The organism is Streptomyces sp. NPDC016845, assembly GCF_044332585.1.
Lineage (GTDB): Bacteria > Actinomycetota > Actinomycetes > Streptomycetales > Streptomycetaceae > Streptomyces.
In genome coordinates this window covers 508,038-563,256 of record NZ_JBIRPI010000004.1, presented here as the reverse complement: position 1 = coordinate 563,256, position 55,219 = coordinate 508,038, and the positions used below count along the sequence as shown (strand labels likewise).

The 55,219-nt window shown below is 71.6% G+C and carries 54 protein-coding genes and 2 pseudogenes (2 of these 56 only partly in view); 36 read left to right on the top strand and 20 right to left on the bottom strand.

What is annotated here, in order from left to right:
* Both ACH4RC_RS15785 and ACH4RC_RS15780 read left to right on the top strand, forming a co-directional pair.
* Positions 1–277, top strand: the final stretch of a protein-coding gene (locus tag ACH4RC_RS15785) for an SGNH/GDSL hydrolase family protein (RefSeq protein ID WP_398200427.1). Its footprint begins 641 nt before the window's first position; the window shows 277 of its 918 coding nt (coding positions 642–918); its start codon lies off the left edge, out of view; its stop codon occupies positions 275–277.
* Positions 274–624, top strand: a complete 351-nt coding sequence (locus ACH4RC_RS15780) for a winged helix-turn-helix transcriptional regulator (RefSeq protein WP_398200424.1) — start codon at positions 274–276, stop codon at positions 622–624. Before ACH4RC_RS15785 ends, ACH4RC_RS15780 begins: the two co-directional genes overlap by 4 nt.
* Positions 625–696: 72 nt before the next feature.
* On the opposite strand, the gene rpsN is transcribed toward ACH4RC_RS15780, so the two are convergent.
* On the bottom strand, positions 697–1,002 hold the full coding sequence (rpsN, locus tag ACH4RC_RS15775) for a 30S ribosomal protein S14 (protein WP_398200421.1): 306 nt from the start codon (positions 1,000–1,002) through the stop codon (positions 697–699).
* Entirely contained in the window at positions 1,002–1,238 is a 237-nt protein-coding gene (gene rpmB / locus ACH4RC_RS15770; RefSeq protein ID WP_398200418.1) for a 50S ribosomal protein L28, read from the bottom strand. The genes rpsN and rpmB overlap by 1 nt, the downstream gene beginning before the upstream one ends.
* Before the next feature lie 158 nt (positions 1,239–1,396).
* Here rpmB and ACH4RC_RS15765 point away from each other — a divergent pair, with 158 nt between their 5' ends.
* The 8 genes and pseudogenes from ACH4RC_RS15765 to ACH4RC_RS15730 all read left to right on the top strand — a co-directional run bounded on the left by ACH4RC_RS15765 (position 1,397) and on the right by ACH4RC_RS15730 (position 8,636).
* On the top strand, positions 1,397–2,548 hold the full coding sequence (locus ACH4RC_RS15765; protein ID WP_398200415.1) for a CobW family GTP-binding protein: 1,152 nt from the start codon (positions 1,397–1,399) through the stop codon (positions 2,546–2,548).
* A gap of 75 nt (positions 2,549–2,623) precedes the next feature.
* Entirely contained in the window at positions 2,624–3,229 is a 606-nt protein-coding gene (locus ACH4RC_RS15760) for a flavodoxin family protein (RefSeq protein WP_398200413.1), read from the top strand.
* Between the two features lie 221 nt (positions 3,230–3,450).
* A complete protein-coding gene (locus ACH4RC_RS15755) occupies positions 3,451–4,401 on the top strand; it encodes a D-alanyl-D-alanine carboxypeptidase family protein (protein WP_398200410.1) in 951 nt (316 codons plus the stop codon).
* Positions 4,402–4,703: 302 nt separating this feature from the next.
* Positions 4,704–5,443 (top strand): annotated as a pseudogene (locus ACH4RC_RS15750) (VOC family protein).
* A gap of 207 nt (positions 5,444–5,650) precedes the next feature.
* A complete protein-coding gene (locus tag ACH4RC_RS15745) occupies positions 5,651–6,871 on the top strand; it encodes a sialidase family protein (protein ID WP_398200407.1) in 1,221 nt (406 codons plus the stop codon).
* 86 nt (positions 6,872–6,957) lie between these two features.
* Positions 6,958–7,236: a hypothetical protein gene (locus ACH4RC_RS15740; RefSeq protein ID WP_398200404.1), complete on the top strand. Its 279-nt coding sequence runs from the start codon at positions 6,958–6,960 to the stop codon at positions 7,234–7,236.
* A gap of 126 nt (positions 7,237–7,362) precedes the next feature.
* Positions 7,363–8,124: an alpha/beta fold hydrolase gene (locus ACH4RC_RS15735; protein WP_398200402.1), complete on the top strand. Its 762-nt coding sequence runs from the start codon at positions 7,363–7,365 to the stop codon at positions 8,122–8,124.
* Positions 8,121–8,636 (top strand): hypothetical protein, encoded by a 516-nt coding sequence (locus tag ACH4RC_RS15730; RefSeq protein ID WP_398200399.1) that lies wholly within the window; start codon positions 8,121–8,123, stop codon positions 8,634–8,636. Before ACH4RC_RS15735 ends, ACH4RC_RS15730 begins: the two co-directional genes overlap by 4 nt.
* 128 nt (positions 8,637–8,764) lie before the next feature.
* Here the strand turns inward: ACH4RC_RS15730 and ACH4RC_RS15725 are convergent, their stop codons facing one another.
* The 3 genes from ACH4RC_RS15725 to ACH4RC_RS15715 form a co-directional block, all read right to left on the bottom strand.
* A complete protein-coding gene (locus ACH4RC_RS15725) occupies positions 8,765–10,939 on the bottom strand; it encodes a hypothetical protein (RefSeq protein ID WP_398200397.1) in 2,175 nt (724 codons plus the stop codon).
* An 85-nt stretch (positions 10,940–11,024) separates the two neighbouring features.
* Positions 11,025–11,648 carry a TOPRIM nucleotidyl transferase/hydrolase domain-containing protein gene (locus tag ACH4RC_RS15720; protein WP_398200394.1) on the bottom strand — a complete coding sequence of 208 codons (624 nt, stop codon included), beginning with the start codon at positions 11,646–11,648 and terminating at the stop codon, positions 11,025–11,027.
* Positions 11,649–11,798: 150 nt separating this feature from the next.
* The gene (locus ACH4RC_RS15715) at positions 11,799–12,938 is read right to left on the bottom strand and encodes a PucR family transcriptional regulator (RefSeq protein WP_398200391.1); all 1,140 of its coding nucleotides are present in this window, start codon (positions 12,936–12,938) and stop codon (positions 11,799–11,801) included.
* A 388-nt stretch (positions 12,939–13,326) separates the two neighbouring features.
* On the opposite strand from ACH4RC_RS15715, the gene ACH4RC_RS15710 reads away from it, so the two are divergent.
* From ACH4RC_RS15710 to ACH4RC_RS15695, 4 genes are all read left to right on the top strand, one after another.
* Complete coding sequence (locus ACH4RC_RS15710) at positions 13,327–14,904, top strand: ArnT family glycosyltransferase (protein ID WP_398200388.1); 1,578 nt, start codon at positions 13,327–13,329, stop codon at positions 14,902–14,904.
* A 143-nt stretch (positions 14,905–15,047) separates the two neighbouring features.
* On the top strand, positions 15,048–16,286 hold the full coding sequence (locus ACH4RC_RS15705) for a choice-of-anchor K domain-containing protein (protein ID WP_398200386.1): 1,239 nt from the start codon (positions 15,048–15,050) through the stop codon (positions 16,284–16,286).
* Between the two features lie 79 nt (positions 16,287–16,365).
* A complete protein-coding gene (locus ACH4RC_RS15700; RefSeq protein WP_398200384.1) occupies positions 16,366–17,607 on the top strand; it encodes a glycosyltransferase in 1,242 nt (413 codons plus the stop codon).
* Between the two features lie 21 nt (positions 17,608–17,628).
* Positions 17,629–18,855: a polyprenol monophosphomannose synthase gene (locus ACH4RC_RS15695; RefSeq protein WP_398200381.1), complete on the top strand. Its 1,227-nt coding sequence runs from the start codon at positions 17,629–17,631 to the stop codon at positions 18,853–18,855.
* Here the strand turns inward: ACH4RC_RS15695 and ACH4RC_RS15690 are convergent.
* The 3 genes from ACH4RC_RS15690 to ACH4RC_RS15680 all read right to left on the bottom strand — a co-directional run bounded on the left by ACH4RC_RS15690 (position 18,807) and on the right by ACH4RC_RS15680 (position 22,483).
* Positions 18,807–19,694, bottom strand: a complete 888-nt coding sequence (locus ACH4RC_RS15690) for a geranyl diphosphate 2-C-methyltransferase (RefSeq protein WP_398200379.1) — start codon at positions 19,692–19,694, stop codon at positions 18,807–18,809. The genes ACH4RC_RS15695 and ACH4RC_RS15690 overlap by 49 nt on opposite strands.
* A 16-nt stretch (positions 19,695–19,710) precedes the next feature.
* Complete coding sequence (locus ACH4RC_RS15685; protein WP_398200376.1) at positions 19,711–21,006, bottom strand: family 2 encapsulin nanocompartment cargo protein terpene cyclase; 1,296 nt, start codon at positions 21,004–21,006, stop codon at positions 19,711–19,713.
* Between the two features lie 61 nt (positions 21,007–21,067).
* Positions 21,068–22,483 carry a family 2B encapsulin nanocompartment shell protein gene (locus ACH4RC_RS15680; RefSeq protein WP_398200373.1) on the bottom strand — a complete coding sequence of 472 codons (1,416 nt, stop codon included), beginning with the start codon at positions 22,481–22,483 and terminating at the stop codon, positions 21,068–21,070.
* A 595-nt stretch (positions 22,484–23,078) separates the two neighbouring features.
* Between ACH4RC_RS15680 and ACH4RC_RS15675 the strand changes: the two genes are divergently transcribed.
* A complete protein-coding gene (locus ACH4RC_RS15675; RefSeq protein ID WP_398200370.1) occupies positions 23,079–23,684 on the top strand; it encodes a GPP34 family phosphoprotein in 606 nt (201 codons plus the stop codon).
* On the opposite strand, the gene ACH4RC_RS15670 is transcribed toward ACH4RC_RS15675, so the two are convergent.
* The 3 genes from ACH4RC_RS15670 to ACH4RC_RS15660 all read right to left on the bottom strand — a co-directional run bounded on the left by ACH4RC_RS15670 (position 23,681) and on the right by ACH4RC_RS15660 (position 28,017).
* A complete protein-coding gene (locus ACH4RC_RS15670) occupies positions 23,681–25,384 on the bottom strand; it encodes a methyltransferase (protein ID WP_398200367.1) in 1,704 nt (567 codons plus the stop codon). The two genes, ACH4RC_RS15675 and ACH4RC_RS15670, sit on opposite strands and share 4 nt — an antisense overlap.
* A gap of 91 nt (positions 25,385–25,475) precedes the next feature.
* Positions 25,476–26,687, bottom strand: coding sequence for a 4-hydroxybenzoate 3-monooxygenase (locus ACH4RC_RS15665; protein WP_398200364.1), 1,212 nt, complete (start codon positions 26,685–26,687; stop codon positions 25,476–25,478).
* Between the two features lie 109 nt (positions 26,688–26,796).
* Complete coding sequence (locus tag ACH4RC_RS15660; RefSeq protein WP_398200361.1) at positions 26,797–28,017, bottom strand: CaiB/BaiF CoA transferase family protein; 1,221 nt, start codon at positions 28,015–28,017, stop codon at positions 26,797–26,799.
* Between the two features lie 598 nt (positions 28,018–28,615).
* Between ACH4RC_RS15660 and ACH4RC_RS15655 the strand changes: the two genes are divergently transcribed.
* The 9 genes from ACH4RC_RS15655 (at position 28,616) to ACH4RC_RS15615 (ending at position 36,839) form a co-directional block, all read left to right on the top strand.
* Positions 28,616–29,461 carry a PP2C family protein-serine/threonine phosphatase gene (locus tag ACH4RC_RS15655; protein ID WP_398200359.1) on the top strand — a complete coding sequence of 282 codons (846 nt, stop codon included), beginning with the start codon at positions 28,616–28,618 and terminating at the stop codon, positions 29,459–29,461.
* 53 nt (positions 29,462–29,514) lie between these two features.
* Positions 29,515–30,516: an MASE1 domain-containing protein gene (locus tag ACH4RC_RS15650; protein ID WP_398200356.1), complete on the top strand. Its 1,002-nt coding sequence runs from the start codon at positions 29,515–29,517 to the stop codon at positions 30,514–30,516.
* Between the two features lie 205 nt (positions 30,517–30,721).
* Entirely contained in the window at positions 30,722–32,368 is a 1,647-nt protein-coding gene (locus ACH4RC_RS15645; RefSeq protein ID WP_398200354.1) for an MFS transporter, read from the top strand.
* Between the two features lie 228 nt (positions 32,369–32,596).
* Positions 32,597–33,082 carry a MarR family winged helix-turn-helix transcriptional regulator gene (locus tag ACH4RC_RS15640; protein WP_398200351.1) on the top strand — a complete coding sequence of 162 codons (486 nt, stop codon included), beginning with the start codon at positions 32,597–32,599 and terminating at the stop codon, positions 33,080–33,082.
* A 217-nt stretch (positions 33,083–33,299) separates the two neighbouring features.
* Entirely contained in the window at positions 33,300–34,337 is a 1,038-nt protein-coding gene (locus ACH4RC_RS15635) for an AvrD family protein (protein WP_398200348.1), read from the top strand.
* Positions 34,338–34,544: 207 nt separating this feature from the next.
* The gene (locus tag ACH4RC_RS15630) at positions 34,545–35,117 is read left to right on the top strand and encodes a hypothetical protein (protein WP_398200345.1); all 573 of its coding nucleotides are present in this window, start codon (positions 34,545–34,547) and stop codon (positions 35,115–35,117) included.
* On the top strand, positions 35,114–35,278 hold the full coding sequence (locus tag ACH4RC_RS15625; protein ID WP_398200342.1) for a hypothetical protein: 165 nt from the start codon (positions 35,114–35,116) through the stop codon (positions 35,276–35,278). Before ACH4RC_RS15630 ends, ACH4RC_RS15625 begins: the two co-directional genes overlap by 4 nt.
* Entirely contained in the window at positions 35,278–35,985 is a 708-nt protein-coding gene (gene fabG, locus ACH4RC_RS15620) for a 3-oxoacyl-ACP reductase FabG (protein WP_398200535.1), read from the top strand. The genes ACH4RC_RS15625 and fabG overlap by 1 nt, the downstream gene beginning before the upstream one ends.
* Before the next feature lie 56 nt (positions 35,986–36,041).
* Positions 36,042–36,839, top strand: coding sequence for an AAA family ATPase (locus ACH4RC_RS15615; protein WP_398200339.1), 798 nt, complete (start codon positions 36,042–36,044; stop codon positions 36,837–36,839).
* A 64-nt stretch (positions 36,840–36,903) separates the two neighbouring features.
* On the opposite strand, the gene ACH4RC_RS15610 is transcribed toward ACH4RC_RS15615, so the two are convergent.
* Together ACH4RC_RS15610 and ACH4RC_RS15605 are read right to left on the bottom strand one after the other, a co-directional pair.
* Positions 36,904–38,031 carry an NADH:flavin oxidoreductase gene (locus tag ACH4RC_RS15610; RefSeq protein WP_398200336.1) on the bottom strand — a complete coding sequence of 376 codons (1,128 nt, stop codon included), beginning with the start codon at positions 38,029–38,031 and terminating at the stop codon, positions 36,904–36,906.
* A 183-nt stretch (positions 38,032–38,214) separates the two neighbouring features.
* A complete protein-coding gene (locus tag ACH4RC_RS15605) occupies positions 38,215–40,773 on the bottom strand; it encodes a discoidin domain-containing protein (protein ID WP_398200333.1) in 2,559 nt (852 codons plus the stop codon).
* A gap of 317 nt (positions 40,774–41,090) precedes the next feature.
* On the opposite strand from ACH4RC_RS15605, the gene ACH4RC_RS15600 reads away from it, so the two are divergent.
* From ACH4RC_RS15600 to ACH4RC_RS15570, 7 genes are all read left to right on the top strand, one after another.
* Positions 41,091–42,323 (top strand): hypothetical protein, encoded by a 1,233-nt coding sequence (locus ACH4RC_RS15600; RefSeq protein WP_398200331.1) that lies wholly within the window; start codon positions 41,091–41,093, stop codon positions 42,321–42,323.
* A gap of 227 nt (positions 42,324–42,550) precedes the next feature.
* The gene (locus tag ACH4RC_RS15595) at positions 42,551–42,721 is read left to right on the top strand and encodes a hypothetical protein (protein WP_398200328.1); all 171 of its coding nucleotides are present in this window, start codon (positions 42,551–42,553) and stop codon (positions 42,719–42,721) included.
* A 116-nt stretch (positions 42,722–42,837) separates the two neighbouring features.
* Positions 42,838–44,169, top strand: coding sequence for an ABC transporter substrate-binding protein (locus ACH4RC_RS15590; RefSeq protein WP_398200325.1), 1,332 nt, complete (start codon positions 42,838–42,840; stop codon positions 44,167–44,169).
* Positions 44,170–44,178: 9 nt separating this feature from the next.
* Positions 44,179–45,135 carry a carbohydrate ABC transporter permease gene (locus tag ACH4RC_RS15585; protein WP_398200324.1) on the top strand — a complete coding sequence of 319 codons (957 nt, stop codon included), beginning with the start codon at positions 44,179–44,181 and terminating at the stop codon, positions 45,133–45,135.
* On the top strand, positions 45,132–46,031 hold the full coding sequence (locus ACH4RC_RS15580) for a carbohydrate ABC transporter permease (protein WP_398200321.1): 900 nt from the start codon (positions 45,132–45,134) through the stop codon (positions 46,029–46,031). The genes ACH4RC_RS15585 and ACH4RC_RS15580 overlap by 4 nt, the downstream gene beginning before the upstream one ends.
* 49 nt (positions 46,032–46,080) lie before the next feature.
* A complete protein-coding gene (locus ACH4RC_RS15575) occupies positions 46,081–47,031 on the top strand; it encodes a carbohydrate kinase family protein (protein WP_398200318.1) in 951 nt (316 codons plus the stop codon).
* On the top strand, positions 47,028–48,341 hold the full coding sequence (locus ACH4RC_RS15570; protein WP_398200316.1) for an alpha-glucosidase/alpha-galactosidase: 1,314 nt from the start codon (positions 47,028–47,030) through the stop codon (positions 48,339–48,341). The genes ACH4RC_RS15575 and ACH4RC_RS15570 overlap by 4 nt, the downstream gene beginning before the upstream one ends.
* A 24-nt stretch (positions 48,342–48,365) precedes the next feature.
* On the opposite strand, the gene ACH4RC_RS15565 is transcribed toward ACH4RC_RS15570, so the two are convergent.
* The 3 genes from ACH4RC_RS15565 to rpsR form a co-directional block, all read right to left on the bottom strand.
* A complete protein-coding gene (locus tag ACH4RC_RS15565) occupies positions 48,366–49,136 on the bottom strand; it encodes a polysaccharide deacetylase family protein (RefSeq protein WP_398200313.1) in 771 nt (256 codons plus the stop codon).
* A 145-nt stretch (positions 49,137–49,281) separates the two neighbouring features.
* Positions 49,282–49,446 (bottom strand): 50S ribosomal protein L32, encoded by a 165-nt coding sequence (rpmF, locus tag ACH4RC_RS15560; RefSeq protein ID WP_398200310.1) that lies wholly within the window; start codon positions 49,444–49,446, stop codon positions 49,282–49,284.
* 37 nt (positions 49,447–49,483) lie between these two features.
* The gene (gene rpsR / locus ACH4RC_RS15555) at positions 49,484–49,720 is read right to left on the bottom strand and encodes a 30S ribosomal protein S18 (RefSeq protein WP_398200308.1); all 237 of its coding nucleotides are present in this window, start codon (positions 49,718–49,720) and stop codon (positions 49,484–49,486) included.
* Positions 49,721–49,821: 101 nt separating this feature from the next.
* On the opposite strand from rpsR, the gene ACH4RC_RS15550 reads away from it, so the two are divergent.
* Complete coding sequence (locus tag ACH4RC_RS15550) at positions 49,822–50,364, top strand: GNAT family N-acetyltransferase (RefSeq protein WP_398200305.1); 543 nt, start codon at positions 49,822–49,824, stop codon at positions 50,362–50,364.
* Positions 50,365–50,490: 126 nt separating this feature from the next.
* Here the strand turns inward: ACH4RC_RS15550 and ACH4RC_RS15545 are convergent, their stop codons facing one another.
* Complete coding sequence (locus tag ACH4RC_RS15545; protein ID WP_398200302.1) at positions 50,491–51,993, bottom strand: MFS transporter; 1,503 nt, start codon at positions 51,991–51,993, stop codon at positions 50,491–50,493.
* Between the two features lie 224 nt (positions 51,994–52,217).
* Between ACH4RC_RS15545 and ACH4RC_RS15540 the strand changes: the two genes are divergently transcribed.
* Both ACH4RC_RS15540 and ACH4RC_RS15535 read left to right on the top strand, forming a co-directional pair.
* Positions 52,218–52,733, top strand: a complete 516-nt coding sequence (locus tag ACH4RC_RS15540) for a MarR family winged helix-turn-helix transcriptional regulator (protein ID WP_398200299.1) — start codon at positions 52,218–52,220, stop codon at positions 52,731–52,733.
* A gap of 143 nt (positions 52,734–52,876) precedes the next feature.
* Complete coding sequence (locus ACH4RC_RS15535) at positions 52,877–53,053, top strand: hypothetical protein (protein ID WP_398200296.1); 177 nt, start codon at positions 52,877–52,879, stop codon at positions 53,051–53,053.
* A 54-nt stretch (positions 53,054–53,107) separates the two neighbouring features.
* On the opposite strand, the gene ACH4RC_RS15530 is transcribed toward ACH4RC_RS15535, so the two are convergent.
* Positions 53,108–53,977, bottom strand: a complete 870-nt coding sequence (locus ACH4RC_RS15530) for a helix-turn-helix transcriptional regulator (protein ID WP_398200293.1) — start codon at positions 53,975–53,977, stop codon at positions 53,108–53,110.
* Between the two features lie 96 nt (positions 53,978–54,073).
* On the opposite strand from ACH4RC_RS15530, the pseudogene ACH4RC_RS15525 reads away from it, so the two are divergent.
* A pseudogene (locus tag ACH4RC_RS15525) lies at positions 54,074–54,151 on the top strand (3-ketoacyl-ACP reductase); the annotation flags it as partial.
* Between the two features lie 17 nt (positions 54,152–54,168).
* On the opposite strand, the gene ACH4RC_RS15520 reads toward ACH4RC_RS15525, so the two are convergent.
* Positions 54,169–54,303: a hypothetical protein gene (locus tag ACH4RC_RS15520; RefSeq protein ID WP_398200291.1), complete on the bottom strand. Its 135-nt coding sequence runs from the start codon at positions 54,301–54,303 to the stop codon at positions 54,169–54,171.
* Here ACH4RC_RS15520 and ACH4RC_RS15515 point away from each other — a divergent pair.
* Positions 54,302–54,511 carry a 4-oxalocrotonate tautomerase family protein gene (locus ACH4RC_RS15515; protein ID WP_398200288.1) on the top strand — a complete coding sequence of 70 codons (210 nt, stop codon included), beginning with the start codon at positions 54,302–54,304 and terminating at the stop codon, positions 54,509–54,511. The two genes, ACH4RC_RS15520 and ACH4RC_RS15515, sit on opposite strands and share 2 nt — an antisense overlap.
* Positions 54,512–54,556: 45 nt before the next feature.
* On the opposite strand, the gene ACH4RC_RS15510 is transcribed toward ACH4RC_RS15515, so the two are convergent.
* Positions 54,557–55,219, bottom strand: the 3' portion of a protein-coding gene (locus ACH4RC_RS15510; RefSeq protein WP_398200285.1) for an MFS transporter. It continues 615 nt past the right edge of the window; 663 of the gene's 1,278 nt are visible here — the last part of the coding sequence; the start codon falls outside the window, past its right edge; its stop codon occupies positions 54,557–54,559.

The window sequence follows — 55,219 nt, the reverse complement described above, 5'->3', positions numbered from 1 at the left end:
CCCGACCGTCCCCTTCGCGGCCAAGGACTTCCCCTACCTCCGGGACACCCAGAAACACCTCAACCTCATGCTGCGCACCGTGGCACACCTGAACCGGGCCGACTACGTCGACACGTATCGCCCGACGGTGGGACACGACATGTGCAAGGCGCCCGCCGACCGCTGGATCGAACCGCTGGTCCCGACCTCGCCGGCGGCCCCGGCCCACCCCAACGCCAAGGGGCAGGAGGCGATGGCGCGGGCACTCCTCAAGACCCTCACACGAGGAAAGGTGTGAGCAGTCGCAGCAGGGCGGTGGGCCGGTGCAGCGGCACGAAGTGGGTCTCCACGGCCGTCGAGGTGCTGGCCGAGGAGGCGGGCGAGGTGCGGTTCTCGGAGCCGCGGCGCCGGATGCCGGGCAGCTCGCAGAAGATCCTGTCGGTCACCCCGCGGGGGATGGTGCGCGACGGTCTGGCGGGAAGGCGCGTCGAACCGGCCGTGCCGCCGCGGGTGTTCTACCGCCTGACCCCGCTCGGCCTCTCGCTGGACGAACCCCTCGCCGTGCTGCGGGAGTGGGCCGAGGCGCACATGCCGGAGATCGACCGGGCCGACGAACGGTTCGCCCGGGAGGAGGCGTCCGCGTAGGGCCCGGCCACGGCAGGGGCCCGCGGGCGCGGCACCGCCCCGCGGGCCCGCGTCATCCGGCCGACCCGGCGCTCACCACGACGACTTGGTGACGCCGGGCAGGAACCCGGCATGCGCCTGCTCCCGTACCCGTACGCGTGAGAGCCCGAACTTGCGCAGGTGACCGCGCGGACGCCCGTCCACGCTGTCGCGGTTGCGGACCCTGGTCGCGCTGGCGTCACGCGGCTGGCGGCGCAGCTCCGCCAGGGCGGCTTCCCGTTCGGCGGGCGGGGTGTCCGGGCGCCCGATGGTCCGCTTCAGCTCGGCGCGCCGGGCGGCGTACCGCTCGACGATCGCCTTGCGCTTCTCGTTCTGCGCGATCTTGCTCTTCTTGGCCATCAGACCTTCCCTCCCTTGGCGCGGATACGGGCGACCGCGGCCTCGATGCCGATGCGGTCAACGGTCTTGACGCCGCGCGCGCTGAGCCGGAGGCGGACGTGCCGCCCTTCGCTCGGCAGCCAGTACCGCTTGCGCTGGATGTTCGGGTCGAAGCGGCGTGAGGTACGCCGGTGCGAGTGGGAGATGGAGTTGCCGAATCCCGGTTGTGCGCCGGTCAGTTGGCAGTGGGCGGACACGGTGACCTGCCTTTCAGAAAGTGAGCGCGGTACTGCGGCAGCGCTGCGGCTTGGAAATGGAAACCATTGTCATTAGAGTACGGCATGGCATCCGGCGCGATGCACACCCGCCCCGACCACCGACCGAGCCCCCGGGCTCGCCCGCCCGAAGGACACCTATGAACCACGGAACCCGCATGCCCGTCGTGATCGTGGCCGGGCTCCACTCCACCGCCCGCAGGGAGGCGGTGGAGGGCCTGCTGCGCACCGTCCCCGACAGCGTTGCCCTCCACCACGACCTGTCCACCGCGGGCGACGGCACCGTCCTGCGCGTGCTGCGCGACGCCTCGGGCGAGCTGTCGCGCGGCGAGGCCGCGCTCGTGAACGACTGCGCGTGCTGCGCCCTGCGCGAGGACCTCGTCCCCGAACTGGAGCGGCTGGCAGGCAGCGGCCTCACGCGGCTCGCGATCGTCGAGCTGTGGGACTCCGTCGAGCCCAGGGCGATGGCCGAGGTCGTCGCCGCGCACAGCGGTGAGGTGCTCGAACTCACCAACGTCGTCACGGCCGTCGACCCCGCCCTCGTCCTGCCCTGCCTCGGCAACGGCGACGACCTCGCCGACGTGGGGCTCGCGGCCGCGACGAGCGACCGGCGGACGGTCAGCGACACCTGGGCCAGGCAGCTGGAGTACGCGCCCGTCCTCGCCGTCGTCGACAGCGAGGAGGCGGACGACGAGGACCGCGCCCTCCTCGCCCAGCTCCACCCCCTCGCCCGGCAGGTGGCCGCCGGCTCCGCCGAACTCGCGCGCCTCGCCTTCGAGGGGTTCGACGTGGAAACGGCGGCCGCCGCCCAGCACCCGGCCTGCGCCCTGCTGCCGCAGGAGGCGGACGCGGCCGGGGTCGCCACCTTCGTCTGGCACCACGACCGGCCGTTCCACCCCGGCCGCCTCTACCAGGCTCTCGAGGACCTGTGCTGCGCCGCCGCGCGCAGCCGTGGCCGGTTCTGGCTCGCGGACCGCCCGGACACGCTGCTCGCCTGGGACGCGGCGGGCGGCGCCCTGTGCGTCGAGAACGCCGGGCCCTGGCTCGCCTCGCTGCCCGACGCCGCCTGGGACCTGATCCCGCCGGTGCGCAGGGCGGCCGCCGCGCTCGACTGGCACCCCGCGCACGGAGACCGCTGCCAGCACCTCGTCTTCACGTCACCCGGCCTCGACCGTGACAACCTTGCCCGGCTGCTCGACTCGTGCCTGCTCACCGACGCGGAGTACGCCGCCGGGCGCGAGGCGTGGAAGCGGCTGCCGTCCGCCTTCGACACCCTGCTCGACGCGGCTTGAGACACCTGCGCACACGGCCGGGTGAATGCGTGTCAGGGGCGCTCGGCTGGTGTGCGGAACGGGGAGGGTCGTCGCATGCGAGCACTAGTCATCAACTGCACCCTGAAACCGTCACCGCAGCCCTCGAACACCGAGGCCCTCGCGGGCACGGTCATCGCGGCCCTCAAGGGGCATGGCGTGGAGGTGGACCTCGTACGGGCCGTCGACCTGAACCTGAAGCCCGGCGTCGAGACGGACATGGGGGAGGGGGACGACTGGCCGGACGTGCACGAGAAGTTGCTCGCGGCGCGGATCCTGGTCATCGCCTCGCCGACCTGGGTCGGCCGGCCCTCCTCCGTCGCCCAGCGGGTGCTCGAGCGGATGGACGCGATGCTCGGCGAGACCGACGACCAAGGCCGTCCCGCCGCCTTCAACCGGGTCGCCGGGACCCTCGTCACCGGCAACGAGGACGGTGCCCACCACGTCATCAGCGAGATCCACGGCGCCCTCGGCGACATCGGCTACACCGTCCCGGGCCAGGCGTGGACCTACTGGCACCTCGGTCCGGGCCCCGGCCCCGACTACCTGGACGACGACCGCGGCCACGACTGGTCGGCGTCGACCGGCCGCGCCATGGCCTCCAACCTCGTTCACGTGGCCGAGGCCCTCGACCACCATCCGGTGCCCGCACCGCCCTCCTGAACCCGGACCTCCGCCGGTGGCGCAGCGGAGTCGGACCGGTGCGGAGCGCGGTCGGGGTCATGGGACCCACCGAGTTTCTGCACGACATCTTCATCGTTGTATGTCCTGTTACCGGGCCATGACATGTCGATCTTGACAATCGCCGCCCGTGCGCAAGTAGGTTCGGTATGCACCGAGTTATGCAACGATCCGGCGTCGGCGCCGGGAAAGAAGGATGCCTGATGGGTTCGCACGCCCGCCCCAACCGGATCCACCGCACCGGAGCCAGGATCGCGACGGTCGCGCTCGTCGGGGCCGTCCTGCCGATCACGGCCGGCGGTCTCGCCGAGGCGGCCACCGCGGCACCGGCGGCACAGGGTCAGGGCGCGGCGACCGCGAGAGACCAGGCCGCCCCCGACATTACCGCCGACCACGCCTTCCTCCTCGACGCCCGCGACGGCAGCCAGGAGCGCGCCATGTGGGCCGGCGTCAAGGCCGACGACAGCGTCTCGATGGCCAGCACGACCAAGATCATGACGGCCATGGTGGTGCTCAAGCACCCGGAGTGGCTCGACCGGCAGATCACGGTGAAGCAGGAGTACCGCGACTACGTGACGGAGAACGGCGCCAGCACCGCCGACCTCCAGATCGGCGACAGGCTGACCGCCCGCCAGCTCCTGCACGCCATGCTGCTCCCCTCCGGCGGCGACGCCGCGATGGCCCTCGCCGACAGCTTCGGCGCCGGCGACACCATCGACGCGCGGATCGCCGACTTCCAGAACCAGATGAACGCCGAGGCAGGGCAACTCGGCCTCAGCGGAACCCACTTCGACTCCTTCGACGGAATCTCGCACGGCGACAACCGCTCCACCGCCCGCGACCTCGCCAAGCTGGGCCAGCGCGCCATGCTCAAGCCGGTCTTCGCCGACATCGTGAAGCTCAAGCAGTTCAAGACGGAGGCCCCGGCCGCCAACGGCCGCACCCGCTACTACACCTGGAACACCACCAACGACCTGCTGAGCACCTACGACGGCGCCCTCGGCATCAAGACCGGCAGCGGCGCCGAGGCCGGCTACTCCCTCGTCTTCGCGGCCGAGCGCGACAACCGCACCCTGGTCGGCGCCATCGTCGGCTCCGACCAGGAGGTCTTCGACGACGCCGCCAAGATGCTCGACTGGGGCTTCGCGAACTGACGACGCCCAAGGCGTCCCGCCGTCCGGCGGAACCCGCGGCCGATCCGGGGCATGTCAGCCCTGGTCGGCGTGTGCGGGGGAGCGCAGCTCCACGACGGTCGCGGCGAACGCGAGCGGCCCCGGCAGCGGCGGCACGAGCACCGGCATCGGCCGCCGGTGTGGATGCCGACGGCGTCCAGGCCGTGGGCGACGAGCCGCCGTCGTCGAACAGGCCGGGACCAGGGGGCCGGGGCACGGGAAGTTGATCTCTGTTCGGTGACGGCATCTGTCGGCGCCCGTGCCGGATGCGTAGGGTCGCCGCCATGGCACTGCGACCTGTGAACGTGAACATCAAGGCCCTGGACGACGCGGTGGTCGGCGGCTTCTGGGCCGAGGCGCTCGGCTGGGGCGTGTCCAGCGAGGCCCCCGGCGTCACCAACGTCGAACCCGGCGGCGGTTTCGTCTGGCCGGACGCGTCCGCCGTCTGCATCGACGTCGTCACCGTTCCGGAACCCAAGACCGCCACGAAGAACCGTGTGCACCTGGACCTCGCCACCACCTCGCAGGCGCACCAGGCGGAGCTGGTCGCCCGCCTGCGCGCGCTCGGCGCGACCTCCGTCGACGTGGGCCAGGGCGACGTGCCCTGGGTCGTCCTCGCCGACCCGGAGGGCAACGAGTTCTGCGTACTCGAACCGCGCGCCATGTACCGCGACACCGGCCCGATCGCCGCGATCGTGATCGACTGCGTGGACCCCCGGGCCATGGCCGGATTCTGGGACGCGGCCACGGACTGGACCCCTACGAGGCCGACGACGACCACGCGAGGCTGCGCTCCGCCAAGGGCGTCGGCCCCTACATCGAGTTCCTCCGCAAGGGCGAGAAGACGGTGCCGGACCGCGTCCATGTCGACCTGCTGCCGTACGCGGGCGACGACCAGGAGGCCGAGGTGGCGCGCCTGCGCGAGCTGGGCGCCACCGACCTCGACCTCGGCCAGGGCGACGTCTCGTGGAAGTGCCTGAGCGACCCCGAGGGCCACGAGTTCTGCGTGCTCGGCCGAGGCTGAACCCCGGTAGTTCCGGGCCGGCTTCCACTTCCCGCATGATCCCGAACGGTCCAGCACAGTCCCGCACAGTCCCGCACGGTGCGGCGTGGGTGCCCCCTCTTGACGCCTCCTCACCCACTGAGTACAACGATGTAAATCGTTCGTGCCCCCCACCCACACCCCCACGGGATTCCCCCCTGAATCACGGGATCCCCTTGAGGAGGCCCCATGCAGCCGCTGTCACCCGCGCGCCCGCCCCACCCGGCCCCCCTGCTTCCCCGGCGAAGAGCGCCCCTCTTCGCCGTGGTCGTTCTCGGGCTGCTGTTCTCGCTGCTCGGCGCCGTGCAGTCCGGCACCGCCGACGCGGCCACCGGCACCAAACTGCGCGACGGCACCGGCCTCTACCCGCGCGCCGTACGTCTGGAACACAGCGGGTCGGCCAACGGGCGGGTCCTCGCCTCCGTCGTCACCTTCTCCGGCAACAACGGCCTCGGCGCGATCCACGAGAGCACCGACGGCGGCCGCACCTTCCGCCAGGTCGGCACGGTCACCGACCCCGAGGCCGCGGGCGGCCAAGGACTCTGCTGCTCCACCCTCTACGAACTCCCGCGCCAGATAGGCGGTCTGCCCGCGGGCACCCTGCTCTACGCGGCCTCGGTCGGCCAGGACGAACCCGGCCGCCGGATGGCCCTGCGCGTCTTCAGGAGCTCGGACACCGGCCGCACCTGGAGCTACCTCTCCACCGTGGCGACCGCCACCAGCGAAAAGGGCCTGTGGGAGCCGGAGTTCTCCGTCGACGCCGCGGGCGAACTCGTCGCCCACTACTCCGACGAGACCGACCCCGCGCACAGCCAGAAACTCATGGCCGCCCGCACCACGAACGGCGTGAACTGGTCCGGCCACCATGCCACCATCGCCAGCAAGCTCGCCTCCGACCGGCCCGGCATGGCCGTCGTACGGCGCCTGGCCAACGGCACGTACTTCATGACGTACGAGATCTGCGCCGCGGCCGGGCAGTACGTGTGCGTCGTGCACTACCGCACCTCCGCGGACGGCTGGAACTGGGGCGACCCCGCACACCTCGGCTACCGCCCCGAGACCAGTGACGGCAAGTACTTCAAGCACGCGCCGACCGTGGCCTGGGCGCCCCTGAGCGGCTCCGCCACCGGCCGCCTCTATCTGATCGGCCAGGTCATGCACAACAAGAACGACTCCGTCGCGGCGGGCAGCGGCCGCACCGTGTGGGTCAACGACGCGGGCGGCGCGGGCGCCTGGCGGGAGATCGCCGCGCCCGTCGCCGTGTCCTCGACCACCGTCGACTACTGCCCCAACTACAGCTCGGCGCTGCTCCCTTCGGCCGACGGCCGGAGCCTCCTCGAGATCGCCACGGACTACGACGGGACGGTCTGCAAGCCCTACTACGCCACCGGCACGGTGCCCTCCGCATAAGCCGGTTCGACTGCTGCGCCCCGCGGCCGTGGCGAGGCCGCGGGGCGGAACCGGTTACTCCAGGACGGCACGGGCAACCGGTCGCCATGACCTTGGCCCGATCGATGCCGGACAGCCCCGCCGAGTGGGGGATCCTCCTTGGCGCGCTGGCGGTCTACCTCCTCGGACGCTGGTTCTTCGCCTGGCGGCAGGCGCGCGCGGAAGGACACCGGCGGCCCGCACGCGCCGCCCTGCACGATGCCGGCGACGACGACGCACCCGGGCAGGACCCGAACCCATGGGGCTACAAGTCGTGGCAGGAGTTCCTGCGGTTCGAGGCGCCACAGAACCGCGAGGCGCGGACGGAAGGCCGATCCCGTACGTGAACCCTGGCCACCACCGCATACCGTCCACCCCCGCCGCCCCCATTCGCCATGTCCGAGGAGTGGTAGTTCCCCGCGCCCGGCGAGGTCGCCACGGCCGAAGGCCGCACGCGGGGTAAGGGTGGGCCGATGGATCTGACGACAAGGGGCGGGTTCTTCACCCGCGCGTTCGGCACGCCACCGCGCGAAGGCGAGCCGACCGTGGTGCTCGTCCACGGACTGGGCCTCTCGGGCCGCTACTTCGTACCGCTCGCCCGACGGCTCGCCGCACAAGGAGCGAGCGTCCTCGTACCCGACCTGCCCGGCAACGCCCGCTCGCGGGGAGCCGCCGGCCGCGCGCCGGACATCACCGAGCACGCCCGCGCCCTGGCGGTCTGGCACCGGCGCCTCGGCCTGGGCCCGGTCGTGCTGGTGGCCAACTCGGTCGGCTGCCAGGTCGCCGCCGCGCTCGCCGCCGCACATCCGGACATGGTGGGCCGACTGGTCCTGGCCGGGCCGGCCCTCGACCCCGCCGTACCGGCCTGGCGTCAATGCGCACTGCTTGTCCAGGACGCGCCCCGCGAACCGCTGCGCCTGTTCGCACTGGCGGTCTCCGACTACCTGGTCACCGGCCTCCTGCGGTGCGCGGCCGAATACCGGCACGCGCTGCGGGACGCGGCCGGGTCGTTCGAGGCGAACCTGGCACAGATCCACGTACCGACCCTCGTCGTACGGGGAGAGGGCGATCCCCTCGTGTCACCGTCCTGGACGCGGCGGATCACCTCCCTCGTCGACGACGGCCGCACCGCCGAGGTCCCCGGCGCCGCCCATGCGGCCCACTACAGCGCGCCCGACGCCATGGCGACACTGGTCCGGAAATTCACGGCGGACGGCCCCGGAGGACCCGCATGATGTCGACACCCCTTCGCGACGCGACCGACGGCGCCAAGGACAGCAGGAAGTTCGCGCCCTGGCTGCGCCTGCTGCCCGGCATCTCCCCGAAGCGCCGCGGCTACGTCCTCGCCTGGTACGGATTCACGCTCACCTTCGGCGGGATGCGGCTGCTCACCTGGCTCATCCACATCGACGTGGGCGGCTTCGGCGACGTGAGCGCCGGCGGCGTCCACCTGCACCACTACGTGTGGGGCATCCTGCTGCTCATGATCGTCGGCGCCACGGCCCTGTCCGAGAGCTCACCGCGGGCCCGCGCCTGGCTCGGCCTCGCCTACGGGGTCGGGATGGCCCTCGTCATCGACGAGGCGGCCCTGCTGATCAGCCTGGAGGACGTGTACTGGGACACCGAGGGCGGTCTCAGCATCGCCATCGCGATCGCGGTGATCGCGGTGGTCGGCAGCGTCCTGGCGGTGACCCGAGGACGGCGCGCGTCCCGGGCGGACGAGGAGGCGGAGAAAGAGCGGGAGTAGGACAAGCGGGAGTAGGACAAGCGGGAGTAGGACAAGAAAAAGGGCGAGGAAAGCGAAAGGGCTTGTTTCATTTCGAGTGAATTGAGAAGGAAGCCCCTTCATGGCCTCGCCACAGTCAACGCTAGCACTCACGCCGGTATCAGGTCGCGCAGATTTTCCAGGGTGATGACGCGGGAGTGCGGGTGCAGCCCCTCGGGCCGCTCCAGACCGATGTACGTCACAGGCTCGTCCGGCACCGGCTCACCGCTCTCCCACACATGCATGACCGTGGCGTCGTCGGACATCAGGTCGGCCAGGTAGGCCACCGTCAGCTGGTCGCGCTCCACGACGGCGCGGACCACCTCCGACACCGTCGCCCGGTTCTCCTCGACCCGGTTGCCCGCCGAGACGCCCCTCAGGTACAGGTGCAGCCACTTGGCGCGCCAGCGTCCGTCGCGCCCGCGCCGGAACACGAGAGGCAACGCCACCCGGCCCGCCCCGCGCAGCTCCGACTTCATCCGGACCGTACGGGGCTCGAACGGGCGGCCGTTCTGCGCGCCGTCGCGCACCATGAACCCGAAGAACGACTCCTCGACCTCGTCGAAACCCTCGCCCGCGAAGATGAGCACCTGCGGAGCGATGAAGGCGGTGCGGACACGGCTCAGGGACAGGTCGATGAACTCCGAGGCGCCGTCGGGCGCTTCGGTGATGTCGCCCGAGTGCCGGCCCCCGACGGTCGTGAGGGACGTGTACGAGAGCCAGGCGTCGGTGCTGTAGTCGCCGCGCAGGAGCAGCGCGGACAGGTCGTAGTCGGTCCGCTCCCCGGCCTCCTTCCAGTACACGAAGAAACGCAGGTGGTCGCCGTCGACCCGGGAGACCGAGCCGCGTGGCAGGACGCCGAGCCCGGCCGCGGCCGCCTTGCCGCTGAGGGGGAGCGCCACGTCGAGGATGTCGGGGTCGAGCAGCAGGTGGGCCGGTGTCGGGAGCCTGCGACGCAACTCGGCGTCGAGGGCCGCGATCAGCCGGTCCCGGTCCGCCGCGGGCACCGGCCGCCGGGCGTCCGGGGCCACCCAGGCGCGGCCGCGGCGGTTGACGAAGACGCGGTGCTCGCCGGTCTCCCGCTGCCGGTTGTGCAGGTGCTCGCGCACCGCGAGCACGACCCGGCCGGAGACGCCGGGGGCGGCCCGCACCGCGGCGGCCACCACCGCGTCGCGCTCCTCCTGGCCGTCGGCGGTGCGCAGCAGGTGGTCGAGGGCGCGGAACAGCCTGCCCGGAGCGGACTCGAGCAGCTTGACCGCTCCGAGCACGTCGCACGCGTCGAGCAGTGCCTCGACGCGGCTGCCGAAGCCACGTGCCTCCTTCTCGCCCCGCGCGACGGCGAACACGTCGGCGGCGTGCGGCCAGCGCGGGTACTCGTGCGGGTGCAGCCGCTCGCCGAGCCGCTTGAAGGGCTCCCGGTGGGCATGTACGTCGGCGAGCTTCGCCGGGTTCGCCGAGACCACGGCGTCGAGCCCCGCGAGCAGCGCGCGCCGCACCGGCCGCGGCAGCGTACGGAACCGGGTCGGCTCCCGCAGGGTCACATCGCCGCCCGACAGCGCGCAGGCGAGGCGCAGCACATCGGTGACGGTGTCCAGCAGCGGTTCGGCGCCCACGGTGAGGCGGACCTCGTTGACGAGCGCCCGGTTCTCCCGGACCGGGATCGCCGCCGGCTGCGGGCCGAGCGCGCACCGCCCGGCGAGCACGCGCAGATCGCGCAGGTCGTCCTCGCCGAGCGGGGTGACACTGCCCGCCAGGGCCAGGTACACCTCGGTGAGTTCGTCGTCCAGACCCCGGCCGAGGTGCAGGACGGTGACCCGGTCGCCCGCCGCCGCGATCAGCTCGTCGTGCCGGGCGAGCATGTCCTCGTACGTGTGCTGGTAGCGGCCGTAGGCGGGGAGGGTGAGCAGGTCGAGTCTGTGGTGGGCCAGCTGCGCGAGGACGGTGTCGCGGGCGGTCTCGTCCGCCAGGGCCTGTGCCACACACCGCGTCCAGAACTCCTCGGTGTCCGGCACATGTGTGGGGAAGTCGATGAAATACGTGTTGTGGCGCACGTGGTCGCCCACCATCTCGGCGACGGTGCGCAGGGTCCGCTTGGCCGTGTGCACGACCGCGGCCTCGGACAGGTGCGAGAGGCGGTGCAGCAGCTCGGCCGAGAGCTTGAAGCCGACCGAGGCCAGCGCCGCGTCGAACTGCCGCGCGGCGACTCCCCCTTGACCGGCGGACCCGGCGGGGAGGGGAAGCCGATGGGTGTGCCGGACGATCAGCGATTCGAGACTCTGCGCCATGCGGGCAGGATCGCAGAGGCGGGCGGTCCGACGCATGTGAGTTGTTCGCGCGGCCTGTGGTGCTCTGCAGGTGTGTCCGGGTGTCTCACCTGTGCAGGTGTGTGAGGAGGGTGTCGAGCGGCGGCGGCACCCGGTCCGGTGCGAGGGCCTCCACGAGGAGACGGCCGTAGCGGATCTTGCGGCCCTTCTTCGTGCCGAGGAAGCGCCGGGCCTGCTGGTGCGGGGGCCGGCCGAGCTGTGCGGGCTGGCGTCGGAACGTCTGCCAGGCACGGACATCGCCCTCGGCGCGGAAGATGTCCTCGACCGTCGCGGTGCCGAGGGCGCGGATCAGCTCGTCCTCCAGGTCCGCCGCGCATACGTGGATGTCGTCCGGCCGCGCACGTGCCCGCGCGAGGCCACGCTCGTAGAAGCCCTTCTCGTTCTCGTCGCACAGCCCTGTCAGACGGAGACCGAGGCCGGTCGGACCGAGGAGAGCGGCGTACCGGCCGACACTCATGGCGCCGCCCATCGCCACGACGCACACACCTTCGGCGCCGAGGTCCCGCTCCCGCGCCGCCGCCAGAGCCTCCACCGCCGCGAGATCACTGAGCCCTTCGAGCAGTACGGCGGTCCGCACACCGAGTCCGTCCGCCAACTGGCGCGCCGGTTCCCCGGGGCCGCCCGCCGCCCAGTGGCCCACCGCATCCTGGAACGCCTTCATGTCCACCATGGCGGGAGTCTGCCCGTTCGGGCCACTTCCCGCGACAGATATGTCCCGGCCAGGACCCGACCCGGAACGGTCGGCGTGGTCCGGCAACGCGGCCCCGGTATCCGGACCGGACCGCCGGCGACCGGTGATCCCGTCGGTCACGGCGGCAGCCTAGGCGGTGCGCCGGCGGGGGAGGGTGAACAGGGCGTCGGCATCGCTGAGGATCAGGGCGAGTTCCGCCTGCAGCCGGTCGAAGGGGTGGTTCAGGTCGAGGCCGGTGAGCACACGGATGGAGCGCAACCGGTACGTGAGTGTGTGCCGATGGATGTACAGACTGCGGGCGGCCGAGGCGGAGCACAGGTTGTGCGCCAGATAGGCGGCGAGGGTCTGCTGCAGATACCTGTGGCGGGGGTCGGTGTGCAGCGAGCCGAGGCGCGCGGTGATGAAGGCGCTGCGCTCCTTCGCCGTCAGATCGAGCGCCGCGACCAGGGGCGACACCTGCTCCGTGTCCAAGGACCGCCCATAGCGCCGCGCGACCACGGCCGCCAGCGTGGCCTGCCGCGCCGCGCCCCCCGTGTTGCCGTCGGCGACGGGGACGAGCGCGTACGGCGCCAACACGTCGGCCGCGGTCGGCCGGTGCCGCGTAAACGCGGTCACATGTGTCTCCGCCACGGCGATCACCGCGAGAGGATTGGCCGCCCGGAACCGGCGCAGCGCGTCCTTGCCGTCATGGCCGGAGCTCCGCAGCGCCACGAGGCACCAGCGGGGCGGCGCGTGCGGGGGCGTGTGGTCATCCCCGGCGCGGGGTGCGTCGAGGGCCTCCGGCGACGGGGGCCCTCCATGCGCACCCCGGCCCGCGTCCTCCACCCGCCCACGCACCACGGACGCGTTGGCCACCCGCAAGGCCCGCAGCGCCGTGCCGAGGAACACCCTCTCCAGCGCCTCCCGGAAGCGGGTGTCCGGGAGACGGCCCGTCAGGGCGCGGTGGAGTACCTCGACGCACGCGTGGTGCAGGACGAGGCTGTCCTCCGCGGAGAGGCCGGCCCGGGTGTGTGCCGTGGCGCGGGCCGCGAACGCCGTGTCCAGGGTGGCGGGGGACACCTCGCCGGCGAGGACGGCGACCCACAGCGCGACGTCGGCCGTGACCGTGGCGGTGGTCACCGGGCCGGTCGTATGTCGGGCCACCTCGGTGAGCGTCTGGCGGACGAGCTCCTCGGTGTGGTGATGGTTCAGGTCGTGGACGGCCCGGGAGAGTACCGGTGTGAACTCCGGCGAAGGGGCGGCCGGGTTCGGCTGGGAACGATGCGGCACGGTGGCTCCTTGCATCAGTCGTCTGCTCGATCGTCCGCTCAGTGGGCCGGACGATCGGCCGTGTTCGCCAGCATGTATTTGCGTCACTATGCATAGCAATCGACCAAGTGCACAAAGATCGAGCGCTTCGGATCGGACCCGTGTGCAATGTGTTCAAAGTGGGCCTGTCCGCCGCACTGTTGTGGCCGTTCGTGATTGAGCCCGCGCCAGGACGGGCAGATCTCAGGTTTGCCAAAGGCACGCGGAACCCGTGGGCCCCGATCTGTTGTCCGCTCTGGACCAGAAATGTCCGGCACTGTGCGCACTGTCACCGCCCGTCCCGCCTAATGCACTGTGCGGCCACGCACCGAAGGTGTGGCCGAACGCATCGGCGAGGTGAGGGAGACACATGGTTCGGCGCGGGTTGCTGGTCGGCGGTGTTCTCGGAACGGTCGCGCTGACCGTCGTGTTACGGGCCTGGAACCTGGCGGGCAGCCCCTTCCCCAACGACGACGAGGGAACGTACCTGGCGCAGGCATGGGCGGTCCGCGCCGGAACGGGCCTGTCCCACTACACGTACTGGTACGATCATCCGCCCCTCGGATGGGCCCAGTTGGCGGCTCTCTCCTGGTTCACGGACTATCTGCCCCAGCAGTCGATGGCGTTGCTGCAAGGGCGGCTTGCGATGCTCGTGGTGGCCGCCGCGACCGCGCTCCTGATGTACAGCGTGGCGCGCCGCCTGCGGATGAGCCGGCCGGCCGCGCTGTCCGCGCTCGTCGTCAACGCCGTGTCGCCGCTGGCCATCGACATGCAACGGCAGGTGTACCTCGACGGCTTCGCCGTCCTGTGGTTCCTGGCGGCCCTCGCTCTGGCCCTGTCCCCGCACCGCCGCCTGTGGGCGCACTGCGGCAGCGGTGTCTGCTTCGCGATCGCCGTGCTGTCCAAGGAGACCGTCGCCGTCCTCCTGCCCGCCCTGCTCCTGGCGCTGTGGCAGCACAGCGACCGCAGGCTCCGGGTCTTCTCCTTCACCGCCTTCACGGCAGGCTGCATGGTGCTGCTGAGCTACCCGCTGTACTCCCTGCTCAAGGGCGAGCTGCTGCCCGGCGCCTGCCACTCCTCCCTGCTGCGCGCGCTGAAGTGGCAGCTGTTCGCCCGCGGCGGATCGGGCTCCGTGTTCCAAGCGGGCACCGTGGCCAACGAGTTGGTGGCGCAGTGGCTGAACACCGATCCGATCCTGCTGGCCGGCGGCGCGGTCGCGGGGTGCGCGATCCTCCTCGTACGGCCGCTGCGCCCGCTGGGAGCGGTCGTGGCGCTGCTGGTGCTTGTCGCGCTGCGCCCCGGGGGCTACCTGCCCAAGATGTACGCGGTGCAGATGCTGCCGTTCTGCGCTCTCGCCCTGGCCGCGTTCGTGGAGCAGTTGCTGAAGGCGCGGCGGGTGCGTTCGCGTCCGGGGCGGGAGGCCGTGCGGATGGCGACCATGACGGCGGTGGCGTTGGCGCTCGTCCTGCTGGGTCCGGGGTGGCGGGCCCAATGGAACTGCGTGCAGACCGACGACCTCATGAAGGGCTACCGCGCCGCGGGCCACTGGCTGCGCGACGCGGCGATCCACGACAGACGGGCGGTGCGCCTGGTCACCGACGACGTGCTGTGGCTGGACGCCGTACGCGCCGGATACACACCCGGCGCCGGAGCCATCTGGCACTACAAACTCGACAAGGACCCGGCCGTCGTCGCCTCGATGCCGCGCGGATGGCTCGACATCGACTACGTGCTGGCCACCCCGACCATGTACGAGGCCCAAAGCGAACTCCCCACGTTGCGCGTGCTGTTGCGCCAGGGAAAGACCCTCGGCCGCTTCGACTACGGGCAGATCAAGGCGCTCCGCATTCCCGAGAAACCGCCCGAGGGCGCGCCAGGACCCGTACCCGTACCGCCCGAGGTGCGCAAATGCCTCGAGAAGTCCGACGACATCTGGCCGTACGCATGACGCGCACCGCGTGATTTCCGGACGTTCGCCGCTTCGTCCAAGAACCCCCCGCATCCGCTCTGTGCCGGAATCCGGCCGGGCAGCCTCCGGGCGACCGATCAACGGCCCGGAGAGCCGGGCGACACAGCACGGAGGTGCATCGAATGGGAATCATCCGGACCACGGGAAAATGGACGGCCGTTCTGCCGGAACCGCGGAACGTCACGGGTGTGGGCTCGAGCAAGGTGCAATGGGGCACGGCCACCTCGGGCGAGGGCAGGAGCGGGTACACCCTCACCGGAGGTGCCACACAGGCCCAGCTCAACGGGAACGAATTCACCCTCGCCTCCTTCAAGCACGAGAACTTCCCCATCAACAGCGGCATCAGCGACCGTGAATGGGATGTCACGCTCCAGGTCAATGTCACGTTCGAGGACCACACGTCGCGGGACTTCACCTTCAAGTTCCACCACAACGAGACGGACAACAACGGGCCGCACCCGGACGACATCGTCTCGCTGCCCGAGTTCATCTCGCCGGAGACGGTGACGGTGGACGGACAGCCGTACAAGGTCATGCTCAGCGGCTTCAAGCAGGGCGGACAGGTCGTCCGGCGGTTCGACAGCCCGGAGGGCGGCTCCAACAGCGCCGACATCGTCGCCGTGTTCGCCAAGCCGGGCAAGCCGGACGTCACGATCGTCCACGTGGAGGCCGAGGGATCGGGGCCCGGCCAGCCGGACGAGTACGCCGAGATCTTCAACAAGGGCACCGAGGCGGCCGGCCTCGGCGGATGGAAGCTGCGCGCGAGGAACTCCGGCAAGGAGTTCACCTTCCCCGCGGGCACGAAGCTGGCGCCCGGCACCCGCGTCCGCGTGTACACCAACGAACAGCACCAGGAGACGGGCGGCTTCTCCTTCGCCAGCACCGCCCCCGTCTGGGACGACCGCACCGACGTCGCCCTCCTCACCGACGGCCAGGGCAAGGAGACGGCCCGGCTGCGCTACGGCCAGAAGATCACCCCCGACCCGGTACCGCCCGAGGTCCACGGGCCGGGCGAGGCCCACCCGCACGTGATCATCGCCAGCAACGACAGCCGGCCGGTGGGCAAGCAGAAGGTCGTCCTCACCCTGTCGCCGAACGGGCCGCTGCGCTTCAGCCCGGACCACAAGTCGATCTCCGCCTGGAGCAACGCGAAGAACAAGATGGTGGAGTACGCGGGCACGCTCTCCGCGGACAAGCGCACCCTCACCATCGACGCCGACCTGGAGCTCCCCGCCGACGGGCAGCCGCGCCAGTACCAGGTGCAGGTCGCCGTCGACGGCGGTGCGCCGAGCGGCTCCTACACCCTGCACTGGGAGCTGGGCGAGCTCGGCTCCGTGGACAGCGTGATCAACGTCAAGTGAGCCGGTGGGTACGCACCGGCCCCGGACGGACCGGTGCGTACCCCCGTGCCCCGCCACGATCCGAACGCGAGGCCCCTTCGTGGTAGTCGCCTGCCTGCTGACCCTGACCGCCCTGCACACCCTGAACGCCGCGCTGACCCTGCGGTGGATGCTCTACGCCTGGGAGACCCCCGACCGGCTCCGGGTCACCTCCTTCGCCGAACCGGACGCGCCCCGGCTCTCCTTCTCCCTGCTGCTGCCCGCCCGGCACGAGGAGAAGGTGCTGCGCCACACGGTCCGCACCATGCTGGCCGCCGACCACCCCGACTTCGACATCGTCATCATCACCGGCGACGACGACCCCGGCACCGCCGCCCTCGCCGACGACCTCGCGGCCGCCCACCCCGACCGGGTCCGGCACGTCGTCGACCACCACGCCCAGAAGAACAAGCCGCGCGCCCTGAACACCGCGCTGCCCGCCTGCCGGGGCGACATCGTCGGCGTGTTCGACGCCGAGGACATCGTCCACCCCCACCTGCTGCGCCACATCGACGCCGCCTTCCGCACCCACAGCGCCGACGTGGTGCAGGGCGGCGTCCAGCTGATGAACTTCCAGGACAGCTGGTTCGCGCTGCGCAACTGCCTGGAGTACTTCTTCTGGTTCCGCAGCCGGCTGCACCTGCACGCGCGTCAGGGGTTCATCCCCCTGGGCGGCAACACCGTCTTCGTCCGCACGGCCCTGCTGCGCGAGGCGGGCGGCTGGGACGGCGACTGCCTCGCCGAGGACTGCGAGCTGGGCGTACGCCTGTCCAGCCGGGGCGTGCACGTCGTCGTCGGCTACCACCCCTCCCTCGTCACCCGCGAGGAGACACCCGCGACCCTGCGCGCGCTGCTGCGCCAGCGCACCCGCTGGAACCAGGGCTTCCTCCAGGTCCTGCGCAAGGGCGAGTGGCGCCACCTGGCCACCGTCCGCAGGCGTCTGCTCGCCCGGTACGTCCTCGCCGCCCCGTTCCTGCAAGCCACCACCGGAGTGTTCGTGCCGGTGACCTTCACCATCGCGCTCCTGGACGGCATCCCCCTCGCGGCGGCCATGGTCGCCTGGGTACCGATGCTGCTGCTCCTGGCGATGACCCTGTTCGAGTGCGCGGCCCTGCACAACTTCGGTCGCGAGTACGGGCTCGCGGTACGCCCCGTCCACCATCTGCGGCTCCTGTGGGGGCTGCCCCCGTACTCCCTCCTCCTCGCCCTCGCCGCACTCCGGGCCGTCTGGCGCGAGTGCCGCCACCACAACGACTGGGAGCTGACCGCGCACAGCGGCGCCCACCACCTGCCCGCGCCCTGACCCCCACCCCGGGAAGAAACCATGAACGCGCACGTCCCGCCTCCTCCCTCCCGGCCGGCCATGGCCGTCGTCATCCCGACCCGCAACGAGGCGCACAACGTCGGCCGGTTGCTCGGCCGGCTCGAAAGCGCCGTCCCGGCCGGGCTGCCCACCGAAGTGCTCTTCGTCGACGACTCTTCGGACGGGACACCGCAAGTGATCCGTGCCGCCGCCGGACGCTGCCGCCTCGCCGTCGCGGTCCACCACCGCGACCGCCCGGACGGCGGCCTCGCGGGCGCCGTTCTGGAAGGCATCGACAGGACGACGGCGCCCTGGATCGTCGTCATGGACGCGGACCTGCAACACCCGCCCGAACTCGCCCACCCGCTGGTACGACACGGCGACGTCAGCGGCGCCGACCTGGTCGTCGCCAGCCGCTACACCGCCGGCGGAAGCTCCGCGGGGTTCGCGGACGGCCGCCGCACGATGCTCTCCCGCTCCGCGACCTGGCTGGTCAAAAGCCTCTTCCCGCGCGCCCTGCGCGGCATCTCCGACCCCATGAGCGGCTTCTTCGCCCTGCGCCGCGATCTGGTGTCACCGCCCGCGGGAGCGAGCCCGCCGCTGCGCCCACTGGGTTACAAGATCCTCCTTGAGCTGGCTGTGCGCGGACGGCCTCGCACGGTCGCCGAACTCCCGTACACCTTCGCCGAGCGCCACCTCGGCACCTCCAAGAGCGGTCTGCGCGAGGGCACCCGGTTCCTGCGCCACGTCCTCCTGCTGCGCACCACGAGCGCGTGGTCCCGGATCACGGTCCTCGGACTCATCGGCCTGTCGGGCTTCCTGCCCAACCTGGGCGTCCTCGCCCTGCTCACCGCCCTGACCCCGCTGCACTACCTGGCCGCCGAAGCGGTCGCCACCCAAGCGGCGGTCGTCTGGAACTTCGTGCTCGCCGAGGCGCTGCTGCCGTCGGAGGACGTACGAAGGCCCCGGTGGCGCCGCAGGTTCCTGACCTTCGCCGCGCTCGGCAACACCGACCTGCTCGCCCGCCTGTTCCTCACCGGACTGCTGGTGAACGACGGCGCCCTGACCCCGGTGACCGCCACCGCCGTGGTCCTGCTCGTCGCCGTCCTCGTACGCCTGACCCTGCTGGAACGGCTGCTGTACCGACGCGGGACGGGGAGGGCCCGGCCATCCGGACCCTCCCCGTCGGCGTCGAACGGTCAGACGCGGTCGGCCGCGATCAGCACGTACTGGAAGGACCCGTCCTGATACGAGTTGATGAACGCGTCCTCGATCCCCGTGACCAGCGAGGACGTGGCCCGCAGCTCCCAGTAGGGCAGCGTGTCGGGGGTGAGGTCGATGACCGCCTGCGGTACGAGACGGTTGTCGGCCATCGCCCGCAGGTACTCACGGCGCGAGTGGATGTTGCACTCGAAGTGCGCGTTGATCTGCGACACCCACTTCGAGGGCTGCCCGTACCGCGGGTTCCAGCAGCCGGTGATGGTCACGTAGCGACCGCCGACCGACAGGACACGGGAGTGCTCGGCGAACAGATCGTGCAGGTCGACGTACATGCTCGACTCGTTGTTCCACGAGCCGGCGGCCTGCCCCGTCTCGAAGGGCATGTCGAGCATGTTGCACACGCGGGCCCGCACATGGTCCTCGATGCCGAGCTCGGCGGCGCGGCCGTTCGCGAAGTCGGCCTGCTTGGCCGAGAGGGTGACACCTTCGACCTTGCATCCGAAGCGCTGGTGCGCCATCACCATCGAGCCGCCGCGGCCGCAGCCGGCGTCCACCAGGGTGTCACCGCCGCCGATGTCGCCGAGGTGCCGCAACAGGACCTCGGCCTGCGCCGACTCGAGGCGGTGCAGCTCAGCGATGAGCTTCTGCTCGCTGTTCCTCTCCTTGCCGTCGCCGAGCGCGGCGTGGTCGACCTCACCGATGCCGTAGTGGTGGTGGTACAGACCGTCGACATCGCCGAGCCGCAGGTTCACGGGCCGGGCCTCGCCGTCCCAGTACCGGGCGATGTCCCCCTGGTAGGGCGTGGCGGGGCCGGGGACGAGGTGGGGGAGGCCGGTGCCGGGAGCGGTGAGTTCGGTGCTGGTCACAGATGGTTCCAATCTCTTACCAGAAGTCGGGCAGGCTGTATCGGTAGGTGTTGTTCTGGTGCCAGTAGTGGTTGCCGTCGACCCACGCGGCCACGCCGCGCAGGAAACGCTGGACGTTCGGTTCGGGGCAGGCGGCGGCCAGGGCCGCCGCCTCGTTCTCGAAGTCGTGCATGAGGTCGTTGTGGACCTCGACCGCCTTCAGGTAGCAGTCCCGTTCGGAGAGGTCCTCGCGCTGCGCGAGCACGACCGGCAGGTTCAGGTGGATGCCGGGTGCGTCGAGTTCCTTGGTGTACGAGTACAGGTCGTTGACGATGGTCGTCGCGTTGCCCGCGAGGGCGATGACCCGCTGCATCTCGGGACGGGCGTGCAGGTCGGCGGGCAGTTCGTAGCCGCCGACGGTGTCGGTGATGGTGGGGCAGGGGCGGAAGTTGTTGAACTGGCGCATCGCCAGGTACTCCCACACCTCCGGCACCCGCTCCTCCTGCGCCCAGGCGGCCTCGGCGAGGTAGCCCATGTGCAGCCGGGCCATGTCGTGCCGGTACCGGTCGGCCTGGGAGGGGCTGCCCGCCCGTACGAAGTACTCCATGGCGGAGCGGTAGGCACGCCGCGGCGCGTCCGAGTGCAGGGACTCGGCCCAGTCCGGGTGGTACTCCGCCGTCGTGTGCAGCGGGTCCAGGGCGGTGTGCGCGAGGAGGAGGCGCTCGCCGAGGCCGACGGGTGAGCCGCCGTGGTCCTCGCAGTAGCAGTCGTCCACCGCGTTCTCGGCCACCATCAGGCGCGTGGCGAGCATGACGTGGTCGACGGTCGGGGCGTCGGGATGGCAGCCGACCATGTAGCTGCCGACCGAGAAACCGTCGAACTCCTCCTCCCAGTCGTCCGGGTACAGGGAGACCTCGTCCATCGCCCAGGCCTTGATGCGTTGGCTGACCTCCTCGACGCGCACCGGATCGGGATCGGGCACCGGGTGGTAGTACAGCCCGGGGACCGCCGGGCCCGACGCGGCGGACGACGCGGGCAGCGGGGCCGCCGACGGCTCCACCACCTCCGGCGGGCTCGGCGGCTCCTCCCGCGGGCTCAGCCGCAGTCCGGCCGTGCCGAGACCGCTGGGCCCGCGCAGGACCGCCGCCAGGTCGGCCTGCGGCGCCGGAGCTTCGACCACCGTGGCCTGCGCGGACGGTGCGGCGGGGGCGCCGCCCAGGAAGGCGCTGATGTCGCGGGCGTGCGCCGACGCGTCGGCGAGTACGCGCGCCCCGAAGCCCGCGGCGGCTTCCGGCACGGTCGACTGAGGCGGGGTGAGCTCAGGCGGGGGCATCCATGACTCCTCGGGGACTCCTTGGCGGGGTGAGGGCCTGTCGATTCACGAGCCGGGCCCGCTACCGGGGCCAGTTCGAGATCTGCACGTTCTCCAGGACGCCACACGCGTCCGGCACGAGGATGGCCGCGGAGTAGTAGGTGGAGACGAGGTAGGAGGTGATCGCCCGCTCGTCGACGCCCATGAAGCGGACGTTGAGGCCCGGCTCGACCTCGTCCGGCAGATCGGTCTGGCGCAGGCCGATGACGCCCTGCTCCTCCAGGCCCGTACGCATGGCGAGGATGGAGCTGGTCCGCTCCTTGCTGATCGGGATCTTGTTGCAGGGCAGGATCGGGACGCCGCGCCAGGCCGGGACCTGCTGGCCGCCGACGTCGACGTGGTCCGGGTAGAGCCCGCGCGCGTTGAACTCGCGCCCGATCGCCGCGATGGTGCGCGGGTGCGCGAGGTAGAACTTCGTGCCGCGCCGGCGGCAGAGCAGGTTGTCCAGGTCGTCCGGGGTGGGCGGGCCCGAGTGCGGCTGGATGCGCTGCTTGAAGTCGGAGTTGTGGAGCAGCCCGAACTCCCGGTTGTTGATGAGCTCGTCCTCCTGGCGCTCGCGCAACGCCTCGATGGTGAGCCGGAGTTGTTCCTTCGTCTGGTTGAACGGCTGGTTGTAGAGGTCGGCTACGCGGGTGTGGACCCGCAGGATCGTCTGCGCCACCGACAGCTCGTACTGGCGCGGCTTCGACTCGTAGTCGACGAACGCGCCGGGCAGTTCGTGCTCGCCCGAGTGGCCGGCGGACATGGCGATCTCCGCCTCGCCGCGATGGTTCTGGTTGCGCTGCGCACGCGACTTGAACTCTTCGACGTGGTCCCGCAGGTTCGAGGCGTTGGCCAGCACGCTCTCGAAGTCGGCGCGCGACAGGGTGAGCAGCGTGCCGGAGGTCTCCGCGACGGCGGTCTGTTCCCAGCGGGCGCCGTCGTCCAGCAGGGCGTTGTCCCCGAACCGGTCGCCGTCGGCGAGTACGTCGAGCGTGACCTGGTCCCCGTACTCGCCGACCGTGTGCTGGCGGACGCGGCCGTGCGCGATCAGATGGAGCCGGTCCGCGGGCGCGCCGCGCTCGACGAGGGTCTCGCCGGCCGCGAAGTTGCGCTGCACGCACTTGTCGGCGACGGCCGTCAGGACGTCCACGTCGTCGAAGCCGCGCAGGGGCGCCAGTTCGCCGAGTTCACGGGGGATCACGCGGACGTCGGAACCGTCCTGGATGAACTCCACGCTGCCGTCGCCGACCGTGTAGGTCAGGCGCCGGTTCACCCGGTAGGTACCGCCGGTCGTCTCGACCCAGGGGAGCATCCGCAGCAGCCAGCGGGAGGTGATCTCCTGCATCTGCGGGGCGGACTTGGTGGTGGTGGAGAGGTTGCGGGCAGCGGCGGTGCCCAGACTGGTCTGCCGGGGCGGCTCGGTCCGGGCCTCCGGGGTCGAGTCAACGGTTGTCATCGGGGGAAGCTCTCCTTGGTCGGACGGCGGGGTGGGCTGACGAGGCGTGACAGCGAGATGTGACAACAGGACGAAATGCCGGGATACAGAGGGGAATCTGTCTGGATTTCGCGAGAACAGTAGTGGCGGCGTTGCCCGCCGAACCAAGAGAAGCCCGGGACATTAACTCGAAACGATGATCACGGCCGCTGGATGTTTGACCGGGTAGGGGCGGAACTCGGCTATTTTTCGCAGGGTGCCGGCAGGGGCCGTGGGGCTCTCAGCTGCCGCATTCCTGCGGTTACGCGAAGGCCGACCCGTGCCGCGGCGTCGGAAACCGGACAACGCTCAGCAGGTGCTGATCCGGCGTGCGCCGACGTGCGTGCGGCCAGCAGGGAGATCGGGGTGGTCAGCGCCGGGTCCGGCCCGGTGGTGCGCGCGGCGGCGTTGTCGAGGAGGTCGTCGCGCAGCCGCACTCTCCCTGACCCGGACGGCAGCGCTGCCGCGGTCGCTCGGATCGGGGCGGGACACCTGACAGGGGCGTCGCGCGTCTTCGTCGCGGGCGGCCTACGCTGGCGCTCTCGTCCGTACTCGGTCACCGTCCAAGGAGCCGCCCATGACCACCGCACGGGACCTCGCGATCGTCGCCCTCGACGGGGCGGCCGACAGGCCGGTGGAGCAGGGGGAGCTGTCGCTCGCGCTCGCGGGCGCCGAGGTGCTCGACCTCGTGGCTGCCCGGGCCGTCGTGCTCGACGGCGAACGCCTCGTGCCCGGCGGCCGGTCGCTCACCGGTGACGGCCTCCTCGACGAGGCGGCCTCGGCGCTCGTACGGGAGGAGCCGTACGAGCCGGTCGGGGACTGGCTGTGGCGCCGGGGGCGCGGCCTCTCCGCGTCGTACACCGACGAACTGGAGCGCACCGGGCTCGCGGTCGCGCGCCGGGGCCGCCGCGGTGCGCTGCGGACCGGGCGGACGGAGCTGGTGGAATCGGCCGCCCGGCGCGAGGCGCGGGAGCGCTGGGCGGCGGCCGAGCCCGTCCTCGCCGCGCTGGCCGCCGCCGCGGGGCTCCGCGAGGAACCGTCCGCGGAAGTCACCGACGGGACGGCCGAGAGCGTGGTCACCGTGCTGGTCGCGGTCGGCACGGCGGTGCAGGAGCTGCAGGCCGTGCGCCAGCGCAGGGTGATCGAGGACGCCGCCTTCGACAACATCTGGCGGGGCTTCTAGCCCTCGCCGGACACGCCTCCCGCCGTTTCGGTTCTGCGGGCGTGCAGGACACGGCCGTCCAGGGGGAGCGGGGTGTGGCCGACGAGGGTGAGGCCCGCGCCGGTGAGGAGCTGGGCGTAGTGGTCGGCGGTGCGTTCGCGGCCGCCGACGTTGCACCGCATGTGCAGGTCCCAGACCGGGGCCAGGGACGGTGAGTCGTCGGTGGGCAGCAGGCGTTCGACGATGAGGAGGTCGGCGTCGGCGGGCATGGCGCGGGCGACGTGGCGCAGGATCTCGCGGCAGCGTGCGTCGTCCCAGTCGTGCAGGATCCGCGAGAGCAGGTAGACGTCGGCACCGGGCGGTACGTCCGCGAAGTCGCCGGGCAGGAACGTGCAGCGGGCGGTGTCGAGGCGGGTGCGGGCGGCGTCGATGACGTGCGGGCGTTCGAGGAGCACGGCGTCGAGGGCCGGGTGGGCGGCGAGGATGTGGGTGAGGAGTTCACCGTTGCCGCCCGCGATGTCGACGACCGTGGCGCCACGCGGCCCGCGCGCGGCGGCGGCGAGCACCGGGTGGGCGGGGAGCGGCTCGAACATGCGGCGGCTCGCGGCCATCGAAAGGTCGAAGAGCGCGGCGAGTTCGGGGTCGCGCGCGAAGTGCTCGAAGTGGTGCCTGCCGAAGACGTGGTCGAAGGCGACCTCGCCGGTGCGCACGGTGTGGTCCAGGGCGCCGAACGACTCGTAGAACGGGCCGCCGTACATCAGGGCCAGCGCGCGCATGGAGCCCGGGTCGTCCGCGCGCAACAGCGCGCCCAGCGGGGCGAGGCGGAAGCCGCCGGGGCTCTCGTCGGTGACGACGCCCAGGCCCGCGAGGTGGCGCAGGAGCACGGTCAGGGTGTCCGCATCGGCGCCGACCGCCCGCGCCAGCGCCTCCGCGTCGACGGCCCGCCCGGTGTCCATCGCGTCGGGCACGCGGAACCGGGCGAACACGGCGAGCGCCTGGGTGGTCCAGGCGCCGGTGAGCAGGCGCAGCATCGTTTCCGCCGGCTGGCCGGTGCGGAACGCGTCGAGGTGCGCGCCGAGCTGGTCGCGGTGGTCGCCGGGCGCGTACAACTCGATCCGGCGGTAGTCGGCCTTGGCGTCGGCGGGGGCGGCGAAGTAGAACACCGTGCCGTTCTCGTGCGGGTTGTAGCCGCCCCCGTCGGGGAGGGCCCCGTAGCGGGCGAACGACGCGCGCAGGCCGCGCAGGACGAGGGGGTCGGGGGCGGCGACCTCGAAGGCGACGTGCGCCTCCTCGTGGCGGGTGCGCTCCCGCTCCGCGAGGGGTGCCAGGTCGGAGCCGGGCGGCACGGTCAGCGCGAACACCTCGACCGTACGGGGCTGGCCGTCGCGTCCCTGTACGGCCGGGCGCAGGATGCGCACGTCCAGGTCGGCGGCGGCGCGGTGATGGCGCAGCGCGAGCCGGTCCCGTACGACGACGCTCGGCTGCGCAGCCGAGCCCGGCGGCAGTCCGCACTCGGCGAGGGTCGCGTCGAGGGCCCGGGGGTCCGGTGGGAAGACGAGCAGCGCGGCGTGCGCGAAGCGGCAGCGCTCGACGAGCGCGCGCAGTTCCGGACCGTCGAGCCCGGGGAGCAGGAGCGGCAGAAGGGTCTCGCTGTCCTGCGCGGAGACGAAGTCGACCGTCGCGCGCAGGCGCGACGTGTCGTCCGGCAACGCCGTGATCATTACGGGCAGTTCCTCATTCCGGGATGCGGGACGCGTGGTGTGGGGTGCGTGGTGCGGGACGCGTGGTGTGGGGTGCGTGAGTGATCTGTGGTCATACGCCGACGTAGCGCTCGGCGAACCAGTCCTGCTGGCCGCGCGAGGTGCGCAGCGCGGTCATGCGGGCGCGCCGCAGGCGGTCGTGGAACGGCGCCTCGCCGTCGCTGCCGGGCGATCTGTGCAGGAGTTCGATCAGCCAGTGCGAGAACTCCTGGGCGGGCCAGACGCGGGCGAGGCAGCGCGCCGAGTAGGTGTCGAGCCCGGTGGCGTCCCCGCGGGTGAGGTCGTCGACCAGGGCGAGGGCGAGGAGTTCGGCCTCCAGAACGGCGAGGTTGGCGCCCTTGGCGGCGGACGGGCTGATCAGCCCCGCGGCGTCGCCCGCGAGGAACAGGGCGCCGTGGCGCAGCGGTTCCAGGACGTCGGACTCGAAGTCGACGATGTCGCGCTGCACGATGCGGCCGCGGCGCAGCGGCCCGTACTCCTTGGCGCGCATCCGCAGGTCCAGCTCGTCCCAGATGCGGTCCTCGGACCAGGCGTCGGGCGGGGTGCCGCGCTCGCACTGCAGGTAGTAGCGGGTGATGCCGGCGGTGCGGGCCATGTGCCCGGCGAAGCCGCGCTCGTGCACGGCGTAGCCGACGGCGTCCATGCTGGGCGGCGCCTCGGCGAGCAGCCCGAGCCAGGTCACCCGGTGGTCGCGGCGGTAGTGGCGGACCGTTCCCTCGGGCAGGGAGCGGCGTGCGGCCCCGTGCCGGCCGTCGCATCCGGCGACGTAGCGCGCCCGCCACCGGCCGGGGCGGCGGCCCGGGGCGCGCACGCTCACCGACGGCGCGTCGCTGTCGGCGCCGTGCACGGCGAGCGCCTCGGTCTCGTAGCGGATACGGCCCCCGGCCTTCAGGTAGTAGGTCAACAGGTCGCTCACCAATGCCTGTTGGGGGTAGACGGTGTGCCGCTCGCCGAGGCCCAGCTCGCTGTAGTCCAGGCGGAAGCGGCCGTCGTCCGTGCGGAACTCGCAGGTGCTGTGGGTCAGGCCGTGCCGGTGCAGTCCGTCCGAGAGGCCGTGCCGGTCCAGGATCCGTACGGTGTTGGCGGCCAGGAATCCGGCGCGCGCCCGGGTCCGGATGTGGTCGCGGGTGGCGCGCTCCAGGACGACGCAGTCGATGCCGCGCGCCTGGAGCACATTGGCGAGGACGAGCCCGGCCGGCCCGGCGCCGAGGACGACGACGTCCGCCGACTCGACGCCGTCTGGGGTGTGTTGACGTGATGTCACGGAGTGGAGCTTATGCGCTGAAAATGCACGTACTCTCACCAATTCACCTGAACGTACGCACAGTGTCCGTAAAGCGTCCGGGGCCGGCCTACGTCGAGATGGGGGAGTGTCAGTGGTCCTGTCCCGTGCTCGGAATGTCGATGACACCCTGCGCCCGCAGCCGCTCGATGTCGGCGGCGTCACGCCCCAGGGCGGTGAGGATGTGCTCGGTGTGCTGTCCCGCGACGGGGACGGGGCCCATGCGCGGGCTCACCCCGGACAGGTCGGCCGGTGGCAGGAGCGCCTGTACGGGGCCGGGGGCGCCCGGCACCTCGATGTCGCGCCAGCGGTCGCGCCCGGCCAGCGAGGGGTGTTCGAGGAAATCGGCGACGGAGTTCACGCCCGCGTTGGCGATGCCCGCCTCGTCCAGGAGGGCCATGGCGTCCTCGCCACCGAGTTCCGCGAAGCGGGCGGCGACGGCGGCGTCGACCTCGGCGCGGTGGACGACGCGGGCGGAGCCGGTGGCGAAGCGGGGGTCGTCGGCGAGTTCGGGGCGGCCCAGGACCGTTGTGCACAAGGCGTCCCACTCGCGCTCGTTCTGGACGGAGAGCAGCACGTCCTTGCCGTCGGCCGCGGTGAACGGGCCGTACGGGGCGATCGTGGCGTGCCGGGCGCCGACGCGGGGCGGCTGGGTGCCGCCGTAGCGCGTGTAGTAGGCGGGCTGGCCCATCCACTCGGCCAGCGCCTCGAACAGGGCGACCTCGACGGCCGGCGCGCGGCCGGTCGTGGCCCGCGTGTACAGGGCCGAGAGGATGCCGCTGTACGCGTACATCCCGGCGGCGATGTCGGCGACCGAGATCCCGGCGCGGGCCGGTTCACTGGGCGAGCCGGTGAGGGAGAGCAGGCCCGTCTGGCACTGGACGAGCAGGTCGTACGCCTTGCGGTGGGCCCAGGGCCCGGTGGTGCCGTAGCCGCTGATCGTGCAGGGGATCAGGCGCGGGTGGCGGGCCTGGAGCGCGGCCGGTCCGAGCTCCAGGCGGTCGGCCGCGCCCGGCGCGAGGTTCTGCACGAACACGTCGGCGCCCGCCAGCAGCTCCTCCAGGACGTCCCGGCCGGCCGGGGACCTCACGTCGAGGGTCAGGGACTCCTTGGAACGGTTGAGCCACACGAAATAGCTGGCCTGGCCGTGCACCGTGGTGTCGTACCGGCGGGCGAAGTCGCCGCCGCCGGGCCGCTCGACCTTGACGACCCGGGCGCCGAGGTCGGCGAGCTGACGGGTGGCGAAGGGGGCGGCGACGGCTTGTTCGAGGCTGATGACGGTGATGCCGTCGAGGGGAAGGGGGTCGGTCACGGGGGTGCCTTTCCTGGGAGGGGGTGCGCGGGTCGGAAGGGGGCGTGGCGGGGGCGGGGCTCCGCCGGTGCCGGACAGCCCGCGACGGGGCCGCACGGGTGCGAGCCGGGGCCGCACGGGTGTCGGGCGGATCCGCGCCGGAGCCGGAGCCGGACCCGTGTCGGTCGCGCCCCGCGCCGCGTCGGTCTCTTCTACGGCCCACGGCGGCGCCGGACAAGAGCGCGGCCGTGCCGTGGCCGCGGGCTCGTGCGGTGGGCCGCAGGGGCTTGGGTGCGGCACAGCCGCGCGGCTCTGGTGCGGTGGGTCTTTCGGCGCTGGTAGGACAGGACCGCGGGGCCCCGGTCGTACCGGGCCCTCGCGGGTCTGCCGCACCGAAGTCCCACCGGTCCGCAGCCCTGCCCGCCGGAGAAGAGCGCGACCCCGCCGGAGAAGAGCGCGACCCCGCCGGAGAAGAGCGTGACCCCGCCGGAGAAGAGCGTGACCCCGCCGCACCGGAGCCCGGCCCCGCCGCACCGGAGCCCGGCCCCGTCCACGAGATGCGCGGAGCGCACGTCGCGGGCACAGTGGATGAGAGTCTCTCGTGGAGCGGGGGCGATCGATGTTCCGCAGCGGGTCCGCCGAGGACGGTGAGGAGCTGCTGACCAAGCTCGGCGCGCTCACCGCCCGCGCGCGCGAGCTCGCGCAGATGCAACGCTCCCGGGTGGAGCTGGCGGTGGCGCTGCAGCAGGGCATGCTGCCCCGGGACCTGCCGCAGCCGCCGGGGGTCCGCCTCGCCGTCGGTTACGTGCCCGCCAACCGCGGCCTCAACGTCGGCGGCGACTGGTACGACGCCTTCACCATGTCCGACGGCCGCATCGGCCTGTCCATCGGGGACGTGCAGGGGCACAACATCAGGGCCGCGGCGTTCATGGGCCAGGTCCGCGTGGGCCTGCGCGCCCTCGCCTCCGTCACCGGCGACCCCGGTGAGCTGCTGAGCCGCACCAACGACCTCCTGCTCGCTCTCGACGCCGACCTCTTCACCACCTGCACCTTCCTGCGCCTGGACCCCGCCACCGGCACCCTGGAGTGCGCGCGGGCCGGGCACATCCCGCACATCTGGGCCACCGCCGACGGCCGCTCCGGCATCGACGACGGCGAGGGCGGGCCCCCGCTCGGCGTGCTGCCCGGCGCCTCCTACCCCGTGACCCGCCACCGGCTCGACACCGGCGGCGTCTTCGTCCTGCCCACGGACGGTGTGGTCGAGGGGCCGTCCCTGGACCTCGACGACGGGCTCGCACAGGTGCGGCGGCTCGCCGAGGTCACCGCCGCCGCGGGCCTGGGCGTGCACACATTGGTCGGCGGCGTGATGAAGCTGGCGGACACGGTGGGGCACGAGGACGACGCCGCCGTGCTCGTCGTCGGCCACGACGGCGACACCGCGTGGCGGCACCCGCCCGAGGAGTGAGGCGGACACGGGCGGGGGCGTCCATATGGCCGAGAAGGTGCGGCCGGTGTCTCATGGCTGCTGTGTTGGTTACCCGGCGGTCCCCACGGCCGGCCCTGGAGACGGCTGCGAAGGCACTGGCCGTGGCCGCCTGCTACTACGCGGCCGGGCGCCTCGGCCTCCTGGGCCAACTCGTCGTCGAGGGCGTCGTCGTCACGCCCGTCTGGCCGCCGACCGGCGTCGCCGTCGCCGCCCTGTTGCTGTTCGGCGTGGGCGTCTGGCCCGGCATCGCCCTCGGCTCCTTCTTCGTCATCCTCACCCTCACCACCCCGCAACTCACGACGCTGGTCACCGTGGCCGGCAACACGGCGGCGCCGCTCGTCTCCTGCCTGCTGCTGCGCCGGGTCGGCTTCCGGCTCGACGTCTCACGCCTGCGGGACGGGCTCGGCCTGGTCTTCCTCGGCGGACTCGGCGCCATGCTCATCAGCGCGACGATGGGGATCGCCCCGCAGGTGTGGACCGGCAGCCTGGAGGCGGGGGACTTCTGGACCGTGTGGCTCGCGTGGTGGGTCGGCGACGCGATGGGCGTCCTGCTCGTCACCCCGCTCCTGCTCGCGCTCCTCCGGGGCTCGAAGGCACGGTTCCCGGGCCGCCACTGGCCGGAGGCGGTGTGCTTGGCGCTCGTCACTCTGGGGCTCGTGCCGCTGGACGTGCTGAGCCGGATGAGCCTGCTGTTCCTCATCTTCCCGCTGCTCATCTGGGCCGCGCTCCGCTTCCAGCTGGCCGGAAGCATGCTGTGCGCCCTGGTCGCCTCGGTCCTCACGACGTTCGCGGCGAACCAGCAAGTCGGAGCGTTCCGCGGCCTGTCCGGTGTCGAGGTCATGGTCAAGCTCCAGGCGTTCAACGGGACCGCCGCGCTGACCGCCCTCCTGCTGTCCGCCCTCGTGACCGAACAGCGCGCCACACGCCGCTCGGTGCAGCGGGCGTGCAGGGAGCTGGCCGAGGTCCTGGAGCACCTCGCCGCGGGGGAGGACCCCACGGAGCCCTCCGGCAAGCCCCCGCCCGACGCCGATTGACGTGTCGATCACCACGGGCAGGCCGACGCGGTCCAGCCGCGGCCTGGTCCCGGGGAGACGAGGACTGAGCCCCTTCCGTCCGTTTTCGGCCGGATCATGGCCGAGACGCGCAGCCTCCGTTGACAGACCTCCACGGGATTCATAGTTTCTCGGATCGTTGGGAATTTCGATGATTTGGATTCTTGATCATTAGGATTTCGGGGGAATGATGTCCGGACGAACGACACCGACGAACGGGCGGGGGTGGACCCTGGCCGTCGTGTGCGTGGCCACGTTCATGCTGCTGCTCGACCTGACGGTGGTGAATGTGGCGCTGCCCGACATCAGGGACGCGTTCGACGCGAGCTTCACCTCGCTGCAGTGGGTGCTCGACGCCTACGCCCTGGGGCTCGCCGCAGTCCTCCTGACGGCCGGATCGCTGGCGGACCGCCTGGGCCGCAAGCGCGTCTTCAACGTGGGCTTCGTCGTGTTCCTCCTGGCCTCGCTCGCCTGCGGCCTCGCCGGCGACGTGGTCGTGCTCTCCGTGTCCCGCGGCATCCAGGGCCTCGGCGGAGCGGTGCTGTTCGCCGTCGGCCCCGCGCTGATCGGCCAGGAGTTCCGGGGCAAGGACCGCGGCAAGGCGTTCGGGATCTTCGGCGGTGTGGCCGGCCTGTCCATCGCCTTCGGGCCGCTCATCGGCGGCGCCCTGACCGACGGTCTGAGCTGGCGCTGGATCTTCCTGGTGAACGTGCCGGTCGGCCTGCTCGCCCTGGCCATCAGCGGACTGCGGATGCGCGAGTCCCGCGACGAGGCGGCCCCGGCCGCCGACTGGTGGGGCCAGGCGCTCTTCACCGGCGCGCTGACCCTGCTCGTCCTGGGCTTCCTTCGCGGTGAGGCCGAGGGCTGGGGCAGCGCGCCCATCGTCTCGATGTTCGCGGGCGCCGCCGTCCTGTTCGCGGTGTTCGGCCTCGTGGAGCGGCGCCTCGGCGAACGCGCCATGCTGCAGCTGTCGTTGTTCAGGAACAGGACCTTCAACGGCGTCTCGGTGGTGACGCTCCTGGGCCCCGCCGCCACCATGGCGGCGATCTTCCTCCTGGTGTCGTACGTGCAGAACGTCCTGGCCTTCTCACCGTGGGAGACCGGCCTGCGCTTCCTGCCGCTGACCGGCACGCTGTTCATCGCGGCGGCGATCGCCGGATCGCTGACCACGCGCGTGCCGCAGCGGCTGCTCATGGGCGCGGCCCTCGCGCTCATCGCGATCGGCCTCGGCCTTGTCGCCCTGACCGGCCCGGACACCGCCTGGACGGCGCTGCTCCCGAGCATGTTCGGCATCGGCCTCGGCATGGGCCTCTTCAACCCGCCGCGCGCGTCGCTCTCCATCGCCGTCGTGGAGCCGTCCAAGGCGGGCATGGCCTCAGGCATCAACGAGACCTTCCAGCAGGTCGGTGTCGCCATCGGCATCGCAGGGTTCGGCGCGGCGTTCCAGAGCCGGGTCACCGACCTGTTCGCCCAGTCCGACGCGGGGCGCCAACTGGGCCCCTCCGCGCACGAGTTCGGTGAGGCCGTGGCGGCGGGCGGCGGCGCGGAAGCCGCCTCCCGCGCGCCGTCGGCGCTCGCCCCCGCGCTCGAAACGGCGGCGCGCACCGCTTTCGTGGACGGCCTGACCGACGTGATGCTCGTCTGCGCGGCCGTGGCCGTGGTCGGCTCGCTCGTCGGCTTCCTCTTCATCCGCACGCGCGACCTGCACGAGAGCGCCAGGGGCGAGACCCCGCCCGCGGAGGACGTGGCGCAGGAGGCCCCGGCGGTGGAGGGGGCCGCCGGTGAGCCCGTCGCGGCCTCCGTGGCGGCCGTACGCGCCGGGGGAGAACGGTAGGAGCCCAGGCGGGCTGTACTGGCGGTGGCACCGGCCTTCTGGCCCGGGGCCACCGCCAGTACGCTTTGCAGGACCGACGATCGGCACACCGGACGTTCGGCACCGACGACGCCCAGCAGAAGAGCTGCTCAGTACAAGAGCTGCTCAGTACAAGAGCTGCTCAGTACAAGAGCCGCTCGACACGCGGACGACAGCACACGACAGCCCACGACAAGGGGGAACGGCCCGATGACACAGGCGACGCCCACCCCGGCGCAGACCGCCGGCCTCGACTTCCCTCTCGTCCGCAGAACCGGCTACCTGCTCAACAAGGCCGGGTCCATTCTGATGGAGGACGCGGAGCGCGCCCTCGCCGAGCAGGGCATGCGGCTGCGCTACTTCTACGTGCTCGCCGCCCTGGAGAGCGATCTGGCTCTGTCGCAGCAGGACTTGAGCAAACTGCTCCACCTCGACCCCACCACCATGGTCGCCCTCATCGACGAGATGGAGGGGGCGGGACACGTGGAGCGGCGGCGCAACCCGGCGGACCGCCGGCGCTACATCCTGCGGCTCACCGACGACGGCCGTGCGGCGCTCGCGCGCGCGGGAAGCGCCGTCGACGCCGTGGAGCGGGAGTTCCTCGAGGCCGTGCCCGCGGAGGACCGCGAGCGGCTGCGCGCGCTCCTCGGCGACCTGCTCGCCGACCGCTGGCCCCGTGTGATCGCTTGCGAATGAATCCGGTACATGTCAATTCAGCCCGCCGTTTTTGGAGAAACCGGAACAGGCGGGAACCGGAAATGGAAGTGATTAATCCCTTCTTGAGGATTACTTTGGGTTGATCTGTGGAGGGTGTCACACCTCCACCCGTAAAACGCTTCCCGCACGGCTTGCCGTGTTAATGTCTTTCTGTCCGGGCCGCGCGGTCCGGACACGGGGGAAGGTTAAACGGAGAATGGACTGCATAGGGAACGGCAAGAAAAGCAAAGAACTCTTCTACGGATCTCTCGACAGCTGCCTCGGACCCGGCAGCACCCGCTTCTTCGGAAGCGGGTACAAGCGCGTCACCCAGACTCTCAGGGACATCTCCACCGACGGCAGCGGCCGGCCGGGCGCGCGCGTCACCGCGCGCGGCACCCTCACGTATCCGCGTGACTGGTCCCGCAAGGCGGGCAGCGGCGATCTGCGCCCGCACCTGAGCAGCATCGACGCGCTGGTCCTCGCCGCCAGTCTGGCGGAGATCCACATCGCCCGGTCCTTCGGTCTGACGCCGGCGCAGCGGCGCCGGGTCTGGCTGCGCCACGCCGACGTCCGCGCGGGCAGCAGCCCGCACGAGGAGCTCACGGACTTTCCCGTCCGGGGCGAGCTCACCGACGTAGCCGGGGCGGACGGCGGGGAGTCCGTGCTGGCCAGCACGTTCGAGTGCCGCGTCGGACGGCTCAGGGTGCGCTGCACGCTCGTGCACGAACAGGGCGCGGGATCCGGTGGACCCGTCACCTACGCGGATGAGAAGCAGGCCCTCGGACCTGCGGGAACGCGCCACTACGGGGAGGGCTACAAGCAGCGCGAACAGTACGGCGAGCAGGTCCGCGTCGACCTGGAGCGGCAGCGGGTCCGCGTACTGCAGCGCGTCGTCGCCCAGGACGCGGACGCATCCGCACCGACCCACGGAGCCGAGGCGGCCTACGGCCCGTCGGTCTCCCTGGTCGACGCGCTCGTGGGCGTCGCCCAGCTCGCCCAGATCCTGCTCTACGCCCAGGACGGCCTGGCCCGCGGCGACAGCGACACCCTCTGGATGCGGCGCTTCGTCATCAGCGCGCGCACGCCCGTGCGTCCCCTGGGGCGCGGCTTCGTCCCGACCGTGTCCACCGCGGGCAGCAGGATCCTGTCCATGGGCGACGCGCGCTGGCGCACCGCCGAGCTGGCGGTCGACGACTTCGCGGGGATCGGCGGCCGCTGTTGGCTGGCCCACCGCCTGCCCGCCGCCGCGTAACAAGGGACACGCGCCTTTCACGGCGCATTCATTGAACAGGAACGGCGGCCCGTCCGTATTTCTGTACGCGGAGGCCATGCCCGGCGCCACACCATTCGGCATCCAATGCACGGTGCAATTATCGGGCTGCTCGTTCACGAGAAATAAAAGAAACGCCAACGGGGGCAATTCGTCATGCGTTTTACACCCACGTTCCGATCAGGAGACGTGCTCGTCATTCTCGAAGGACCGGCCCGCGTGCTCTGGAACGAGCCCGCGGCCGTGCCCGGAAAGCGGGCCTGGACACCGGCGGGGCTGTGGCCGGACAGGGCGGAGCACGCCCAGGTGCGCGCCCACCTCGACGGCGGGCGCCCGCTGCTGGTCCTCTTGGACGAGGCGCGCAGTCGCGTACCCCTCCTGCGGGAGGAGTGGCAGGCCGCGCCGCGCCGTCTGATGCGCGAACTGGCGGGCGTCCGCTGCGAGAACCTCACCCACGACACCGACGAACTCGTCGAGGTCAGGCTGCCGTTCCTCGACTGGCTGCCGCAGGACCACCGCGACCGCGCCCGGCGCTTCCTCGCCGAGAGCGACGCGGTCCTGGCCCGCACCCCCAAGGCGCTCCTGCCACCGCTGCTCGCCGAGGAGCCGGAGGACGGGGTGGTGCTCAACCCGCGCTTCGCCCGCCGACTCCAGCCGCACACGCTCAACGCTGACCGGTTCGCGGCGGCCGTGCACCATCTGTTCGCCGGCATGCCGCTGCGCCCTTGCGCCTCCGGGATGGTCTGCGGGGGTGCCCGATGAAGCAGCCGCGGCACCGCGACGAAACAGCGGACAGCGCTCTCGACGACCTCAGCAGGCACGGGCTCGGCCGGCTGCTCGCCGCGACCGCCGCGCGCAACCTGGCGCGCACCGGCCGCCGCCCGCACGCCACCGGCGCCCTCACCACCGAGAGGAGCCGATGATGAAAGGACGCTCGGTCCTGGTCACCGGCGGCAACCGCGGCATCGGACTCGCCGTCGCCACCGCCCTCGCGGCCGACGGCGACCGCGTCGCCGTCACCCACCGCGACAGCGGCCCGCCCGACGGACTCCTCGGCGTGCCCGCGGAGATGACCGACGCGGCGAGCATCGACGCGGCCTTCGCGAAGGCGGAGGCCGCGCACGGCCCCGTCGAAGTGCTCGTCGTCAACGCGGGCATCACCCGCGACGGCCTGCTCCTGCGCATGGAGGAGGAGGACTTCACGGACGTGGTCGACGTCAACCTGCACGGCGCCTTCCGCACCGTACGCCGCGCGGTGCGCTCCATGATGCGGGCCCGCTGGGGCCGGATCGTGCTGGTCTCGTCCATGACGTACGCGTACGGGGCGCCGGGCCAGGTCAACTACGCGGCCGCGAAAGCCGGGATGCTCGGCATGGCCCGCTCCCTCGCCTGGGAGCTGGGGCCGCGCAACATCACGGTCAACGTCGTCGCGCCGGGCCTCATCGACACCGCCATGAGCCGCGAGATCACCGACCGGCGCCGCGAACACCTGCTGTCCATCACGCCGTTGGGGCGGGTCGGGGAGCCGGACGACGTCGCCGCCGCCGTGCGCTACCTCACCGGGGAGTCCGGCCGCTTCGTCACCGGAGCGGTCCTCCCGGTCAGCGGCGGCCTGGGCCTCGGCGGCTGACGGCACACCGCACCGCGGCGCACCACCACCCACACACGACCGGAAGAGAACCCATCATGGGGAACACAAGCACCCCCGCCCGCACCCGGCAGCGCGGTCTGCACCTGGCGATCTCGGGCACGTACTCCAGCGGCAAGAGCACCACGACCGAGACGCTGTCGATGGCGACGGGCATCCCCCGCACCCACGCGATGACCTCCCGGGAGATCCTCCTGGATCTCGTGCCGGGCAAGCAGGTCCAGGAGCTCAGCGCGATGGAGCTGACGATGCTGGGCCTGCGCCGCCTGGAGGAGCGCATCCACAACGAGGCGGGTGAGGGGGCGTTCATCTCCGACGGCTCGGTCATCCACGAGTGGATCTACGGCGAGGCCCGGATGAGGGTCGGCATCAACCCGGGCGCGAACCTGCTCCTGCGCACCGTGAAGAATGTCGCCGGGCTGCCGGTGAAGCGTTTCTACCGCCAGTACATGGACGCGTACGGCGCCGTCGCCAAGGCGCGTGCCAAACGGATCTACGACGCCTACGTGCATCTGCCGGTGGAGTTCGAGATGAAGGCGGACGGCCACCGGCCGGTCTCCGAACCGTTCCGCCGGATCTCCGACGAGCTGTTGATCGAGACCCTGGAGGAGCTGGAGATCCCGTACCACGTGGTCCGCGGCAGCGTCCGGGAACGGATCGAGCGGATCGTCGACATCTTCGAACTGCCGCTGGTGATGCCGCTCGACGAGGCGATCGAGCGGGCGGGCGCGAAGGTGACCGAGGCGACCCGGGTCCTGGAGCAGGACGCGCGCTTCCACGAGGCCCAGCGGGTGAAGTCGCTGCGGCGGCGCGTCTCGTACGCGCTGCGGTTCTGACGCTGCCGCCCGGCCGCTCGGCCGATGCCGGTGGGCGCCCCGTGCCGCCCACCGGCCGCACCGGTCAGCTCAGGGACTTGAGCGCGGCGACGTCGTACGGCTTCAGTTCGTCGAAGCGGCCGTCGAGGACCTTCGCGGCCCACTGCGGGTCCTGGAGGAGGGCGCGGCCGACGGCGACCATGTCGAACTCGTCGCGCTCCAGGCGGTCGAGGAGGTCGTCGATGCCCTTGGTCCGGGAGTTCTCGCCCGCGAACGCGGCGATGAAGTCGCCGTCGAGACCGACCGAGCCGACCGTGATGGTGGGCTTGCCGGTGAGCTTCTTGGTCCAGCCGGCGAGGTTGAGGTCGCTGCCGTCGAACTCCGGGACCCAGTAACGGCGGGTCGAGGCGTGGAAGGCGTCGACACCGGCCGCGGCGAGCGGGTCGAGGATCGCCTCCAGCTCCTCCGGGGTCTCGGCGAGCCGGGCGTCGTAGGCGTCCTGCTTCCACTGCGAGTACCGGAAGATCACCGGGAAGTCGGGGGAGACGTTCCCGCGGATCGCGGCGACGATCTCGGCGGCGAACTTCGTGCGGGCCACCGGGTCGCCGCCGTAGGCGTCGGTGCGGCGGTTCGTGCCGGCCCACAGGAACTGGTCGAGCAGGTAGCCGTGGGCGCCGTGCACCTCGACGCCGTCGAGGCCGATGCGCTCGGCGTCCTTGGCGGCCTGCGCGAAGGCGCCGATGACGTCGTCCACGTCGGCCTGGGTCATCACCTTGCCCTCGCCCTCGGTGCCGTCCGTGAGCAGCCCGGAGGGGCCGACCGGAGGGGCGTCCGCGAAGGGCGGGCGGCCCGGCTTGCGCACCATGCCGATGTGCCACAGCTGCGGCACGATCGCGCCGCCCGCCGCGTGCACGTCCTCGGCGACCTTCGCCCAGCCCGCCAGCTGCTCCTCGCCGTGGAAGCGCGGTACCCGGCTGCTCTCGCCCGCCGAGGGGTGACCGACGTACGTGCCCTCGGTGATGATCAGGCCGACACCGGCCGCGGCCCGCCGTGAGTAGTACGAGCGGACGTCCTCGCCCGGCACGCCGCCCGGGGAGAACATGCGGGTCATCGGCGCCATCGCGATGCGGTTCCGTACGGTCAGACCGTTCAGCGCGAGCGGGCGGGACAAGGTGTCGGCGGCGCGGGACGCGGGCGACGCGGTGTCAGTCACGGAGTGTTCCTCCTGGGTACCAGTCAGTATGTGCACATGCATTAAACGCGTACTCGCGTGCCAACCGATGCGTACCGTGTGGCATTCCGACGCCACGCACGCGCGCGGTGTGATCCGGGCCACCCCTGCGGGGCGATCCGGAGCACACCGCGCGCGGTGCTTCTCAGCGGGCCGGGATCACGGTCACGGGAACGACGTGATCTTGGACGGGATGGTGTCGGTGCCCGAGGTCGGGGCGCCGGTGTTGTTCACGACGTGGGCGTACTGGCCCTTGCCGCCGAGCGAGACGACCTGGATGCTGTGCAGCTTGATGCCCGACTTCACCGGGACCTGGAAGCCGTGCTGCTGCACGATGCTCGGATCCGAGGTGAAGTTGCAGTAGCTGCCGAGCCCCCACGCCTCATGCGTGTTGACGCTGTCGGCGACCTTGTAGGCCGCGTAGCCGACGATGCCGTCGTGGGTGACGGCGGCGGCGTTCGGAACGTCGTACGCCTTCTCGTTCTGGAAGAAGATCGTGCGGCCGCGCTCGCCGTTCCAGAGCACGTCGTACTTGTTGAAGTGCTCCACGAACAGGCCGGTGGTCAGGACGTCGTCGCCGTTGACGACGAGCCCGTAGTCGGCGCGGTTGGTCTCCCAGCCGACGCCGTCACCGTGGTCGGCGCGCCAGATCCAGGTGTGGTCGACGATCACGTCATCGCTGTTGACGACCACGGAGTTGGTGGCGAGGCCGGGGCCCGCGCCGCCGATCCGGACGAACACGTCCTGCATGGAGGTCGGGTTCGCGGCGTGGTCGGCGCTCGCGCCGGCCCCGCCGATCTGGAGGAGCGTGTCGGACTTCTTGGCGCCCGCGTCGATGAGGAAGCCCGCGAGCTTCACGCCGTCGACATCGGCGACGTGCATGGCGTCGACGCCGTTGTCGGGAATGATCGTCGCGAGACCGAGACCGAGGACCACCGTGTTGGCACGGTTCACGTTGATCGTCTGGTCGAGGTGGTAGACGCCGGGCGTGAACAGCAGGTTCAGGCCCTGCGAGAGCGCCTGGTTGATGGTGGCGGCGGTCGCGCCGGGCTTGACGACGTAGAACTGGCTCAGCGGGAGCGAGGACCCGGCGTTGGCGGGCCAGGAGACGCCGCGCGCGTTGGTGCGCTTGGCGGGCACGAACACCTTGTACTCGTTGCCGTCCTGGTAGAGGAACGGCTTCTCGCGCGAGACCGGGGTGGTGTCGAGGGTCGTGTACGGGCCGGTGTCGAAGTTGGTCGCCGGGGCGCCCTGCACACCGGTGAACGTCATGTTCCACACGCCGTTGGTCCAGCCGCCGACCGAGCTGTCGCGGGTGTACCACTGCTGCTGCGAGTACGGGCCGACGGTGCCGTCGATCTTGGAGTCGGCTATGTAGCCGCCCGAGGCCCACCCGTAGCCGTTCGGCGCCAGGTTGAGGCCGCCGGTGACGTGCATGCGGCGGAACGGCGCGGCCTGGGCGACGGCCCAGCGGTCGGTGCCGTTGACCGGGTTGAGGGAGAGGTTCTCGGCGGAGCGCCAGAAGTTCTGCGTGGCGTTGCCGTTGAACCAGCCCGCGTCGACCGTGACGTCACCGTTGATCCTCGTGTCGTCGGGGTTGAGGCCGAGACCGGAGATGGAGGTGTAGAAGCCGAGCTGGGCGTTGATGTTGTTGTACGTGCCCGGCTTGAGCAGGAACTGGTAGCGCTGCGAGCCGAACTGGTTCGACTCCTGCTGCGAGAAGACCTGGTCGAACTTGGCCTGGAGGTTCGGCGTGCTCGGGTCGACGACGATGACGTTCGGGCCGAGGTCGCCGCCGCCCTCGACGGGCGGGACGGAGCCGCCGGAACCGGTGTGCACCCCGACCTCCCACAGCGAGTAGCCGTAGGCGGTGGCGCGGGTGGTCCCCTGGATCCGCAGGTAGCGGCCGGTGCCGCTGACGTCGTAGGAGCTCTGGCCGCCGGTCGCGCCGGTGACGTCCTTCAGCGTCGTCCAGCTCTGGCCGTCCGCGGACGCCTGGATCTTGAATGCCTTGGCGTACGCGGCCTCCCAGTTGAGGTCCACCTTGCAGATGTTCTGCGACGAGCCGAGGTCGACCTGGACCCACTGCGGGTCCGAGGCGGCGCTCGACCAGCGGGTGCCGGTGTTGCCGTCGAACGCGGCGGAGGCGGGCGTGCCGGCGTTCTCCGTGGAGGAGGAGGTCGCCGGGCGGCCCTGGGCGGCGTTCGCGGTCGAGCAGCCGTCGCCGGGCGGGGTGGTCCCGCCGGCGCCGAAGACCTGGAACTCCCAGAGCGAGTAGCCGTACGCGGTGGCGCGGTTGACGCCCTGCATGCGGACGTAGCGGCCGCTGCCGGCGACGTCGAGGGTGTCGGTGCCGCCGTCCGAGCCGGTGACGGACTTCAGGTCCGACCAGGTGCTTCCGTTGTCGGAGACCTGGATCTTGTAGTTCTTGGCGTAGGCGGCTTCCCAGTTGAGGACGACCTTGCCGAGGTCCGCCTTGGCGCCGAGGTCGACCTGGAGCCACTGACCGTCGCTCGCGGCGGACGACCAGCGGGTGCCGAGGTCACCGTCGACGGCGGCCGACGCGAGCGTCCCGCCGTTCTCGGTGGAGGAGGCGGTGGCGGTCTTGCCCTGGGAGAGCGGCGTGTCGGCTGCGGCGGCCGGAGCGGCCGTCGCGGCCTGGGCGGGGATGGTGAGCAGCGCCGCCGCCGTGGCGAGCGCGATCCCCATGGATCTGTGTCTCATGCTTTCACTCCGTGCGGGGGTGGGTGAGAGACCCCTGCCGCGCGGCGGCCGGGATCGACGGGTGGGCAACTGACAACTGGAACGGCTTAGTTCGAGGTTTGATTTAAGGGTCAAGGCAACTGTTCGGCAATACCCCGGGAACGACTTATTTTCAGAACCTGAACGGATCGCTCGCGGCCCCGCGAACCGTGTCGTCAGGAATTGGAGGCCAGAGGTGGTCTCCGTTCGCCGTCAAGGGCTTGAGTGGGTGTATGGAGCAGGTAGATCATGGACCCGGGGTCGGCCGGGCATCGGCCGAAGTGATGGGGGGAGTGACGATGCGGCACAAGCCGTTCTTCCGCTGGGCTCTGACGCTCGGTGTGCTGCTGTTCGGGTGGGCGGCGTATCTCTACTGGTCGTATCCCGACGTGAAGGTGGTCGACCTGGCCGTCATCAGCGAGAAGGACGACGGCCGGTGCACGGTGCGCTGGACGGACCCGTACCACGACGGAGGCCGCCGGATGGAGGGTGCCTACCAGTGCGATCCGGACCGGGATCCGTCGTTCAAGCGGACGGTGTTCATCCTCGGCCAGGCGGACGGTTACGACACCGGGTTCATGTTCACCGAGGGACCCCGCAAGGGGCACTTGGAGCCCGCCGACGCGGACCCGTACGCCACTTCCGACCTGCTCCTGCTGTTCGGGGTCGCGCTGACGGCCGTCGGCCTCGTCGGAGGGAACATGCGCGCCGCGGCGCGACTGAGCGGCGTACGTCCGCGGACCGTCGCCCGCGCACAGAGGCTGTATACGGTCGCCGACCAGGTGGCCCACGACCACGCGCAGGCGTGCGAGGCCGTGCGCGCGGGATGGGACGCGCTGCGCCACGAGCGGACCGGCGCGGAGCTGAGCCGTGTCCCCGTCGCCGAACTGTCCGAGGACGCGACGGCCGACCGGGAGGCGCTACGGGCCCTGGAGGCGGCCGGGGTGCGCACCGCGCGCGATGTGTTCGACGCCGGAGTGTCCGGACTTCGACACATGGGTGTGAGCACGTGTGCCGCCGAACACCTGCATACCGCTGCCCGTCGCCGCGCCGATGCCGTCGAGGCCGCCCTGCCGATGCGCATCGCAGGCGCTTCCGGCGCGCGGCAGAACGTGGCCCTGCTCGCCGCGCTCCAGACCCTCCTCGACGCGGGCGACGAAGCCCACCGGACGGCCCGCGCGGGGCGGTCGCTCGCCGCCGAACTCGAACGGGCCCTCGGCGCGGCCGAGCCCGCATCGACGTACCGCGGCATGCTGCGCGCCGGCCGGACACGGCGCGAGGACGCTCGCGCGGCCGTCGCCGAACTGCGCCGCCTGGTCGCCGCCGCCGAACGCGACGGCCTCTCCGCTCGCTTCGCCCAGACGTCGGTGGATCTGCTGCGCGCCCCTGACGCACGTCAGCAGTCGGGCCTGTCCGTCCGTGCGGACTTCGAGAACCGTCCCGGTCTGTACTACGGGCTGCTGACACGGATCGTGGACGACGGCGAGGAGGAATGCGTGGCGACCGGAACGGACCCCGTTCTCACCCCCTGAGAGCGACCGTCGTGCGCGTTTCTGCTCGAAACGCTCGTACTCCGAGCATGTTCGAGCTATTGACACGGCTCTTGAGGCTCGATTTACTCCCTGGCATGCCGAGGCCGAGCACTCGGCGCAGAGGTACGCCTAGCCGGTATGTGGCCGCCGCCATGAGCCCGGACTGAGTCGCCAGGGTTCTCGCGCACCCGAGGCGGGGACGTGCCCTCCACCTCTGGAGCTCTGCGATGAGCCTCACCCGCGTAGTGCGCAGATGTATGACCGTGACCGCCGCCGCCACAGCCGTCGCGGCGGCCGCCCTGGCCGCCCCCTCCGCGGCCTCCGCCGCCGCGACCGCGGTCACCCTCCCACCCGCCTCGCCCACGGGCAGCGGCGGACACCTGCGCGAGACCTGCTGACCCGGGCGCGGAGGCGGGCGCTCCGGCCCCCGACCCGTACGGGGCGCCCGCCCCGCGTTCCGCCCTTCGAGGCTTTTCCCGGCTGTCCGCTCAGCCGTTCCTTCAGGGAGGTAGTGATGACTGCAACACCCGGTGCGCCCGGGGCTCCGACGCGCCGTACCGTCCTGCGCACCGGGTCCGCCGTGGCGCTCGCGGCGGCCGCGGGAGCGACCGCCACCGGCTGCGGCGCGGGCGCGGCCGACGGGGTGGCGGCCGACGGCACGGTCACCATCCAGGTGTGGCACGGGCAGACGGACACCGCCCTGAAGGTGATCAAGAACCTCGTCGCCGAGTTCCACCGCGCACACCCGAAGATACGTGTCGACCTGGGCGGCGGAGTCCTGGCCGACGCCATGCTGCAGAAGGTCACCGCCGCGCTCGCCTCGGGCGCCTACCCGGACGTGGCGTTCATCTTCGGCTCGGACCTGGCCAGCGTCGCCCGCAGCCCGCAAGCCGTCGACCTGACGTCATACGTACAGGACCGGAAAACCCCCTGGAACAGTTACTGGCCCTCCGCCCGGCAGGCGGTCGACATCAACGACAGCATCCGCGCACTGCCCGCGGTCGTCGACTGCCTCGCCATGGTGTGCAACAAGAAGATGTTCGCCGACGCCGGGATCGAGCTGCCCGAAGCGGGCTGGACCTGGGACGACTTCACCGACCTGTGCCGCCGTCTGACCGACGCGGGCCAGGGCCGGTTCGGCACCGGCTGGCCCGGCACCGGCGACGAGGACACCGTGTGGCGCCTATGGCCCATGATCTGGGGGCTCGGCGGTGACGTCATCGCCGAGGACGGCAAACACATCGGCTTCGCGGAAGAAGGCGCCCGCGCCCTCGAGGTCGTGCAGAAGCTGGTGCGCGACAAGAGCGTCTACATCGACCCCAAGCCCGGCAGCGAGCAGATGTACAAGGTGTTCCTCGCCGGGCGGATGGCCATGGTGCCGACAGGGCCCTGGCAGCTGCCCGACATCCAGCAGGCGAAGATCGACTACCACGTGGTGCCCCTGCCGACCTTCGACGGCAAGGCCGTGACGATCTCCGGCCCCGACACCTGGACGATCTTCGACAACGGCGAGGACCGCACCCGCGCCGCCCGCACCTTCGTCAGCTGGCTCATCGACCCCGCCCAGGACAGCCGCTGGGACGCGCAGGCGGGCAGTCTGCCGCTGAGCCGGGGGAGCGAGGACACCCGCGTCTGGCGCGAGCACACACAACAGACACCCGGCCTGGAGGTGTGGACCGACGCGCTGGCCTCGGCCCGCGTCCGCCCCGTGCACCCCGCCTACCCCAGCATCTCCCAGGCCCTCGGCGAGGCCACCGTCTCCGTGCTCCTGGGCCGCTCCAGCCCGCAGGCGGCCATCCGCGCCTGCGCCGCCGACGCCAACGCCACCCTGCTCATCCCGCGTTGAGGACCTGACATGCCCCGACTTCCCACCCCTGTGACCCTGTCACCCGTCCGGTCACAACCGCGCGCCCTGCGCAGGCGGCGCCGCCGCGAGTCCGCCACGGCCTGGGCGTTCGTCTCCCCGTCCGTCCTGGTCATCATCGGCCTCAGCGTCGTCCCCGTCCTGTGGTCGCTGCTGCTCTCCTTCCGCGCCGACGACCTCGTCACCCCCAGCCGCTGGGTCGGCCTGGACAACTACGACGCGCTCGTGCAGGACCCGCACTTCCACGAGGCCGTGCGCAACACCCTGCTCTACACACTCCTGTACGTGCCGCTGAGCATCGTCGCGGGCCTCGCGCTCGCCCTCGCCCTCAACCGCGAGATCCGCTTCGTGGGCCTCTACCGCACCCTCTTCTTCGTGCCGTTCGTCGTCTCGGCGACCGCCCAGGGCGTGCTGTTCTCCTTCGTCCTCGACCCCGAGTTCGGCGTCGCCAACTCCGTCCTCCACCACCTCGGCATCTCCCCGCAGGGCTTCCTCACCGACCCCTCGCAAGCGCTGTACGTACTGATCATCATCAGCCTGTGGAGCGGCACCGGACTCTGCACCGTCATCTACCTCGCCGCACTCCAGGACGTACCGAAAGAACTCATCGAGGCGGCCAGGCTCGACGGCGCCGAGCACCGGCACGTGCTGCGCCACGTCACCCTGCCGGTCGTCACGCCCGTCACCGTCTTCCTGCTGCTGTGGCAGACCATCCAGGCCCTCCAGGTCTTCGACCTCGTCTACGTCACCACCAAGGGCGGCCCGCTCGGCTCCACCACGGTCATCGTCTACTTCATCTGGGAGCAGGCGTTCAAGAACTTCACCGCCGGATACGGGGCCGCCGCGGCGTACGTCCTCGCCCTGGCGCTGCTCGTGCCGGCCGTGGTGCTGCGCCTCGTCCGCGCCGGCCGCGAGCGCCACACCCGTAAGGAAGCAGCCGCCTCATGACCACGACGACCCACCTGCCCCGCCACACCGACCGGCGGCCGGTCACCGGCCCCGTCGACGCCGAGAGCGCCCGTCCGCGCCGCGGCCTGCCGTTCAGCCCCTGGCACCTGCTGCTCGCGCCGCTCGCCGTGCTCTTCGCGCTGCCGCTGCTGTGGCTGCTCCTCAGCTCCGTGATGAGCGACGCCCAGTTCAACCGCTTCCCGACCGCGCTGCTGCCCGACGGCATCGACCTCAGCGGCTACCGCTACGTCCTCAGCAACGGCATGTTCCCGCGCTGGCTGCTCAACTCGGTGATCGTCTCCGCCGTCGCGGTCGCCTCGAACCTCGTCTTCGGAGCCCTCGGCGGCTACGCCTTCGCCCGGATGCGGTTCGCGGGGTCGCGGCTGCTGATGATGCTCATGCTGGCGACCATGGCCGTGCCGTTCCAGCTCACGATGGTCCCGACCTTCCTGGTCATGAAGAAGCTCGGACTCATCGACACGCTCGGCGCCCTCATCGTGCCTTCGCTCGTCACGCCGTTCGCGGTGTTCCTGCTGCGCCAGTTCTTCCTCTCCCTGCCGCGCGAGCTGGAGGAGGCCGCCTGGATCGACGGCTGCGCACGCCTGCGGGTCCTGTGGTCGATCGTGCTGCCGCTGGCCCGCCCCGCGCTCGCCACCGTCGCCGTCCTGACCTTCCTGACGACGTGGAACGACCTGTCCTGGCCGCTCATCGCCATCAACCACGACACCCAGTACACGCTCCAGCTGGGCCTCACCACGTTCCAGGGAACGCACCACACCCGCTGGTCCGCGGTGATGGCGGGGAACGTGATCACCGTCCTGCCGGTGCTGCTCGCGTTCCTCTTCGCGCAGAAGACGTTCATCCGCTCCCTGACGTCGAGCGGCCTCAAGGGCTGAGCGACCCCTTTCCCCCTTCCTCCGTACCGACGCAACGCAAGGACATGTGATGCCGCACCGATACGACCTGCTCGTCATCGGCGACGCCAACCCCGACGTGATCGTCGGCCCCCTGACCGAACCGCTCGCCTTCGACCAGCGCGAACAACTCGTGGACACCGGCTCCCTGACCCTCGGCGGCTCCGCCGCGATCATGGCCTGCGGCGCCGCGCGGCTCGGCCTGAAGGTCGCGTTCGCGGGCCGCGTCGGCGACGACGACGCCGGACACTACGTCCGTGACACCCTCGCCGGACACGGCGTCGACACGGGCGCCCTGCACCTGGACCCGGCCCTGCCGACCCCGATGACGGTCGTCCTCACCCAGTACGAGGACCGCGCCGTCCTCACCTCGCCCGGCACCCTCACCACGACCAGCGGCGCGGACGTCCCCGCCGGGCTGATCGCCGCCGCCCGGCACGTGCACAGCGCCTCCTACTTCCTGCAGCCACGGCTCGCCGCCGACCTGCCGGACCTCTTCCGCACCGCCCGCTCGCACGGCGCGACCACGTCCCTGGACACCCAGGACGACCCCTCGGGCACCTGGACCGGCCTCGACGCGGTCCTCGCCGGGACCGACATCCTGCTGCCGAACGCCGCGGAGGCCCGCCGACTGGCCGGACCTCAGGCCCGTACGCCCGAGGAAGCGGCCGGACTGCTCGCCGCACGCGGCCCGTTGACGGTCGTCAAGAACGGCGCGGACGGCGCCCTGTGCCACGACGGGCGGCAGCTGCTGTCCGTCCCCGCCCTGCCCGTACGACCCAAGGACACCGTCGGCGCGGGCGACAGCTTCGACGCCGGGTTCGTCGCCGCCACCCTGGACGGCCTGCCCCTGCTCGAAGCCCTGCGGTTCGCCGCCGCCTGCGGAGCGCTGTCGACCCGTGCCCACGGCGGCACCCCGGCCCAGCCCACCCGCGACGAAGCCCTCTCCCACCTCACCCGCACCGGAGCACCCACCTCATGAACCACCCCAAGATCGCCTTCGTCGGCGCCGGCAGCGTCGTCTTCACCCAGGGCCTGCTCGCCGACCTGTTCGCCCTCCCCGAACTCACCGGCGCCCACATCGCCCTGCACGACATCGACCCCGAGCGCCTGACCACCGCCCGGGTGGCCGCCGAGTACATCGCCAAGGAGCGGGGCGCGGCACACGCCACGATCACCGCGCACGCGGACCGCCGAGAGGCCCTGACCGGCGCCGACTTCGTCATCAACATCGTGCAGATCGGCATGGGCGAGGCCACCCGCACCGACTTCGAGATCCCGGCCCGCCACGGGCTGCGCCAGACGATCGGCGACACGCTCGGCGTCGGCGGCATCTTCCGCGCCCTGCGCACGTTCCCGTTCCTCAAGGAGCTCGGCGCGGACATCGCCGAGGTGTGCCCGGACGCGTGGCTGCTCAACTACACCAACCCGATGGCGATGAACGTCCAGTACCTCACCGCGGCGACGGGGCTGACCAAGGTCGTCGGCCTGTGCCACTCGGTGTACTGGACGATGCAGGACCTGGCCCGGCTCGTGAAGGTCCCGTACGAGGAGATCACGTACCGCGCCGCCGGCGTCAACCACCAGGCATGGGTGCTCCGCTTCGAGCACGAGGGCCGGAACCTCTACGAGAAGCTCGACGAGCTCATCGCCTCCGACGAGCAGTTGCGGCGCCGGGTACGTGTCGACATGTACCGACGCCTCGGCTACTACCCGACCGAGACGAGCGAGCACTCCAGCGAATACGTGCCCTGGTACCTGCACCACGACAGCGAGGTCGAGCGCCTGCGTCTGCCGATCGGCGCCTATCTCGGCATCGTCGACGACAACGTCGCCGAGTACGAGCGCACGCGCGAGGCGCTGGGCGCGGGCAAGCCCCTGACGGTCGAGGGCACCATGGAGTACGCCCCGCAGATCATCCACTCCATCGTGACCGGCACCCCCCGCACCGTCTACGGCAACGTGCCCAACCACGGCCTCATCGACAACCTCCCCGCACACGGGGCCGTCGAGGTCCCCTGCCTGGTGGACGCGACGGGCCTCCAGCCCACCCACGTGGGCGCGCTCCCGCCCCAGCTGGCCGCGCTCAACCGCACCTACCTGAGCGCCAACGACCTCGTCGTCCGCGCCGCCCTGGAGGACGACCCGCGCCACATCCGCCAGGCCGCCATGATCGACCCGGCCACGGCGGCGGCCCTCCCCGTCGAGCGCATCTGGCAGCTCTGCGACGACATGGTCGAGGCGCACGGGGAGCGGCTGCAGCCGGGGCTGCGGGCGCAGTTGGGGCACTGACCGGTCCCGGGCGGGCCGACCGCGTCAGCGGACCGGGAACCCGAACGTGTAGCCCTGCTCCCTGAGCTCCGGCAGGAGGCGGCGCAGGGCCTCCACGGTCTGGGTGCGGTCGCCGCCCGCGTCGTGGAAGAGGAGCGTCGGGCCGTTGGACAGCTCCTCCTTGACGGTGGCGACGATGGCCTCCGTACCCGGGAGCTCGAAATCCTTGGTGTCCACGTTCCAGCCCAGCGGACGCATCCCGTGCGAAGCGGCCAGCTTGCGGCTGTACGGGGTGAAGGCGCCGCCCGGCGCCCGGTAGTACATCGGCCGTACGCCGCCGGACGCCTTCGTGATCATGCGTTCGGCGTCGAGTATCTGCTGCGACTGGTACGACTCGGGCGCCTTGTCCATGGCGGTGTTGTGCGCCACCGTGTGGTCGCACAGCCGGTGCCCCTCGGCGACGACCTTCTTCACCAGGTCCGGGTGGGCCTGCGCCTGCGTCCCCACCATGCAGAACGTGGCCTTCACCTTGAACTCCCGCAAGATGTCGAGTACTTGCGGCGTCCACGTCGGGTCGGGGCCGTCGTCGATGGTGAGGTTGATGCCGCGAGCACCCTTGTCCGAGGCATGCGCGATGGTCACCGCGACCGGCTTGACGGCGTCGCGCGCGGCGGGGGCGCTCGCCTGCGGCGGCGGACCGTCGGCGGAACCGGCCTGCGCGGTCCACACCGAGGCACCGGTCGCGAGCAACGTCACCCCGAGTGCCGCGCCGACCATCTTGCTGTTCCAGCCCCGCCCGCCGCCGTGCTGCGCCATGCCCGCCCCTTTGTCACGCTGTCTCTCGCCGATCTCCGGTCACTCTGTGACCACTTGGGAGGACGAGACGCGCAGGTCGGGGGATGCCTCTGTTACGGATCTCGGACAATTCCGGGAAGGTCCGCGGACAACGCCTACGAACGTCCTAAGGACGGAGGAGTCCGCGCTCGTACGCCTTCCTCAGGTGCTGAGGCACGAGATACGTGTGTCCGTCGAGGGTGACGGGGACGAGCGACGGGGTGTCCGCCCGCCACTGGGCCCGGCGGTGACGGGTGTTGCTCCGGGACATCTTGCGCTTCGGGACGGCCATGACGGTCCTTCCGTAGGTGGGTAAGGGGAGAGGGGGCTCAGCGGCCGGGGTAGGGGAGCAGCGCCATCTCGCGCGCGTTCTTGACGGCCGCGGCGAGCTGCCGCTGCTGCTGCCGGCTGACCCGCGTCACGCGCCTGCTGCGGATCTTGCCGCGGTCGGAGACGAACTTCCGCAGCAGGTCGGTGTCCTTGTAGTCGATGTGCGTGATCCCGGCCGCGTCGAGCGGGTTCGGCCGGTTCTTGCGTGCGAGCGCGGACTTGGCGGGGCGGGGCATGGAGCTCCTTGTCATCGAGCGGTGCGCGGTCGTGCACGCAGCTTACGACAATGATTCCCATTATCGAAAAGCGGGGCGGGGGCGCTGCGATCATGGCCGCCATGACGGTTGTGGGAAACGGCGGCGAAATCACGTTCAGACGCGCCACGGGCGTGGACACCGCGGAGGTGCTGAGCGTGCTGGACGAGGCCGCGGAGTGGCTGACTGCGCGCGGGGTGTCCCAATGGCCTCCGCGCTTCGATCCCGGTTGGGTCACGGGCGCCATAACGCGCGGTGAGACGTGGCTGGTCGATCTCGCCGGCGAGGCGGTCGGCACCGTCACCCTGGACTGGGCGGACCCGCTGTGGGACGACCTCGCCGGGAAGGCGGGCTATGTGCACCGCCTGGCGGTGCGCCGCCGGGCGGCCGGAGTCGGCGTTGTCGCCCTCTCCTGGGCGCGCGACACCGCGTGGCAGCACGGGGCCGACGCTCTGCGGCTCGACTGCGTGCGCGAGAACGAACGACTCCGGTCCTATTACGAGGCGTACGGGTTCGCGCACCGCGGCGACAGGCCGGTGGGCGGTGCTCCGGGCCAGCGGCAGGACGACGGCCCGGTCACCTGGGTCAGCCGCTACGAGCTGACGCCGGCGCCCGGGCGGCCGTGACCCCGGTACGCGGAAAGGGCCCGCGGAACCTCTCGGTCCCGCGGGCCCTTCGGCCGGTCGGTTCGGGCGCCAGTGCGCGCCGTGGCGTACTTCGGGCGCCAGTGCGCGGCGTGGGTACTTCGGGTGTCAGTGCGCGCCGTGACGTACCGGCTTCGCGTTGACGAGGAGGGCCGCCGCGCAGCCCGCGAGGAGCATGGCGATGACCGCGTAGCCGATCGCGTGGGTGTAGCCGTGGACCACGCCGGAGGCGACGACCTGCGCCTTCTTCGACGGGTCGGTGAGGTGGCTCGCGATGTACGTCGACGTCGCCGAGGTGGCGATGGTGTTGAGGAGGGCCGTGCCCAGTGAGCCGCCGACCTGCTGCGAGGTGTTCACCATGGCCGAGGTGACACCGGCGTCCTGCGGCCGCACGCCGTGCGTGGCGGTGGAGAAGACCGGCATGAACGTCAGACCCATGCCGAGGCCCATGATCAGCTCGGCGGGCAGGACGTGCGTCGCGTACGCCGAGTCGACGTCGAGCTGGGTCAGGATCGCCAGACCGCCCGCGGCGAGCAGCATGCCGGGCACCATCAGGGCGCGGGCCTGGACGCGCGGCAGCAGCCGGGCGGAGATCTGCGTCGAGCCGATGATGATCGCGACGGACATCGGCAGGAACGCGAGGCCCGTCTTGACCGGGGAGTAGTGCAGGATGCCCTGGAGGTAGTAGGTCATGAACAGGAACAGGCCGAACATGCCGATCGTGGCGAGGCCCATCGTCAGGAAGCAGCCCGCGCGGTTGCGGTCGCGCAGGATGCGCAGCGGCAGCAGCGGCGACTTCGCGCGGGACTGCCACACGACGAACGCGACGAGCGCGACGACGCCGCCGATGAGCAGGGAGACGACCATCGCGTCGCCCCAGCCGCGCGGCTCGGCCTCGGAGAAGCCGTAGACGATGGCGACGAGGCCGCCGCAGCCCAGGATGACGCCGGGCACGTCGAGCCTGGCCTCCTTGTGGCCGGGCCGGTCGTGCAGCAGGATCTTCGCGCCGATGACGGCGACGATCGCGATCGGGATGTTGACGTACAGGCACCAGCGCCAGTTCAGGTACGAGGTGAGCACGCCGCCGAGCAGCAGACCGACGGCGCCGCCCGCGCCGGCGAGCGCGCCGTAGATGCCGAACGCCTTGCCGCGCTCGCGCGGGTCGGTGAAGGTCGTCGTCATCAGGGACAGCGCCGACGGCGCGAGGACCGCGCCGAAGACGCCCTGCGCCGCGCGGGCGGCGAACAGCATGCCGGAGCCGGTGGCCGCGCCGCCGACCGCGGAGGCGAGGGCGAAGCCGACCAGGCCGATGATGAAGGTGCGCTTGCGGCCGACGAGGTCGGCGACGCGGCCGCCGAGCAGCAGCAGGCCGCCGAAGGCCAGGGTGTAGGCGGTGATGACCCACTGGCGGTTGGAGTCCGACATGCCCAGGTCGGTCTGGGCGGACGGCAGCGCGATGTTCACGATGGTCGCGTCGAGCACGACCATGAGCTGGGCCAGGGCGATGACGACCAGGCCCCACCAGCGCCGGGGGTCCGGTCGATCCGCCGCGTCGGGGGAGTGCGAGCCCGGCGCCGTCCGCGTGGCGCCGGTGGATATGGAGTCGCTCATGTCGAGGACGTCGCTTCCTTGCTGAGAGTGGGGTGTGCGATGTGGTGCGATGCGCCGCTTGATGCGGGGGCGCCGGGACGTCGATGTCCGGGCGAAATGTCCGGGTACCCAGGGGCGGACGGGTCCCACATGTGCTCGCGCTTCGTGCGCGCTTCCTGCGCGTTTCGTTCGTGTGGGGAATCGTCAGTAGTGCTGATTATCAGATACAGGATACGCTATCAGGCATGACGGACGACGCCGGACTGGCCGACCTGCTCACCGAACGGCTCGGCTACCTCATGAAGCACGCGTATCTGCGCCTGGCCGATCTGCTGGGCGAGGCGCTGGCCCCGTACGACGTGCACCCGAAAGAGCTCGGCGTGCTCTCCGTGATCGCGGCGGACGGGGCGGAGCGCTCGCAGAACGAGCTGGCGTCGGCCATCGGCATGGACCGCACCACGATGGTCGCCGTCATCGACGCGCTGGAGAGCAAGGGCCTCGTGGAGCGCCACCGCAGCGCCCGGGACCGCCGGCGCAACGTCGTGACTCTCACCGAGACCGGCGCCGGCTGCCTCCGAGGCGCGGACCACGCCCGCACGGAGGCCGAAGCGGCGTTCCTCGCACCCCTCGACGACGGCACGGCGCGGCAGCTCGCGGCAGCGCTGCGCACCCTGTACGACGCCCACGGCGCCGGCCTGGCGCCCACGCGGGCCGTCGTGCCGGGTCAGGACGGGTCCGCCTGTCACGCGGCGAAGAACTGACCTTCGAACAGGCGCTCACCACGACGCTTGCGGTCTGCACGTGTCGCCTTTCCGCATCTGCCACCGCCACTTGCCCGGAAGGACAGACGAACCCCGGTCACCGCACATAGGGACCCGGGTACGGCCGACCGGATGGAGTCGATATGGCCGAGAGCACGGAGCCCGGGCCGGGCAGGGGCGCGGCACGGCCCGACACGCATGTCGATGTGGCGTATCGCGCGCTTCTGGACCATGCGACGCACTGCCGCCGCTGCGATGCCAACTGGCGCGGCTGCGGCACCCGTCGCGCGCTGTCCGAGATGCTGCGGCAGGCGCGCTGAGGCATCGCGGGCCCGCGCCCCCACATCGCGGGCCCGCTTGTACCGTGCCGCCCCTCAGTGCGGCGGGCCGGAGACCTGCTGCGTACCGAGGACGGCGAGCAGATCGAGCAGGTCCCCGCTGTCCGTGCCGACAGCGGGGGTGAACCAGAGCAGCCGCTGCCGGCCGTCCTCGCTGAACAGATTGAGGCAGTTGACCTCGAGCAGTCCGAGGCTCGGGTGGTTGAGGCGTTTGCGGTCGTCGCGCCGGACGGCCACATCGTGAGCGGCCCACAACCCGGCGAACTCGGCGGACGCCTCGCGCAGCGCCGCGATCATCGAACGGGCCTCGGTGTCCTTCGCGTCCCGCCGGGCGGCGGCGGCCCGCAGATCGGCGACGAACGCCCGGGACTGCCGCTCGTGATCGGCCTCGGGGTACAGCCGCCGCGCCTCCGGCTCGGTGAACCACCGGTGCACGAAGCTGGCCCGGTCCCCCCGGAAGCCGGAGTGGTCCCCGAGCAACGCCACGGCCGGCGGATTCTGTACGAGGGTGACGTGCAGGTCCGTGATCACCTGGGCCGGGGTCGAGGTCAGCCGGGTCAGCAGATCGAGCATGCCGGGATGGACGTGCGAGGCCGCTCCGCCGTGCGTGGGCACCGGGCGGTCGGCCAGATGGAAGAGGTAGTCGCGCTCGTCGGCCGTCAGGCGCAGCGCCCTGGCGAGCGCGGCGAGCATCTGCTCGGAGGGCTGGGACCCGGCGCCGCGTTCGAGTTCGTTGTAGTAGTCCACCGAGGCGCCGGCGAGCTGGGCGACCTCGTCGCGGCGCAGCCCCGGCACCCGGCGGCGCGGTCCGTGGGGCAGGCCCACGTCGGCCGGGCGGATGCGTTCACGCCGTGAGCGCAGGAACGCTCCCAGCTCGGTGTGTCTCACAGAACCCATGCCCGCCATTCTGCGTCGGGCCGGGGCGCCGACCCAGGGGATGTCATCCCCTGGTTCCGTCTGCCGAGGCCGCGCATCGTGGAGGACATGACCACGAACGACGGCCTCGTCGCCTTCCTCGCCAGTCCGGTGGGCCACTGGGCCAACGGCCAGGTCCTGCGGGCCAACGGCGGCATGGTCTGAGGACCCGGGCCCGCCACTCACCTGCACACACCGATCCCGTACACACCGAACCCGTACACACCGAACCCGTACACACCGAACCCGTACTTGCCGATCCCGTACATGCCGATCCCGTACACACCCACCTGTACGCAATCGAGGAGAACACCCATGCCCTTCGCCCAGTTCAAGGTTCCCGCCGGCACCCTCACCGCCGACGACAAGAAGAAGATCGTCGAGCGCACCACCGACCTGTACGCCGAGATCTACGGTGAGCGCGCCCGCCCGACCACCGTCGTCCTGGTCGACGAGGTCCCGGACGGCGGCTGGGGTGTCGCGGGCAACGTCCTGACCGCGGCCATGCTCAACGGCGAGGCGTGACGCACCTTTCGCAGCAGCCGGGCGCGGCGGGCGAAGGACCGGCTCTCACTTGGTCGCCGGCCTCTCGGCATCCTCCTCCGTCACCTGCGAGGCGTCGGGCGCGGCGCCGCCCGGCCCGGCGTTCCGGGTCACCGAGGAGGAACGGGTGTCGGCGGCCGAGGCGAGGGCGATGGCCGCGAGGACGAAGACCAGCACGACCAGCATCGCGGAGCGCAGCCCGTAGTGGTCGCCGAGGAAGCCGAGGGCCGGCGGGCCCACCAGGAAGGCCACGTAGCCGATGGTGGCGACCAGGCTGACGCGGGCCGTCTGGTCGGGGCCCGAGTCGCCCGCCGCCGACAGGGCGACGGGGAAGCCGAGCGCCGCTCCGAGCCCCCAGAACACGACGGCGGCGGCCGCGACGACGGCGCTGTCGGAGAAGATGACCAGGACGAGCCCGATCGATCCGGAGACGGCGCTGGCGCGCACGACGGCGACCCGCCCGAACCGGTTGAGGAAGAACGTGCCGCTGAAGCGGCCCAGGGTCATCGCGGCGGCGAACCCGACGTAGACGAGGGAGCCGAGGGCCGCGTCCACGCCGTGGCCGTCCACCATGAGGAGCGGGAGCCAGTCGTTGGCCGCCCCCTCGGCGAGGGCCATGGCAAGCACGATGCCGCCGATCAGCAACAGCCTGCGGTCCTTCCACACGGGCCGCGTGTTCTGCGCCGTGCC

Excerpts from the sequence above, each read along its gene's own strand:
- rpsN (WP_398200421.1), bottom strand. The coding sequence starts at position 1,002 with ATGGCCAAGAAGAGCAAGATCGCGCAGAACGAGAAGCGCAAGGCGATC.
- ACH4RC_RS15765 (WP_398200415.1), top strand. The coding sequence starts at position 1,397 with ATGAACCACGGAACCCGCATGCCCGTCGTGATCGTGGCCGGGCTCCAC.
- ACH4RC_RS15760 (WP_398200413.1), top strand. The coding sequence starts at position 2,624 with ATGCGAGCACTAGTCATCAACTGCACCCTGAAACCGTCACCGCAGCCC.
- ACH4RC_RS15755 (WP_398200410.1), top strand. The coding sequence starts at position 3,451 with ATGGGTTCGCACGCCCGCCCCAACCGGATCCACCGCACCGGAGCCAGG.
- ACH4RC_RS15745 (WP_398200407.1), top strand. The coding sequence starts at position 5,651 with ATGCAGCCGCTGTCACCCGCGCGCCCGCCCCACCCGGCCCCCCTGCTT.
- ACH4RC_RS15740 (WP_398200404.1), top strand. The coding sequence starts at position 6,958 with ATGACCTTGGCCCGATCGATGCCGGACAGCCCCGCCGAGTGGGGGATC.
- ACH4RC_RS15735 (WP_398200402.1), top strand. The coding sequence starts at position 7,363 with ATGGATCTGACGACAAGGGGCGGGTTCTTCACCCGCGCGTTCGGCACG.
- ACH4RC_RS15730 (WP_398200399.1), top strand. The coding sequence starts at position 8,121 with ATGATGTCGACACCCCTTCGCGACGCGACCGACGGCGCCAAGGACAGC.
- ACH4RC_RS15725 (WP_398200397.1), bottom strand. The coding sequence starts at position 10,939 with ATGGCGCAGAGTCTCGAATCGCTGATCGTCCGGCACACCCATCGGCTT.
- ACH4RC_RS15720 (WP_398200394.1), bottom strand. The coding sequence starts at position 11,648 with ATGGTGGACATGAAGGCGTTCCAGGATGCGGTGGGCCACTGGGCGGCG.
- ACH4RC_RS15710 (WP_398200388.1), top strand. The coding sequence starts at position 13,327 with ATGGTTCGGCGCGGGTTGCTGGTCGGCGGTGTTCTCGGAACGGTCGCG.
- ACH4RC_RS15705 (WP_398200386.1), top strand. The coding sequence starts at position 15,048 with ATGGGAATCATCCGGACCACGGGAAAATGGACGGCCGTTCTGCCGGAA.
- ACH4RC_RS15695 (WP_398200381.1), top strand. The coding sequence starts at position 17,629 with ATGAACGCGCACGTCCCGCCTCCTCCCTCCCGGCCGGCCATGGCCGTC.
- ACH4RC_RS15685 (WP_398200376.1), bottom strand. The coding sequence starts at position 21,006 with ATGCCCCCGCCTGAGCTCACCCCGCCTCAGTCGACCGTGCCGGAAGCC.
- ACH4RC_RS15680 (WP_398200373.1), bottom strand. The coding sequence starts at position 22,483 with ATGACAACCGTTGACTCGACCCCGGAGGCCCGGACCGAGCCGCCCCGG.
- ACH4RC_RS15675 (WP_398200370.1), top strand. The coding sequence starts at position 23,079 with ATGACCACCGCACGGGACCTCGCGATCGTCGCCCTCGACGGGGCGGCC.
- ACH4RC_RS15670 (WP_398200367.1), bottom strand. The coding sequence starts at position 25,384 with ATGATCACGGCGTTGCCGGACGACACGTCGCGCCTGCGCGCGACGGTC.
- ACH4RC_RS15655 (WP_398200359.1), top strand. The coding sequence starts at position 28,616 with ATGTTCCGCAGCGGGTCCGCCGAGGACGGTGAGGAGCTGCTGACCAAG.
- ACH4RC_RS15650 (WP_398200356.1), top strand. The coding sequence starts at position 29,515 with ATGGCTGCTGTGTTGGTTACCCGGCGGTCCCCACGGCCGGCCCTGGAG.
- ACH4RC_RS15645 (WP_398200354.1), top strand. The coding sequence starts at position 30,722 with ATGATGTCCGGACGAACGACACCGACGAACGGGCGGGGGTGGACCCTG.
- ACH4RC_RS15640 (WP_398200351.1), top strand. The coding sequence starts at position 32,597 with ATGACACAGGCGACGCCCACCCCGGCGCAGACCGCCGGCCTCGACTTC.
- ACH4RC_RS15635 (WP_398200348.1), top strand. The coding sequence starts at position 33,300 with ATGGACTGCATAGGGAACGGCAAGAAAAGCAAAGAACTCTTCTACGGA.
- ACH4RC_RS15625 (WP_398200342.1), top strand. The coding sequence starts at position 35,114 with ATGAAGCAGCCGCGGCACCGCGACGAAACAGCGGACAGCGCTCTCGAC.
- fabG (WP_398200535.1), top strand. The coding sequence starts at position 35,278 with ATGAAAGGACGCTCGGTCCTGGTCACCGGCGGCAACCGCGGCATCGGA.
- ACH4RC_RS15615 (WP_398200339.1), top strand. The coding sequence starts at position 36,042 with ATGGGGAACACAAGCACCCCCGCCCGCACCCGGCAGCGCGGTCTGCAC.
- ACH4RC_RS15605 (WP_398200333.1), bottom strand. The coding sequence starts at position 40,773 with ATGAGACACAGATCCATGGGGATCGCGCTCGCCACGGCGGCGGCGCTG.
- ACH4RC_RS15600 (WP_398200331.1), top strand. The coding sequence starts at position 41,091 with ATGCGGCACAAGCCGTTCTTCCGCTGGGCTCTGACGCTCGGTGTGCTG.
- ACH4RC_RS15595 (WP_398200328.1), top strand. The coding sequence starts at position 42,551 with ATGAGCCTCACCCGCGTAGTGCGCAGATGTATGACCGTGACCGCCGCC.
- ACH4RC_RS15590 (WP_398200325.1), top strand. The coding sequence starts at position 42,838 with ATGACTGCAACACCCGGTGCGCCCGGGGCTCCGACGCGCCGTACCGTC.
- ACH4RC_RS15585 (WP_398200324.1), top strand. The coding sequence starts at position 44,179 with ATGCCCCGACTTCCCACCCCTGTGACCCTGTCACCCGTCCGGTCACAA.
- ACH4RC_RS15580 (WP_398200321.1), top strand. The coding sequence starts at position 45,132 with ATGACCACGACGACCCACCTGCCCCGCCACACCGACCGGCGGCCGGTC.
- ACH4RC_RS15575 (WP_398200318.1), top strand. The coding sequence starts at position 46,081 with ATGCCGCACCGATACGACCTGCTCGTCATCGGCGACGCCAACCCCGAC.
- ACH4RC_RS15570 (WP_398200316.1), top strand. The coding sequence starts at position 47,028 with ATGAACCACCCCAAGATCGCCTTCGTCGGCGCCGGCAGCGTCGTCTTC.
- ACH4RC_RS15565 (WP_398200313.1), bottom strand. The coding sequence starts at position 49,136 with ATGGCGCAGCACGGCGGCGGGCGGGGCTGGAACAGCAAGATGGTCGGC.
- rpmF (WP_398200310.1), bottom strand. The coding sequence starts at position 49,446 with ATGGCCGTCCCGAAGCGCAAGATGTCCCGGAGCAACACCCGTCACCGC.
- rpsR (WP_398200308.1), bottom strand. The coding sequence starts at position 49,720 with ATGCCCCGCCCCGCCAAGTCCGCGCTCGCACGCAAGAACCGGCCGAAC.
- ACH4RC_RS15550 (WP_398200305.1), top strand. The coding sequence starts at position 49,822 with ATGACGGTTGTGGGAAACGGCGGCGAAATCACGTTCAGACGCGCCACG.
- ACH4RC_RS15545 (WP_398200302.1), bottom strand. The coding sequence starts at position 51,993 with ATGAGCGACTCCATATCCACCGGCGCCACGCGGACGGCGCCGGGCTCG.
- ACH4RC_RS15540 (WP_398200299.1), top strand. The coding sequence starts at position 52,218 with ATGACGGACGACGCCGGACTGGCCGACCTGCTCACCGAACGGCTCGGC.
- ACH4RC_RS15535 (WP_398200296.1), top strand. The coding sequence starts at position 52,877 with ATGGCCGAGAGCACGGAGCCCGGGCCGGGCAGGGGCGCGGCACGGCCC.
- ACH4RC_RS15530 (WP_398200293.1), bottom strand. The coding sequence starts at position 53,977 with ATGGCGGGCATGGGTTCTGTGAGACACACCGAGCTGGGAGCGTTCCTG.
- ACH4RC_RS15515 (WP_398200288.1), top strand. The coding sequence starts at position 54,302 with ATGCCCTTCGCCCAGTTCAAGGTTCCCGCCGGCACCCTCACCGCCGAC.
- ACH4RC_RS15520 (WP_398200291.1), bottom strand. The coding sequence starts at position 54,303 with ATGGGTGTTCTCCTCGATTGCGTACAGGTGGGTGTGTACGGGATCGGC.